Annotated in this window: 54 protein-coding genes, 1 riboswitch and 1 other annotated feature (1 of these 56 only partly in view); of the genes, 32 read left to right on the plus strand and 22 right to left on the minus strand. The window is 42.6% G+C overall.

Translation table 11 applies throughout. The annotated features are described in order from the left end of the window. Positions 1-31, minus strand: the 5' portion of a protein-coding gene (locus SB660_RS05545) for a hypothetical protein (RefSeq protein ID WP_012008772.1). 146 nt of this gene lie to the left of the window's left edge; the window shows 31 of its 177 coding nt (coding positions 1-31); the start codon lies at positions 29-31; its stop codon lies beyond the left edge, outside the window. Positions 32-174: 143 nt separating this feature from the next. Continuing rightward, complete coding sequence (gene proS / locus SB660_RS05550; protein WP_339164781.1) at positions 175-1,608, minus strand: proline--tRNA ligase; 1,434 nt, start codon at positions 1,606-1,608, stop codon at positions 175-177. A 43-nt stretch (positions 1,609-1,651) separates the two neighbouring features. Continuing rightward, positions 1,652-1,847: a binding site (T-box leader), on the minus strand. Between the two features lie 158 nt (positions 1,848-2,005). Continuing rightward, positions 2,006-2,105, plus strand: a riboswitch (purine riboswitch). A 77-nt stretch (positions 2,106-2,182) separates the two neighbouring features. Between proS and SB660_RS05555 the strand changes: the two genes are divergently transcribed. Beyond that, the gene (locus SB660_RS05555) at positions 2,183-3,355 is read left to right on the plus strand and encodes an MFS transporter (RefSeq protein ID WP_061406605.1); all 1,173 of its coding nucleotides are present in this window, start codon (positions 2,183-2,185) and stop codon (positions 3,353-3,355) included. 239 nt (positions 3,356-3,594) lie between these two features. Here the strand turns inward: SB660_RS05555 and SB660_RS05560 are convergent, their stop codons facing one another. After that, the gene (locus SB660_RS05560) at positions 3,595-4,362 is read right to left on the minus strand and encodes a GNAT family N-acetyltransferase (protein WP_410581704.1); all 768 of its coding nucleotides are present in this window, start codon (positions 4,360-4,362) and stop codon (positions 3,595-3,597) included. A gap of 220 nt (positions 4,363-4,582) precedes the next feature. Here SB660_RS05560 and SB660_RS05565 point away from each other — a divergent pair, with 220 nt between their 5' ends. From SB660_RS05565 to SB660_RS05585, 5 genes are all read left to right on the plus strand, one after another. Next, positions 4,583-5,041: a MarR family transcriptional regulator gene (locus SB660_RS05565; protein WP_003216997.1), complete on the plus strand. Its 459-nt coding sequence runs from the start codon at positions 4,583-4,585 to the stop codon at positions 5,039-5,041. 111 nt (positions 5,042-5,152) lie between these two features. Continuing rightward, positions 5,153-5,398 carry a hypothetical protein gene (locus SB660_RS05570; protein ID WP_339164783.1) on the plus strand — a complete coding sequence of 82 codons (246 nt, stop codon included), beginning with the start codon at positions 5,153-5,155 and terminating at the stop codon, positions 5,396-5,398. Then, positions 5,395-5,850, plus strand: coding sequence for a 2-thiouracil desulfurase family protein (locus SB660_RS05575; protein WP_410581707.1), 456 nt, complete (start codon positions 5,395-5,397; stop codon positions 5,848-5,850). Before SB660_RS05570 ends, SB660_RS05575 begins: the two co-directional genes overlap by 4 nt. Beyond that, positions 5,835-6,233: a DUF5301 domain-containing protein gene (locus SB660_RS05580; protein ID WP_339164786.1), complete on the plus strand. Its 399-nt coding sequence runs from the start codon at positions 5,835-5,837 to the stop codon at positions 6,231-6,233. Before SB660_RS05575 ends, SB660_RS05580 begins: the two co-directional genes overlap by 16 nt. An 81-nt stretch (positions 6,234-6,314) precedes the next feature. Then, complete coding sequence (locus tag SB660_RS05585) at positions 6,315-7,142, plus strand: aldo/keto reductase (protein ID WP_339164788.1); 828 nt, start codon at positions 6,315-6,317, stop codon at positions 7,140-7,142. Between the two features lie 40 nt (positions 7,143-7,182). Here SB660_RS05585 and SB660_RS05590 read toward each other — a convergent pair whose 3' ends face one another. Further along, positions 7,183-8,265 (minus strand): iron-containing alcohol dehydrogenase family protein, encoded by a 1,083-nt coding sequence (locus SB660_RS05590; RefSeq protein ID WP_410581939.1) that lies wholly within the window; start codon positions 8,263-8,265, stop codon positions 7,183-7,185. Between the two features lie 189 nt (positions 8,266-8,454). Here SB660_RS05590 and trhO point away from each other — a divergent pair, with 189 nt between their 5' ends. Together trhO and aimA are read left to right on the plus strand one after the other, a co-directional pair. After that, entirely contained in the window at positions 8,455-9,423 is a 969-nt protein-coding gene (trhO, locus tag SB660_RS05595; RefSeq protein WP_003217237.1) for an oxygen-dependent tRNA uridine(34) hydroxylase TrhO, read from the plus strand. Between the two features lie 327 nt (positions 9,424-9,750). Further along, positions 9,751-11,370, plus strand: a complete 1,620-nt coding sequence (gene aimA, locus SB660_RS05600) for a glutamate/serine transporter AimA (RefSeq protein WP_058015192.1) — start codon at positions 9,751-9,753, stop codon at positions 11,368-11,370. Positions 11,371-11,404: 34 nt separating this feature from the next. Here aimA and SB660_RS05605 read toward each other — a convergent pair whose 3' ends face one another. Then, on the minus strand, positions 11,405-11,605 hold the full coding sequence (locus SB660_RS05605; protein WP_061406614.1) for a hypothetical protein: 201 nt from the start codon (positions 11,603-11,605) through the stop codon (positions 11,405-11,407). A gap of 185 nt (positions 11,606-11,790) precedes the next feature. Between SB660_RS05605 and licT the strand changes: the two genes are divergently transcribed. From licT to SB660_RS05625, 4 genes are all read left to right on the plus strand, one after another. Beyond that, positions 11,791-12,627: a BglG family transcription antiterminator LicT gene (licT, locus tag SB660_RS05610; protein ID WP_058015194.1), complete on the plus strand. Its 837-nt coding sequence runs from the start codon at positions 11,791-11,793 to the stop codon at positions 12,625-12,627. Between the two features lie 235 nt (positions 12,628-12,862). After that, positions 12,863-14,722, plus strand: a complete 1,860-nt coding sequence (locus tag SB660_RS05615) for a beta-glucoside-specific PTS transporter subunit IIABC (RefSeq protein ID WP_410581710.1) — start codon at positions 12,863-12,865, stop codon at positions 14,720-14,722. Between the two features lie 19 nt (positions 14,723-14,741). Beyond that, positions 14,742-16,163, plus strand: a complete 1,422-nt coding sequence (locus SB660_RS05620; RefSeq protein WP_339164793.1) for a glycoside hydrolase family 1 protein — start codon at positions 14,742-14,744, stop codon at positions 16,161-16,163. Between the two features lie 236 nt (positions 16,164-16,399). Continuing rightward, positions 16,400-17,137, plus strand: a complete 738-nt coding sequence (locus SB660_RS05625; protein WP_339164794.1) for a hypothetical protein — start codon at positions 16,400-16,402, stop codon at positions 17,135-17,137. Between the two features lie 7 nt (positions 17,138-17,144). Here SB660_RS05625 and SB660_RS05630 read toward each other — a convergent pair whose 3' ends face one another. Next, positions 17,145-17,465 (minus strand): hypothetical protein, encoded by a 321-nt coding sequence (locus tag SB660_RS05630; RefSeq protein ID WP_410581713.1) that lies wholly within the window; start codon positions 17,463-17,465, stop codon positions 17,145-17,147. 430 nt (positions 17,466-17,895) lie between these two features. On the opposite strand from SB660_RS05630, the gene arr reads away from it, so the two are divergent. Further along, positions 17,896-18,312 (plus strand): NAD(+)--rifampin ADP-ribosyltransferase, encoded by a 417-nt coding sequence (arr, locus tag SB660_RS05635; RefSeq protein WP_058015199.1) that lies wholly within the window; start codon positions 17,896-17,898, stop codon positions 18,310-18,312. 57 nt (positions 18,313-18,369) lie between these two features. Here arr and SB660_RS05640 read toward each other — a convergent pair whose 3' ends face one another. The 6 genes from SB660_RS05640 to SB660_RS05665 are packed head-to-tail and all read right to left on the minus strand — an operon-like array spanning position 18,370 to position 25,922. After that, positions 18,370-20,289 (minus strand): BglG family transcription antiterminator, encoded by a 1,920-nt coding sequence (locus SB660_RS05640; protein ID WP_339164797.1) that lies wholly within the window; start codon positions 20,287-20,289, stop codon positions 18,370-18,372. Further along, a complete protein-coding gene (locus SB660_RS05645) occupies positions 20,286-21,170 on the minus strand; it encodes an ROK family protein (RefSeq protein WP_339164798.1) in 885 nt (294 codons plus the stop codon). The genes SB660_RS05640 and SB660_RS05645 overlap by 4 nt, the downstream gene beginning before the upstream one ends. A 57-nt stretch (positions 21,171-21,227) precedes the next feature. Next, positions 21,228-23,891: a mannosylglycerate hydrolase gene (gene mngB, locus SB660_RS05650; protein ID WP_410581715.1), complete on the minus strand. Its 2,664-nt coding sequence runs from the start codon at positions 23,889-23,891 to the stop codon at positions 21,228-21,230. 28 nt (positions 23,892-23,919) lie between these two features. Continuing rightward, on the minus strand, positions 23,920-25,038 hold the full coding sequence (locus SB660_RS05655) for a PTS fructose transporter subunit IIC (protein WP_034664325.1): 1,119 nt from the start codon (positions 25,036-25,038) through the stop codon (positions 23,920-23,922). A 36-nt stretch (positions 25,039-25,074) separates the two neighbouring features. Next, positions 25,075-25,404: a PTS fructose transporter subunit IIB gene (locus tag SB660_RS05660; RefSeq protein WP_007498438.1), complete on the minus strand. Its 330-nt coding sequence runs from the start codon at positions 25,402-25,404 to the stop codon at positions 25,075-25,077. After that, entirely contained in the window at positions 25,401-25,922 is a 522-nt protein-coding gene (locus tag SB660_RS05665; protein ID WP_339164802.1) for a PTS sugar transporter subunit IIA, read from the minus strand. Before SB660_RS05665 ends, SB660_RS05660 begins: the two co-directional genes overlap by 4 nt. Positions 25,923-26,100: 178 nt before the next feature. Here SB660_RS05665 and SB660_RS05670 point away from each other — a divergent pair, with 178 nt between their 5' ends. Together SB660_RS05670 and SB660_RS05675 are read left to right on the plus strand one after the other, a co-directional pair. After that, a complete protein-coding gene (locus SB660_RS05670) occupies positions 26,101-28,770 on the plus strand; it encodes a S8 family peptidase (protein ID WP_339164804.1) in 2,670 nt (889 codons plus the stop codon). A gap of 108 nt (positions 28,771-28,878) precedes the next feature. After that, the gene (locus SB660_RS05675) at positions 28,879-29,361 is read left to right on the plus strand and encodes an Ig-like domain-containing protein (protein ID WP_058015204.1); all 483 of its coding nucleotides are present in this window, start codon (positions 28,879-28,881) and stop codon (positions 29,359-29,361) included. A gap of 344 nt (positions 29,362-29,705) precedes the next feature. On the opposite strand, the gene SB660_RS05680 is transcribed toward SB660_RS05675, so the two are convergent. The 3 genes from SB660_RS05680 to mmuM all read right to left on the minus strand — a co-directional run bounded on the left by SB660_RS05680 (position 29,706) and on the right by mmuM (position 32,836). Beyond that, positions 29,706-30,326 carry a hypothetical protein gene (locus SB660_RS05680; protein WP_058015205.1) on the minus strand — a complete coding sequence of 207 codons (621 nt, stop codon included), beginning with the start codon at positions 30,324-30,326 and terminating at the stop codon, positions 29,706-29,708. A gap of 121 nt (positions 30,327-30,447) precedes the next feature. After that, positions 30,448-31,851 carry an S-methylmethionine permease gene (mmuP, locus tag SB660_RS05685; RefSeq protein ID WP_339164806.1) on the minus strand — a complete coding sequence of 468 codons (1,404 nt, stop codon included), beginning with the start codon at positions 31,849-31,851 and terminating at the stop codon, positions 30,448-30,450. Between the two features lie 46 nt (positions 31,852-31,897). After that, positions 31,898-32,836 carry a homocysteine S-methyltransferase gene (mmuM, locus tag SB660_RS05690; protein ID WP_339164807.1) on the minus strand — a complete coding sequence of 313 codons (939 nt, stop codon included), beginning with the start codon at positions 32,834-32,836 and terminating at the stop codon, positions 31,898-31,900. Positions 32,837-33,170: 334 nt separating this feature from the next. Between mmuM and SB660_RS05695 the strand changes: the two genes are divergently transcribed. The 4 genes from SB660_RS05695 to SB660_RS05710 all read left to right on the plus strand — a co-directional run bounded on the left by SB660_RS05695 (position 33,171) and on the right by SB660_RS05710 (position 35,168). Further along, positions 33,171-34,001: a YitT family protein gene (locus tag SB660_RS05695; protein WP_410581941.1), complete on the plus strand. Its 831-nt coding sequence runs from the start codon at positions 33,171-33,173 to the stop codon at positions 33,999-34,001. Positions 34,002-34,103: 102 nt separating this feature from the next. Next, the gene (locus tag SB660_RS05700) at positions 34,104-34,421 is read left to right on the plus strand and encodes a PadR family transcriptional regulator (protein WP_339164809.1); all 318 of its coding nucleotides are present in this window, start codon (positions 34,104-34,106) and stop codon (positions 34,419-34,421) included. After that, a complete protein-coding gene (locus tag SB660_RS05705; RefSeq protein WP_058015208.1) occupies positions 34,414-35,001 on the plus strand; it encodes a DUF1700 domain-containing protein in 588 nt (195 codons plus the stop codon). The genes SB660_RS05700 and SB660_RS05705 overlap by 8 nt, the downstream gene beginning before the upstream one ends. After that, on the plus strand, positions 34,998-35,168 hold the full coding sequence (locus SB660_RS05710) for a hypothetical protein (RefSeq protein WP_167550604.1): 171 nt from the start codon (positions 34,998-35,000) through the stop codon (positions 35,166-35,168). The genes SB660_RS05705 and SB660_RS05710 overlap by 4 nt, the downstream gene beginning before the upstream one ends. 208 nt (positions 35,169-35,376) lie before the next feature. Here the strand turns inward: SB660_RS05710 and SB660_RS05715 are convergent, their stop codons facing one another. Beyond that, entirely contained in the window at positions 35,377-36,594 is a 1,218-nt protein-coding gene (locus SB660_RS05715) for a multidrug effflux MFS transporter (RefSeq protein ID WP_058015209.1), read from the minus strand. A 213-nt stretch (positions 36,595-36,807) separates the two neighbouring features. On the opposite strand from SB660_RS05715, the gene SB660_RS05720 reads away from it, so the two are divergent. Next, a complete protein-coding gene (locus SB660_RS05720; protein ID WP_410581721.1) occupies positions 36,808-37,356 on the plus strand; it encodes a GNAT family N-acetyltransferase in 549 nt (182 codons plus the stop codon). 46 nt (positions 37,357-37,402) lie between these two features. Here the strand turns inward: SB660_RS05720 and SB660_RS05725 are convergent, their stop codons facing one another. Next, the gene (locus SB660_RS05725; RefSeq protein WP_169057462.1) at positions 37,403-37,606 is read right to left on the minus strand and encodes a hypothetical protein; all 204 of its coding nucleotides are present in this window, start codon (positions 37,604-37,606) and stop codon (positions 37,403-37,405) included. A gap of 114 nt (positions 37,607-37,720) precedes the next feature. Here SB660_RS05725 and SB660_RS05730 point away from each other — a divergent pair, with 114 nt between their 5' ends. After that, entirely contained in the window at positions 37,721-38,260 is a 540-nt protein-coding gene (locus SB660_RS05730) for a DUF402 domain-containing protein (RefSeq protein ID WP_339164812.1), read from the plus strand. A gap of 39 nt (positions 38,261-38,299) precedes the next feature. On the opposite strand, the gene SB660_RS05735 is transcribed toward SB660_RS05730, so the two are convergent. Then, positions 38,300-39,931: a S8 family peptidase gene (locus SB660_RS05735; protein ID WP_427366482.1), complete on the minus strand. Its 1,632-nt coding sequence runs from the start codon at positions 39,929-39,931 to the stop codon at positions 38,300-38,302. Positions 39,932-40,100: 169 nt separating this feature from the next. Here SB660_RS05735 and SB660_RS05740 point away from each other — a divergent pair, with 169 nt between their 5' ends. The 4 genes from SB660_RS05740 to SB660_RS05755 all read left to right on the plus strand — a co-directional run bounded on the left by SB660_RS05740 (position 40,101) and on the right by SB660_RS05755 (position 44,571). Next, positions 40,101-41,582 carry an amidase gene (locus SB660_RS05740; RefSeq protein ID WP_410581724.1) on the plus strand — a complete coding sequence of 494 codons (1,482 nt, stop codon included), beginning with the start codon at positions 40,101-40,103 and terminating at the stop codon, positions 41,580-41,582. Between the two features lie 37 nt (positions 41,583-41,619). Continuing rightward, on the plus strand, positions 41,620-42,183 hold the full coding sequence (locus SB660_RS05745; protein ID WP_058015214.1) for a TetR/AcrR family transcriptional regulator: 564 nt from the start codon (positions 41,620-41,622) through the stop codon (positions 42,181-42,183). A gap of 80 nt (positions 42,184-42,263) precedes the next feature. Continuing rightward, complete coding sequence (locus tag SB660_RS05750; protein ID WP_339164818.1) at positions 42,264-43,286, plus strand: quercetin 2,3-dioxygenase; 1,023 nt, start codon at positions 42,264-42,266, stop codon at positions 43,284-43,286. A gap of 151 nt (positions 43,287-43,437) precedes the next feature. Beyond that, entirely contained in the window at positions 43,438-44,571 is a 1,134-nt protein-coding gene (locus SB660_RS05755; protein WP_058015216.1) for a zinc-dependent alcohol dehydrogenase, read from the plus strand. A gap of 22 nt (positions 44,572-44,593) precedes the next feature. Here SB660_RS05755 and SB660_RS05760 read toward each other — a convergent pair whose 3' ends face one another. Further along, complete coding sequence (locus SB660_RS05760) at positions 44,594-45,031, minus strand: MarR family winged helix-turn-helix transcriptional regulator (RefSeq protein WP_012008812.1); 438 nt, start codon at positions 45,029-45,031, stop codon at positions 44,594-44,596. A 261-nt stretch (positions 45,032-45,292) separates the two neighbouring features. Between SB660_RS05760 and SB660_RS05765 the strand changes: the two genes are divergently transcribed. The 4 genes from SB660_RS05765 (at position 45,293) to SB660_RS05780 (ending at position 49,886) form a co-directional block, all read left to right on the plus strand. After that, positions 45,293-46,801 (plus strand): class I adenylate-forming enzyme family protein, encoded by a 1,509-nt coding sequence (locus SB660_RS05765; protein ID WP_410581728.1) that lies wholly within the window; start codon positions 45,293-45,295, stop codon positions 46,799-46,801. 66 nt (positions 46,802-46,867) lie between these two features. Next, entirely contained in the window at positions 46,868-48,250 is a 1,383-nt protein-coding gene (locus SB660_RS05770) for an amino acid permease (protein ID WP_410581729.1), read from the plus strand. Positions 48,251-48,350: 100 nt separating this feature from the next. Then, positions 48,351-48,716: a VOC family protein gene (locus tag SB660_RS05775; RefSeq protein ID WP_169057456.1), complete on the plus strand. Its 366-nt coding sequence runs from the start codon at positions 48,351-48,353 to the stop codon at positions 48,714-48,716. 309 nt (positions 48,717-49,025) lie between these two features. Continuing rightward, positions 49,026-49,886: an alpha/beta fold hydrolase gene (locus SB660_RS05780; protein ID WP_058015220.1), complete on the plus strand. Its 861-nt coding sequence runs from the start codon at positions 49,026-49,028 to the stop codon at positions 49,884-49,886. A gap of 39 nt (positions 49,887-49,925) precedes the next feature. Here the strand turns inward: SB660_RS05780 and SB660_RS05785 are convergent, their stop codons facing one another. Together SB660_RS05785 and SB660_RS05790 are read right to left on the minus strand one after the other, a co-directional pair. After that, positions 49,926-51,341 (minus strand): alanine/glycine:cation symporter family protein, encoded by a 1,416-nt coding sequence (locus SB660_RS05785; RefSeq protein WP_058015221.1) that lies wholly within the window; start codon positions 51,339-51,341, stop codon positions 49,926-49,928. Between the two features lie 31 nt (positions 51,342-51,372). After that, positions 51,373-52,353, minus strand: coding sequence for a glutaminase (locus SB660_RS05790; RefSeq protein ID WP_012008818.1), 981 nt, complete (start codon positions 52,351-52,353; stop codon positions 51,373-51,375). Positions 52,354-52,870: 517 nt separating this feature from the next. On the opposite strand from SB660_RS05790, the gene SB660_RS05795 reads away from it, so the two are divergent. The 3 genes from SB660_RS05795 to SB660_RS05805 all read left to right on the plus strand — a co-directional run bounded on the left by SB660_RS05795 (position 52,871) and on the right by SB660_RS05805 (position 56,380). Next, positions 52,871-54,157 carry an ATP-binding protein gene (locus SB660_RS05795; protein ID WP_410581732.1) on the plus strand — a complete coding sequence of 429 codons (1,287 nt, stop codon included), beginning with the start codon at positions 52,871-52,873 and terminating at the stop codon, positions 54,155-54,157. A 4-nt stretch (positions 54,158-54,161) separates the two neighbouring features. After that, positions 54,162-55,103, plus strand: coding sequence for a response regulator (locus SB660_RS05800; protein ID WP_058015223.1), 942 nt, complete (start codon positions 54,162-54,164; stop codon positions 55,101-55,103). Between the two features lie 191 nt (positions 55,104-55,294). Continuing rightward, positions 55,295-56,380: an SEC-C metal-binding domain-containing protein gene (locus SB660_RS05805; protein ID WP_058015224.1), complete on the plus strand. Its 1,086-nt coding sequence runs from the start codon at positions 55,295-55,297 to the stop codon at positions 56,378-56,380. 54 nt (positions 56,381-56,434) lie between these two features. Here SB660_RS05805 and SB660_RS05810 read toward each other — a convergent pair whose 3' ends face one another. Next, positions 56,435-57,475 (minus strand): DUF4352 domain-containing protein, encoded by a 1,041-nt coding sequence (locus tag SB660_RS05810; protein ID WP_058015225.1) that lies wholly within the window; start codon positions 57,473-57,475, stop codon positions 56,435-56,437. Positions 57,476-57,671 lie beyond the last annotated feature (196 nt).

Genomic DNA, 57,671 nt, shown 5'->3' on the forward strand with positions numbered 1-57,671 from the left:
GTTCGGCAAACAGTGAGGGCCAGCGCTTCATATATCACCACTCCATTTAAAGTCTTAAAAACCGATTATATTAATATGAATTATAGGGGATCGTGCTGACGAGGTCAATGGGTGTTTGGGTCTTTTTAACAAAAAAGAAGCATCGTAAAGGATGCTTCTCTTTCGTTTCGATTCTCAATAAGCTTTTGCCCAAAAGACCATATCAGATGCAGGCTTTCCGCAGCAGACACATGTGTCTGAAACAGATTCCTGTTCAAATGGGATACAGCGTGAGGTCGCCCCTGTTCTTTCTTTGATGTCGTTCTCACAGGCTTCGTCACCACACCACATGGCTTTAATCAATCGGTTTTCTTCTGAAAGAATGTGCTCAATGTCTTCGATGGTGTGAGCTTCTGATGTTTTTTCATGTAATCGTTCTTTCGCCTTTTCGTACATTGTCCGCTGGATGTCTTCAAGCGTGGATGTGATGGTTTGTTCAAGTGCATCTAATGCGACAGCTTGCTTTTCACCATTGTCTCGTCTTGCGAGCATCACCTGACCTTTTTCAATGTCCTTTGGTCCTACTTCGACACGTAAAGGGATGCCCTGCATTTCACATTCGTTGAACTTCCACCCTGGCTGTTTATCGCTCGCATCGATGTCAGCACGTGCGATGTGTGTGAGTCGATCTTTCAATTCGTAGGCATGATCGAGCACACCTTCCTTGTGAGAGGCGATTGGCACGATTCGCACTTGGGTTGGTGCAATGTTTGGCGGAAGGACGAGTCCTCTGTCATCACCATGCACCATGATCATGGCACCGATGATTCTTGTGGTAAATCCCCAAGAGGTTTGCTGGACATGCTCTAGCTTTCCTTCACGGTTTAAGAATTCGATGCCAAATGCCTTGGCAAATCCGTTCCCGAAGAAGTGAGAAGTGGCCGTTTGCAGTGCTTTTCCATCATGCATTAAGCTTTCAACCGTATAGGTAAAGCGGGCACCAGCGAATTTTTCCTTCTCTGTTTTTCTGCCTTTAATGACAGGAATGGCAAGGAGCTCTTCGCAAAGAGAAGCGTAGATGTGAAGCATTCTTTCTGTCTCCTCAATCGCTTCTTGCTCTGTCTCATGACATGTGTGTCCTTCCTGCCATAGGAATTCAAGCGTTCTAAGGAATGGACGTGTGGTCTTTTCCCAGCGGACGACATTCGCCCATTGATTATAAAGCTTCGGTAGATCACGGTAGGAATGAATGATGTTTTTGTAATGCTCAGCGAACAGTACTTCAGAGGTTGGTCTGACGCAGAGCCTTTCCTGTAATTTGGATTCACCGCCATGTGTGACCCACGCCACTTCAGGAGCGAAGCCTTCGATATGGTCTTTTTCCTGCTGCAGCAGGCTCTCTGGAATAAAGAGCGGCATATACACATTCTCATGACCTGTTTCTTTGATTTGGCGGTCAAGTTCGTCGCGAATATTCTCCCAAATTTTAAAGCCGTATGGCTGAATGATCATACTGCCTCTGACGCTTGAATAATCGACGAGGCGTGCCTTCGTGACAACATCTGTATACCACTGGGCAAAGTCGTCTTCCATGCTTGTGATTTTTTCAACAAATTGTTTCTTTGACATTGCATATTCCTCCTTTTAAAAAAACAAAAAAGCTGTGCTTTAAGTTAGGGACCATTCCTGGTGGTACCACCCTAATTTAAAGCACAGCTTTACACTCGATCATGATAACGGTATGAACCGCTGTATGAAACAGAACTAAATCGGCAGGTTCACTTGAAGATGTCAGTAGGAACTTCTCAGCACCGTTCCCTCTCTGTTAAAGGTCAATTCAAGCTACTATTCCAGATCTACGTTGATGAATGTTCGTTGATTTTTCATCAGTTTACCTGTAAATGCATGAGAAAGCAAGTTGTACTGGGGTTTCTTTTCATGCTGTTCTAAGTGCTTTGTGTGATCGTGAATTTGCAGTCATTTCCTATTTTTACAGCTTGCCAGTTATGTAAGCATATGCTACTATATTTGAAGAAAAAAATAGACTTGTATAACCTCAATAATATGGTTTGAGGGTTTCTACCAGGATCCGATAAATCCTGATTACAAAAGCGTGCTTTCCTTTTTTGTAATCAGGGTTTTTTTGTTTGTCTTCACCCTGTATCAAAAGTGAAAGCGATGATATAGAGAAGGGATGTTAGACATGAACTGGAGAGTATATTTATTAGCCGTTTCTACTTTTGCAGTAGGATTAGTTGAGCTTGTGGTCGGAGGCATTTTGCCAAGCCTTGCAGAGGATTTGAATGTATCGCTTGCGACAGCTGGGCAGCTTATCACCGTATTTGCCATTGTATATGCCATTTCAGCACCTGTGCTGCTGACTGCCACAGCTAAAATTGAACGAAAGCGTCTTTATTTAATCGCGTTATTGGTGTTTACGATAGGGAATGTCTTCACATATTTTAGTTCGACCTTTGCTCTTGTCATGATCTCTAGGGTATTGATCGCGATGAGCACAGCGCTAGTGGTGGTGTTGTCACTGACGATCACTGCTAAATTGGTGGAACCAGCGCATCGTGCGAAGGCATTAGGGCTGATTTTTATTGGGATTAGTTCTTCACTTGTTCTCGGTGTACCGATCGGTATTTTTATTACAGAGAGCTTTGGCTGGAGAGTGATGTTTTTAGGAATCAGTATTTTATCAGCCATATCGATGGTGCTGATCTATTTCCTATTGGAGAAAATGCCTGTTGAAAAAGTGACGCCTCTTAGAGAGCAAATACGTTCTTTAGGGCATCCGAAAATTTTTAGTGCACACTTGATTAGTTTGTTTATGCTTGCAGGTCATTATATGCTTTATTCTTATTTCACTCCGTTTTTAATGGAAGTACTGCATATGACCCCGTTCTGGATTAGTATTTGTTATTTGGTCTTCGGGCTTGCTTCTATTGGCGGGAATGGATTTGGCGGCTGGCTTAGTGACAAGCTGGGTTCAGGGAAAGCCATTTTGCTCGTGACAATCGCGTTTGCAGTTGTGATGTTTATCATTCCTTATACATCGGGCGTGTTTGTCCTCTTTATGATCATGGTTGTCCTTTGGGGAGCGCTTAGCTGGGCATTAACGCCTGCCTTGCAGAGTTATTTGATTCAAACAGATCCTGTGACGTCTGATATTCAGCAAAGCTTAAATACATCGGCGTTGCAAATTGGTATCTCAATTGGATCAGCAGTTGGCGGTGTCCTGTTTACGATGACTGGTTCATCTGTTGATCTGGCGAAATTCGGTGCAGTGTTTGTGCTGATTGCCTTTAGCTGTGCGGTGATTTCGTTGAAGAGACCACCACTTTATATGGATCGTCAGCATCGTGCTGAATAGCTGCCTAATGATAGGCAGCTTCAGCGTGTAGACAAACCCTCGCATTCGTTGTCAGTCCTGCGTGCTGGTGCTCACGAATGTCAAATTCGCTCCGCGCCATTACTCGTCCTTCCTAGACTTCAAAGGTTTTCTATCACGCTGAAAAGAAGACAAAGGGCTAAAATAAAAATCATTTTAGCCCTTTGTCAACAATCTGTAGCTGCCTCATGATAGGCAGCTTTTTTATGTTCTACTTTATTCTATTCAAAAACAACCATTTCGCCGATTGGTTGGAAGCCTGCACGTTGGTAAATATTTTTGCCGTCAGCTGATGCTTGTAACAGGACGCTCTTTTGTTTGTTGTCTGTCTGGGTCAGAAGATAATGAAACATGTCACTGCCAAGTCCCTTTCCGCGGTGCTCTGCCCTTGTGATGACATCATAAATTCCGTAGCTATCAGTTGCTTCGAGTAATAAGCCTGTTGTGACCGGTTTGTGGTCTGCATATCCGACGAACATGCGAACGCGTGATTGTATAGTATCAAGCGAAAAATGCTGGAAATAGTCCTCTAAGGCGATGGCCTCCGGTGACTCCTTGAATAGCTCGATAAAGATATTTTTGTAATCAAGCAGTGTCTGCTCATCAACTGCTTCTTTGATTGTAAGCGGTGAAGATGTAACTGGGTCAATGTCTTCTGTCTGCTCAAGCAACATGATCGTATTGCGTTCAACCTCTCTAAGCTGATATTCCTTTAGTAAATTGGCCCAATCAGGATGAAGCAAACGATGATCCACCCATGTACTGAATGATTGTTTCTGAGACTGCAAGTGTTCGATGGCCGTTTTCACTTTTTGCGGATCTTTGATGTGCGCTGATGTCGGTAATAGCAAATTGAATGTGTCTGTCGATATATGAGTATTGGATAGAACGAAGTCGTCCGTTGCGAGGAAGGTTCCGTTCACAGCTGAAGAAAACAGGTGTATCTTTTCTTCTAATTGTCGAATGGCGATTTGTTGTTCGATTTTCATTAATTAGCTCACCTTTTTCATCAAAAATTGGATGACATTCCCCATGAATTATAGCAAATAAAAGAAAGAGGAGCTGTGAAATCATATGTCATCTAGTAGAAAAGTATATACACCATTTTCAGGTCTGATGGCCTGTTCTTTTTATTACACTGACATTTCTTTTGACTCCTATCTTAATTATTAGTACCATTTTATTAACCAGTTAAGAGTGGAGGTTCAGATGGAGACAAAAGAGCAGATTGTTTTAAAAGCGATTCAAGATCTGATTATTCATAGGGAAAAGAGAAGGAATGACCCAACAGATCCACTGATTACCACGACTGATACACTCAAGCAAGATTGGACACTCACACAGCTGCATATTTTATCAATGATTCAAGCTAATCCAAACGAATCAAATAATACATTTCTTTCTCAACAACTGAAACTATCAAAGCCTGCTATTACAAAGGCTGTAAAAAAACTAATTGATAAAGGCATGGTGGACTATTGCCACCGGCAAGGGGATAAAAAATCTGTCTACTATTCATTGACAGAGAAAGGTACGCAATTGGCGGCGCTGCATGATGAACTGCATGAGAAAGCTGTCGCGTCCTACTTAGAATTTCTACAGCAGTTTCATGAAGATGAATTACAAGTCATTGAGCGCTTTTTGAAGGCATGGAAAGAAAAAATATAGATTTAAAAAACCGAAACCATCGTAGAAAAGGAGATGATTTCGGTTTTTTATATGGTAAAATTAACATATATTGACGCTATTCGTGATCATGTGGAAAGGGAGGGAGCTTCTTTGGGGAAAGAAATGATGGAAAATTTTAAGAAGTCAGCAACCATCATGCCGTTCGTTGGGTTGTTTGTCAGCTTGCTATTATTTGTTTACTTTTTTGGCATCACGGGAGTTGAAGAACCTGTTTGGGCGGCCGCTTTGTATTGTGCCCTGCCCTTTTTAGGGTACACGATCTTCTATCTGCCTGTATGTATTTATTTTAAAGTCAGTAAAAAAAGCTCAATCCATAAAAATGAGGAACAGGCGTGATTGTGGTCAGCGCTTGTCTTGCTGGGTTGAAGCTTCGGTATAATGGCAGCCATCGATTAGATCAGCGAATTGAAGAGCTTGTGCAGGAAGGAAAGGCTGTGACAGTTTGTCCTGAACTGCTTGGCGGCTTCTCTACGCCTAGACCTCCGGCAGAAATCATTGGCGGAGATGGATATGATGTTTTGCGGGGGCAGGCTGCTGTTGTCGATGTTCATGGAACTGACGTCACAGAGATGTATGTAAAAGGTGCAAAAGCCACGCTGGAGCAGATTCAGTCTCTGAAAGCAACAGCGGTTGTGCTAAAAGAGTACAGCCCTTCATGCGGGAGCCGGATGATTTACCAGGGAGAGTTTAATGGTAAGACAAAAGCGGGAGATGGTGTGACGTCCGCTTTGCTGAAACAGCACGGGATTCAAGTGTTCTCTGAGGAGGATGATTGGATTTCGTTGTAGTAGTTTTGATAGGAATTGGTATTTATTTTATGATCAATGCCAAAACGTACTCATTCGATGATGTGGTCTCGATTGATCAACATAAGGTGACTTCGATTCAAATTGAGCATGATCATAAACGTGTTGTTTTGGATAAAAAAGAGATTCAAAAGCTGTTGAAGGAACTTTCAGATATGACATTAAAGAAAGCCAATGAAGACACAAAAGCATCAAAAGAGTCTTATTGGATCAGGGTGTATGAGAATAAGAAGGAAACATGCGGTCTGACTTTCTATGATCAGGCATTTCTAACGACATATAATTTTTCTAAAAAGAAAGATCAAACAAACGAATACCAAATTGTTGACGCCAATCAAGTCGATATAGGACAATATATCAAATAACACCAGCGAACATTCATGCATGATCAATAGAAAATTCGGGTATAGTGCTTGGTAAGCAAAAATGAAGCGGAGGTTTGTTTGATGAGTGGATTAACAGATACAGTCACATTAGCAAACGGAGTAAAAATGCCGAAGCTAGGCTTCGGTGTATGGCAAGTAAAAGATGGGGATGAGGCTGTAAATGCAGTCACAGACGCTCTTGAAGCGGGCTACCGCAGCATTGATACAGCAGCAGCCTATCAAAATGAAGAAGGAGTAGGCAAAGCCATTCAGCAATCAGGTATCTCTCGCGATGATCTGTTTATTACGACAAAGGTGTGGAATCGTGATCAAGGCTATGAATCAACACTTGAAGCCTTTGAAACAAGTATGAACAAGCTTGGGCTAGATGTATTAGACCTTTATTTAATTCATTGGCCAGTTGAAGGCAAATATAAAGAAACTTGGAAAGCACTAGAGAAGCTGTATAAGGATGGACGCGTTCGAGCCATCGGTGCGTGTAACTTCCATCAGCACCATCTAGATGATCTATTAGAAGAAGCAGAAGTTGTGCCAATGGTCAATCAAATCGAGCTGCATCCAAAACTGACGCAGGAGCCTTTACGAGACTACTGCAAGGAGAAAGGGATTCATGTAGAAGCATGGTCACCATTAGGCAGCGGGAAGCTTCTGAACCATCCTGTTCTTCAGGATATTGCGAAAAAACATGACAAATCCGTGGCTCAAGTCATTCTTCGCTGGGACTTACAGCATGGCATTATCACCATTCCAAAATCTGTGACGAAGAGCCGAATCATCGAAAACACACAAGTCTTCGATTTCGAGCTGTCCGCACATGAGATGGGTGTCATTGATCAGCTTAATGAGGATGAGCGCACAGGTCCAGATCCAGATAATTTTGATTTTTAATCGAAAGAAAAGCACAGGTGGCATGCCTGTGCTTTTTTATTTAACGATTTTTTGCGGCTGATACGTTTTCAATGACTTGAATGGCGTCGACAATTTGCTCTATGGAATAGTCTCCAATCAAGCAAAAGGTTTCGTCTGAACGTGCAGCATGGCTTGCCACTGTTTTTGCGGCTTCTTCCAGCTGAGCTGTGATGCCAAGCTCACGCATATTTCTAGGTAATCCGAGTGTTTCATAAAGCTCAAGTAATTCTTCTACTTCGCTCATTCGATTTTCTGCGGCAAGCTGAACAAGAATGCCATAGGCCACTTTTTGACCATGTAACACGTGATGCGTTTCTTCAATAAATGTCAATCCGTTATGGATGGCGTGGGCTCCTGCCATTCTGCCGTAGCGTCCCCCGTACCCGCCGACCGTGCCGGCTAATGTAATAATGGTATCCGTTACATCTGCAAATGCTTGCGAAAGCTGACCCGTTTGCAAGCTGTGGACAGCTTCTTCACTATGGGAAACAAGAATATCTCTCAAATATACCGCCTGTTTCAGCGCTGCATGCACCATGAGCGGCAAGGAATTCTTTGCATTTCGAATAATGGCTTCCGCTTCATACCATTTGGCCAGCGTGTCTCCAATCCCACTTTGAAGGTAGGAAAGAGGAGAAGAAAGCAAAAATGTATGATCAATGAGGGTGAGGTAGCTGGACCGTTTATGGTAATCGACTGTCATGAAATTCCCTTTGTCATCATAAATGACGCTAAGCGGTGTAGATGCAGCACATGTCCCAGGGATGGTTGGAACCATGATCACTTCAATTTGAAGAGCCTCTGCTACTGACTTGGCGGTGTCTAAAATCGTGCCGCCTCCGATCCCAATGATCACATCTGCCCCTTGCAGTTCTTCTGCAATTCGAGTAATTGCATTGGGTGAACTGTATCCTTTGTGCTGGACAACAGGCCAATGAGACGGAAGCTTTGTGTACTGTGAAAAAGCATGAAATGAATCATATCCCGTCACGACAGCGGGCGACTGGAAGGATGGAGAAACAAGTGAATCGAGTTCATGATAAATGCCTTTTTGAGAAATAAATTGGTTTGGACCGCTTCTGACGATATCTTCTGGCTGGATCATGGCGTTCTACTCCTTTACAACATCATATTTCATAAATCATCTCATTTTACAGAAAGTTCTGTCAAATATGAGAAGAAAGACCCTTCCGTTTTATGGAATTGAGCCGCTGTCATTGCCTTTAGGTATGTATTTCCTGTATGATAAAGAACGGTATGTTTTGATTAAATTTAAGAGGTGTTTATATATATGGAAAAACAATATCGCGTTTTACTTTACTATCAATATGTCCCCATCGAGGACCCAGAAACGTTTACAGCAGAGCATCTAGCATTCTGTAAGGAGCTTGGTTTGTTAGGTCGTATCCTTATCTCAGCAGAAGGCATAAACGGAACGGTTTCTGGTACCATTGAGCAAACGGACAAGTACATGCAAGCATTAAAAGAAGATCCGCGCTTTGCGTCTATGCCGATCAAAATTGACGAAGCAGACGGTCATGCGTTTAAAAAAATGCACGTCCGCCATCGGAATGAACTAGTGAATCTGAGCCTTGAAGATGATGTGAACCCGTTAGAATTAACAGGTAAGCATCTTAGCCCGGTTGAATTTTACGAGCAAATGCAATCACCTGATACCGTTGTGATTGATGCACGTAATGATTACGAGTTTGATGTTGGCCACTTTAGAGGGGCAGTTCGTCCTGATATTGAGACATTCCGCGAATTACCGGAATGGATTCGTGACAATAAAGAGATTCTTGAAGGAAAAAAAATCCTGACGTATTGCACTGGCGGCGTACGCTGTGAGAAATTTTCAGGCTGGTTAAAGCGTGAAGGCTTTGAAGATGTCTCTCAGCTTGACGGCGGAATAGTCACGTACGGAAAAGATCCAGAAGTTCAAGGAAAGCTTTGGGATGGTCAATGCTACGTGTTTGATACTCGCTTAACAGTGCCTGTGAATCAAACAGAGCATGTGGTTGTCGGAAAAGATTTCTTCACTGGTGAGCCTTGCGAGCGTTATGTGAACTGTGCAAACCCTGCATGTAACCGCAAAATGATTGCAACAGAAGAAAGCGAGCATAAATATATGCGTAGCTGCAGCCATGAATGTCGTACGAGTGAACGTAACCTATATGTGAAACAGCACAACCTGTCTGAAGAAGAAGTGCAAGAAAGACTAGCTGTGATTGAACAAGAACAAGCAATCTCACAAGGATAGAGGACTCCTCTATCCTTTTTTCTATACAGAAGAAAGAGGGATTCATTTCCTCTTTCTTTTTTGTTTTGTTTTTTTCAAAATAAGGGTAAAGGTAGTTATTCGGTCTAATAGATTGAATCATCGAAAAAGCGCTTTCTTGAGAAATAAGCATGTTCGACTATTTCAGAAAATGGAGAATTGAGAGATAATAAAACAGGCGAAAAAATGAACAAGGGTAAAGATTTAGTTGAAGAAATATTTGTCAATTGAATGAAAAGTGAGCTGCAATGTAAGAAAGGTGCTTACTTGGGCACATGCTTTGTAATTTAATCGAAAGGTGTTATGAACATGAATCATTTGCATCGTAGAATGGGAACTTTCGCTTTAATGATGGTAGGTCTTGGCTCAATCATTGGTTCAGGATGGCTATTCGGTGCTTGGCGTGCTGCTCAAATTGCCGGACCTGCTGCTATTTTATCCTGGTTGATTGGGATGGTTGTGATTTTATTTATCGCTTTGTCTTATAGTGAACTCGGATCGATGTTTCCAGAGGCAGGCGGAATGGTGAAATATACGCAATATTCACATGGCTCCTTTATCGGGTTTATTGCCGCTTGGGCAAACTGGATCGCTATTGTCTCCGTCATTCCGGTTGAGGCGGTGGCTTCTGTCCAGTATATGAGTTCATGGCCTTGGGAATGGGCTAAGTGGACAAGCCATTTGGTCACAAAAGGGGTGTTGACAACAGAAGGGCTTATGGTCGCCAGTGTGCTTCTTGTGATTTACTTTCTGCTCAATTACTGGACAGTAGGGTTATTTTCAAAAGCCAATACATTCATTACCGTGTTTAAAATTGTCATTCCAGGATTAACAATTGGCGCGCTCTTATTCGTAGGTTTTCATAGTGAGAATTTTACGTCTGGAACAAGTATTGCTCCTAACGGCTGGGCGAGTGTGCTGACAGCTGTTGCGACATCAGGAATTGTGTTTGCCTTCAATGGCTTCCAAAGCCCGATTAATATGGCGGGGGAGGCGAAAAATCCAGGGCGATCAATTCCGATTGCGATTGTTGGATCCATTTTGATTGCGACTGTGATTTATGTGTTTTTACAAATCGCTTTTATCGGTGCTGTCGATCCGTCCATGATTGTGAATGGATGGGGTCATTTGAATTTTAACTCGCCATTTGCTGATCTTGCCATTGCACTTGGGATTAACTGGCTGGTTCTGATTTTATATGCAGATGCGTTTGTATCACCTTCTGGTACAGGAATTACGTATACGGCGACGACGTCTCGCATGATTTATGGAATGGAAAAAAACAAATACATGCCAAGTGTACTTGGTCGTCTGCACCCTATTTATGGCGTGCCTCGTCCAGCGATGTTTTTTAACTTAGCCGTCTCGTTTATCTTTCTGTTTTTATTTAGAGGCTGGGGTGTACTTGCGGAAATCATTTCTGTTGCGACACTTATTTCTTACCTGACAGGTCCAGTAACTGTCATGACACTGAGAAAGACAGGGACAGATTTATATCGTCCCCTTCGAATAAAAGGACTCAGCATCATTGCTCCTCTCGGTTTTGTCTTTGCGTCATTGACGCTGTATTGGGCGAGATGGCCGTTAACAGGTCAGGTGCTATTCATTATCCTCATTGGTCTTCCGATCTATTTTTACTATCAAGCAAAAGCGAAGTGGAAAGGCTTCGGCCGCAACTTCAAGGCGGGTGCTTGGATGGTCGTGTACTTACTTGTGATGATGACGATTTCCTGTCTTGGCAGTGACAAATTCGGCGGTTATAACGTCATTCATTATGGCTGGGATATGGCTCTTATTACAGTGGTTTCTTTGCTGTTTTATATGTGGGCACTCAAAAGTGGATTTGAAACAGAATTTCTAGAGGATGCGAAAAAAATCAATGATGAGCTGCGTACTTCTTCGCAAGAAGCCGCATCTTCTAAAGAATAAAGGAACGGCTGCCTGAATATGACGGGCAGCCGTTTTATTTTGATAAATGATGCATCACATGCTGCCTCAGCCAAGTGGTGACACCGCGTAAAACGGCTGCTGTGACAAATGAGATGAGTACATACTTCCCAAGCTGATTCATACCTTGTCCACTAAGCCAAAACACGATTCCTAGAAAAACGAGTGTGAATAGAAGCATGAAAAGAAATGATGCAGACCAAAAAAAAGCCTTCACTGAAGGTCACCTCCTCGGAGTATTGTATGCAGGCAATTGAAGGATCAGACCAGCTATGACGGGGTAGAATGATAGTGAAATCTATTGCAAAAGTCAGATAAAAACACCAAGTGATTTGACAGTTATGTTAAGATGAGAGCATATTTTGAGTGAAGATTGTGGTTTATAGACGGAGGTGTTTGGGGTTGCAGATACAAAAAGTTCTAAACAATAATGTCATTAGTGTGATAGATGAACAAGGAAAAGAAATTGTCGTCATGGGGAGAGGCATTGCATTCCAGCGGCGGCCCGGGGATCCGGTAGACGAATCGTTAATTGATAAAGTCTTCCGCCTGGAGGATCACTCCGTTCATGAGCGGATGAAAATGCTGCTTCTGGAGGTTCCGTATGATGTGGTCAAGGTGACCGAAGAAATGATTCAATATGCACATACAAAGCTGAACCGAAGATTAAACGAAAGTCTGCATGTATCACTCGCAGACCATATTCATTACGCCATCGAACGATTGAAGAAAAATCATCTCATTGAGAATTCGCTCATTTGGGAGATTAAACGATTATACAAAGATGAATTTCTTGTGGCAAAGGACTGCCTTGATATGATTGAAGAGCGTCTTCATATTGAATTGCCTGAGGATGAAGCAGGCTTTATTGCCATGCATATCATTAATGCAGAGCTCAATGAGGACATGAATACAACGGTCAATATCACAAAAGAAGTAAACGCCATTCTCACCATTGTGAAATATCATCTCAATATGGAATTTGATGAAGACTCACTCAACTTTTATCGTTTTCTCACGCATTTACGCTTTTTCGTCCAGCGTCTGATTAACGAAACAATGCTTGTCAGTGAAGATCAGGACTTGTATCAGCTGATCAAGGTAAAATATCCGAAGGCATACGAATGTGCAAAGAAAATTGCAGAATACGTCTATCAAACCTATCACCGAGATCTCACATCAGAGGAGATGCTGTACCTATCCATTCATTTGAATCGATTGATCAAACGAGAAAAATAAAGGTAGTTTTTAAAAGAAAGCGTTGACATAAGAAAAGCTGAGTGGTACTATTTGCTCATAAACATAAAAGAATACGGTTTCACAATGATCGTCTTAGAGGATTGTGACTGTTCGGCAGGCAAAACCTAAACGTTCACTGAAAAAGCGCAACAGCAAGTTGTGACTATTTTTGGTGCCCGTTTAGGTTTTTATTTTGCCCAAAAACGTATTTTTTTGAAAAAAAGGGGGTTTTTGTATGAGTTATCGTCAATTAGCAGAAGACATTATCAAACACATTGGCACAGAGAAAAACGTTCATTCACTGGTCCATTGCGCTACAAGACTTCGCTTCACATTAAATGACCGATCAAAAGCAGACAAAGCAGCCATTGAAAAATTAAATGGCGTTGTGACCGTTATGGAAAGCGGCGGTCAATTTCAAGTAGTCATTGGAAATACTGTACCAGAGGTTTATCGAGAGATTGGGGAGTTTACAAATCTATTAGAGGATTCCACTTCTTCATCTGCAAAATCAGGTGGGGAGAGCACGAGCCTTTTCGGAAAATTTGTCGACATTGTCTCTGGTATTTTTACACCACTTCTCGGTGTCATGGCAGGAGCTGGTATTTTAAAAGGTCTATTAGGTATCTGTATCAATGCAAAATGGTTATCACCTGAAGATACGTCGTATCAAATTTTATTTGCTGCGTCTGACAGCTTGTTCTACTTCCTACCATTACTGCTTGCATTCACTTCGGCGAGGAAGTTTAAAGCCAATCCATTTGTCGCTGTGACGATTGCTGGTGCACTCATTTACCCAACCATTCAAGAATTGTCAAAAGGCGGCGGAGATGTGACCTTCTTCGGTATTCCAGTCGTCTTAATGTCTTATACATCAACGGTTATTCCAATCATTTTGGCAGTGTTTGTCATGGGATATATCGAACGTTTCTTTAACAAAGTCATTCATGAAAGTGTCAAAAACTTTATTACTCCACTGATTTTACTTGTCACGGTTGTTCCGCTGACACTCATTGTATTCGGACCATTTGGTGTGTATGCAGGGGACGGCATTGCCGCTGTCTTGCTGAAAGTATTCTCCTTTAGTCCTACACTTGCAGGTGCTTTAATTGCGATGGCATGGCAGGTTCTTGTGATCTTCGGTATCCACTGGGGTCTAGTGCCAGTCATTTTAAATAATATTGCTGTCCATGGAAAAGATCATATCAAGCCGGCGACTGCGCCAGCTGTATTTTCACAAGCCGGTGCTTCCATCGGTGTTATGCTGAAAACAAAGAATAAAAAGCTGAAATCATTGGCTGGATCGACAGCGGTTTCTGCCGTGTTTGGGATCACAGAGCCAGCTGTATACGGGGTCACACTTCGTTTGAAAAAACCATTTATTGCAGCCGTTATCTCTGCCGGAGTCGGCGGTGCGATCATCGGTTATTCACAAAGTATTGCGATTGCGTCAGGACTTCCAAGTTTACTAACACTTCCGATTTTCTACGGACAAGGGTTTACAGGGTTCATCATCGGAATCTCGGTCTCGTTTGTTCTATCCATCGTCTTGACTTATTTGATTGGATTTAAGGATCCAGTAGATGAAGATGAAACGCCAGCACCGGCTTCCGCGCCAACAATGGAAAACGAACATGGGGTCAAAGCAGCTCATGTGAAAAGTCCTTTAAAGGGTGAGGTAATCAAGCTGGAGGAAGTACAGGATAAGGCATTCTCATCTGGTGCACTAGGAAAGGGCGCAGCCATCATTCCATCAGAAGGTAAGCTGTTTGCACCAGTATCAGGAGTCGTGACAACGGTGTTCCCAACAGGCCATGCGTACGGTCTTACTTCTGAAAGCGGAGCAGAAGTGCTCATTCACATTGGACTCGATACCGTACAATTAGGCGGTCAGCATTTTACCCCGAAGGTCGTACAGGGGCAAGCCATCACTGAGGGCGAATTGCTTGCGGAGTTTGATATTGAAGCCATCCAAGCTTCCGGCCTGTCCGTCACAACACCAGTGATTATTACCAATTCAGGTGAGTTTAGCGATATCATAGAAACAGAAGAAAAACAAACCACACCAGGACAATCATTTTTACATCTCGTTTAATGAAGAGGAGGAAGAAATTATGAGATATTCAACACTAGCACCATTTCCAAAGGACTTTTTCTGGGGCGGATCTACTTCCGCCTATCAAGTAGAAGGTGCGTGGAACGAGGATGGCAAAGGACCATCTGTCATTGATATGAGAGCAAGTTACCCTGAAGGGACAACAGATTTTAAAGTGGCAAGCGATCACTATCACCGCTATAAAGAGGATGTGAAGATGTTTGCAGAAATGGGTTTGAAGGCTTATCGTTTCTCTATTGCATGGACACGGATCATTCCAAATGGAGATGGGGAGATCAATCAAAAGGGAATTGAATTCTATCATTCTCTCATCGATGAATTGCGCCGCTATGATATTGAACCAATCGTGACGATGTATCATTTTGATCTGCCTCATGCACTTCAAGTAAAAGGCGGTTGGTCAAATCGTGCGACAGTAGATGCGTTTGAACGATATGCAGAGGTTCTATTTCAGGAGTATGGCGAGAAGGTGAAATATTGGCTGACCATTAATGAACAAAACATGATGATCTTACATGGATCAGCGCTCGGCACACTTGATCCAAATTTAGAAAATCCGAAAAAAGAATTGTATCAGCAGAACCATCATATGCTCGTCGCTCAGGCAAAAGCTATGACGCTTTGTCATCAAATGCTGCCTGAAGCGAAAATTGGACCAGCGCCAAACATTGCGCTCATTTATCCGGCTTCTCCAAAGCCTGAGGATGTGCTTGCTGCGGCGAATTACAATGCGATCCGCAACTGGCTGTATCTTGATATGGCTGTCTACGGCCGTTATAACAACCTTGCTTGGGCGTACATGAAAGAAAAAGACATTCTTCCTGTCATCGAAGAGGGAGATATGGATATTTTGAAAAGTGCGAAGCCAGACTTCATTGCCTTTAACTACTACACATCTCAAACGGTTGAAGCGAGTAAAGGAGATGGCAACGATGAATTTGCACGCGGTGGAGATCAGCATTTGAAATCTGGTGAAGATGGCGTATATAAAGGCGGCAATAACCCGTTCTTAAGTAAAAATGCGTTTGGCTGGGAGATTGACCCTGTCGGCTTCCGATCAACGATGCGTGAGATTTATGACCGTTATCAGCTGCCCCTTATTATCACGGAAAACGGATTGGGTGCTTTCGACAAATTAGAAGAAGATGGATCGATTCAAGATGATTATCGAATTGACTATTTAGAAAAGCATATCGAACAAATCAAATGGGCAATCACTGACGGTGTTGAGGTATTCGGGTACTGCCCGTGGTCAGCCATCGACTTAATCAGTACACATCAAGGCTGCTCAAAACGTTACGGTTTTATCTACGTCAACCGTGATGAATTTGACCTGAAAGACCTGAAGAGAATTCGGAAAAAGAGCTCTTATTGGTATGAAACATTAATCGAGCAAAATGGGGAGAACATCGGGAAGTAACAGGAAAAAGCCAGTCACCTTATTAGCGGGTGGCTGGCTTTTTTGTTCGTTCACTTTATCGGCTTGTGTCATTTGTCTACCACAGAAATTTTCAGCAAAATGAAGTTCTAAAAAATAAAAAAATGATTGCGGACACCGCAGCCAAAAAAGAAATTATCTTAAATCCATTGATACACTCATTTTGATTTGATAACCTTTATTTTGGAATTTAATACAAAAGGAGGAATATAAACAATATGTTCAAAAAAACACTTTTAACCCTAATTACCCTAGCTCTTGTCATATCAATATGGACTCCATTTTCATCAGAAGCATCAGCAGAAACACACTCTATCAATTCACAAGAATTAGAAGCGTTAGTAACACCAACAGTTCTACAAAATGAACAAGCTACCAAAGAATTAGATGAACTTGAAATGAAAATGGAGGAATACATAGAAAATCTTCCATTTACAGAAAAAGAATTCGAAAGCATGTCAGAGTCAGAACAAAATAAAGTGATCGATCAATATTTCAACAATGAAGAATTTTTAGCTTTAGAAAACCGAATGAAACAACTTGACTCCAAAAGTAGTCAGAGTGAAATCACAACACAAGCACTACCAGTATTCTTCATACCTATCGCAATGACCGTAGGAAGAGTTGCTTTAATTGCTATCAGATCAAAAGGCGCAAGAACTGCACTTAAATATCTAAAAAATCGGATAAAAGGATTTGGTAAAAATTACAAAATTAAATGGGATGTAAGAAATGATAAAGGACAACTTAGAAGTTTAGTTGTCGTCCTACACAAAGGAAAGAAAAGAACAACAAGAGTATTTGCTGTAGACAATGGAAAAATCCCTTTAATACCAAAAACCTCAACTTGGTATTGGCATTTCCATGTAGCTCCAAAAGATAAAATACACCATGCTCTCAGAGCATCAGTACCAAAGAAATACAAAGCAAGTCCAGGAGAAACAATATTACACTAAAAAACCCCTAATTTTTAGGGGTTTTTTTCTCTTCATGACTTGTAACTATATCAACAGGATGTATCAAGTTTTCATCATCATTATCCTCATCAATGTAAGGCATAATAAGTGAATCCAACTCTTCTTTATCATCAACTAAAGCAACGTAAGTTGTATAATCCTCTAAATCTGATGGAAACAATTCAGCTTGACCAATATTACTTTTCAATGCTTGGTCAATAGCACTCTTTAATTCTATTAAACCCTCACGATTACCAATAATATAAGAATCCATGTGCCAACTTTTTTGAGCATATATATGACAAATCTTATCTCTATCTTTCATCATCTCATTACACCCTTCCTGAAAAATTTAATTGATTATGTGCCAACACGCAACCAGCTATAACATCAAACGTCTCATTGGCTACTTTATCCTCATTTTCTTCAATCCTGATAAGATATCCTTCCTAGCATCAATAAACTATTTCCAAAACTGTCACCAACATTTTTTTGCCCTTTTTTCCTTCTGCTCCGTTGTCGCAATTAATTTTTTAGTTTCTTGTTTCTCTTATGGCTTCTAATAGCTTTTTATCTCTTTTAATAAGACTGCTTTGTATGTATTCTTGCTGTTTTTTAACTTTCTGGAGGTTACAAATCCCATCTTACTCTCTACTATCATTATACCCCGAATTCAATCTCATTTATAGACTGTTTTCCGCCCAGATCAGGCCGTATACTGTTATACGCAAGTCAAAAACGATAAGGGGTGTGGCTGTATGAACGAGAAGCAACAAGTTTTAGATCTTGGCCCATTTTTTCATGGGACGAAAGCAGAATTGAAGATTGGAGATCTGCTTGAACCGCAGTACTTATCGAATTATCAGGATCAAAAATCAAACCATATCTATTTCACCGGAACATTAAACGCAGCCAAATGGGGTGCTGAATTAGCAAGGTCTGATGCGAAAGAGAGAATTTATCTTGTAGAACCGTTAGGCGAGTTTGAACATGATCCGAATTTGACTGACAAAAAATTTCCGGGTAACCCAACACGTTCTTATCGGTCGAAATCCCCTTTGAAAATCGTCGCAGAATTAGGTTCATGGGAAAGACATTCCGATGAAGAAATCGATCATATGCTGAGCTCTTTAAAGAAATTAAGTGAAGAAGGAAAAAATGTCATATACGATTGATGATTCTCAATCAACAAAGGCCGCCTCATCAACAGCTGGGCGGCCTTTTGTTTGATCTTATTGAAACAACGCATCCATCAGCTCATCAAATGATTTTGATTGATTCAGGGAGTGAATGCGGTTTGGATTGTCCAGTAAATCGACGGCCTGTTCAAAGAATTGATTCATGCAGGCTGCGTCGTCTTTATGAATGGCTAATAAAAAGACAAGTGATACTTGGTTTCCCTGCCAGTCAATTGGCTGTTTTAATTGTGCGATGGCTACGCAGGATGTGCCTTCATTTGTGATGAGCGGGTGCGGCATGGCAATTCCTTTTCCAAGATAGGTAGACGACATTTGCTCCCGCTCAAGCACCGAGGACCGAAAAGATGACGATATTAGCTGATACGTTTCTAAACGGCTGCATAGGGTGTCTAATACCTCGTCCTTACTGGATAAATCAGCATTCATTAAGGTCAATCGTTCTTGAAAAAACGCCATCAGTTCTTTGGGCGGAGTCCTGTGTCCATTTAATAAATGAATAACCTCATTCACCCGCTGTACATCATGATGTTCAAAAAAGGCGCTGACCTGTATGACTGGTTTTCCCTTTGAAGCGAGCGGGACGGTTGTAATGATGACATCACAGGGCAGGGTGGTGCTCATGAGATAATCTTGGTAGGAATACAGCTCGACGATGTCCAGTTCGTGCTGAAAGGATGCCTTCAATTTAATTTCAAGCAGTCTTGCCGTCCCTAATCCAGACCCGCACACGATAATGGCTTTCTTTTTTTGCGAGGTATTAAGCTGACTTCTTTCAAATGAAGCAGCGATATGCAGGGCAACATATGCCGCCTCATCTTCATTTGGCGTTCGCACCAGCTGTAAGGCATTCAGCCCGCTGACAGCCAAATCAAACGGGTATGGATAGGACGCTTTGATTTCATGCAGCAGCGGATTTTGTAAGGATACGCCATATTGGATTCGATTTAATAATGGCTTCATATGAAGCATCAGGTCTTGCTGCAGGATGTTGTCATCTGCAAATCGATGTCCGCTCATTTTCTCAATGTGCTGTAGAAAGACGGTAACCGCCTGCTGAACTTCTACTGTCGTCTGATGCTGGGCGGTTTCTTTCCACGTTTGATTTGCCAATAGATGCATGACTAAGTAATCTGTTTCATCCTCTGATAAGGTGACGTAAAAGGTGTCACTCACCTGCTGTATAATTTTTTTGGCAATTCGCATTAAGTCGGGTGATCGTTGTGTACGAGTGGTATTCGCCGATATTCGCTGGTTTTTTCGTGTCTGTTGAATCGCAATCGCTAAGTGAATGACTAAGTTTTTTAAGGCAATGTCTTTAATGAGCAATGACTCTTGATGCAGATTCGTCAGGACAATCGATCGAATGGTTTCAAGAGAAATATCGGGAAAATGGAGCTGCTCCCGCTCGGTGATATGAGAAAGTGCAGGCTCTTCTTCAAGGAGTAAGTCTGCATAGCATGTTCTTTTTTGCAACTCGTCTCCTTCAATTTTTAAGCCAAACCCAGGCTTTGACACAAGGGTCATACCGTAACGGGCTAACAGCTCTCGCCCTTTTTTTAAATCACTGCTGACCGTCATGCGGCTGATAAACAGTTCTTCAGCCAGCTGGTCAATTTTTAAGTAATCCGCTTGAAGCAATAGCTTCCTCATGATAAATCGTACACGCTCTTCTGGCATGACGGGGACGAGAGAGTGGGCAGGAAGTTTCTGCTGATGAAGCCAGAGCAGGAAGGCATCTTGGTCACTCGTTAATAGGGTGTATCCCTTTCCGCGGATCGTTTTAATCTTGGCTCCAGCTTCCTTTAATTGCTCATTTGCTTCTTTGATTAAATGACGGATGGAGCGGTCTGATAAGTGAAAAGAGGCAGTGAGCTCCTCCAGCTTCACGAACCCCTTCGTTTCAAATAGCCGCTGAATCAGCTGATAGGTTCGAGGATCTGCCGTCATCATCATTGCGCAGCTCCTTGCGCCTGTAAGGCATCAGTACCAAGAGCGATGGCGCCCATTAAACCTGATAATCCATCAAAGGATGGCTTGGTGATAATTTCATGTAAAGGCTTTGGCAGCTGTAAATACCCATGAAGCCGCTTTTCTGTTTCCTCAAGAATGAGGGGCAGCATAGCGGGCTGTTTCATAACACCTCCACCGAGAATGATGCGTTCTGGCGAAAGGGTGAGTAATAAATTGGCGGTCATCTGCCCGAGATAGTAGGCATGAAGTGACCAGGCAGGATGATCCTCTGGCAGCATGGGTGCCAGTGTATGATAGCGCCCTTCTATGGCAGGTCCGGATGCCAGTCCCTCTAAACAATCATGATGTATAGGGCAGCATCCACCGTAGGAATCATGGGGGTGCCGCTGCACTGTGATATGACCCATTTCTGGATGCAGCAACCCGTGAATGAGGTGGTGTTCAATATAGGCACCGCCGCCTATCCCAGTTCCAACAGTGATATAGACCAAAGAAGCAGGTTTTTCTGCTTCAACCGAAAAGCGGGCTTCCCCGAGTGCTGCACAGTTCACATCGGTATCAAGCTTCATCGGGAGCCCAAGGGCTTGTTTTAAGGTAGAGAGGAAAGGGAATTGGCGCCAAGCTGTTTTGGGTGTCTCTAAAATCGTCCCATAACTTGGGCTGTGCTCTTTTACATCGACAGGCCCGAATGCCCCAATGCCAATGGCATCGACAGGATGCTTTGTAAAGTAATCGATCACTTGCCGGCATGTTTCAATTGGGTTTCCTGTTGCAAAGGAAGTCATGTGTTCAATCGTTCCGTCTGTTGTTCCGTAGCCGCAGACAAATTTTGTTCCGCCTGCTTCAATGCCTCCAATTCGCATGATCAATGCCCTCCGTTAAAGAGGGGCGGAATCCAAATGGACCCCGCCCCTACATGTTCATTTTTTCTTTACAATGTAGGTTTGTACCTGACAAGGTGTGAGCGGTTCAATGTGTAATGATCCATGTTGTGCTTTGAGTACATGTCCTTCAGGTGTTTCGCCTAAATTCGCTGTTTCTCCGTGTTGTAGAGATGAACTATTGATTGAAGCGGCTGTTTGACGCGTTAAATATGGATTGAAGAGACGGATGACAATGCCAGTCCCATGCTCTTCTTTTTTCAGAGCGCTTAGAATGGCTCCGTCTGTCTCAATGTCAAGCAGGCTATAAGTAGATTGTAAGTCTTCTTTTTCATCTCGGAAAGAGAAAATTAAACGACCGTTTAAAAAGTCTGCCCGTTCGTAGCATTGAACTGGGGTGGTATACCGCTTGGCAAGCTGCGCTAAGTGCCCCTCGCTGACAGCATCCTTGCTATAGTGCATGCCAAATGAAAACGACAGTGCCCCTTGCAGCTGAGCGTCAGGTGTCTCAACAATTTTTTCGCCAGATGCGCGTCCTGGACGGTAAAGAAGATTTTCTTTCCCCATTTTTCCGAAACAGCGGAAGAGCGTATACGCGATTGTTGTGTAGTCTTCTCCTGTGATCTGGTATTCTCTCACGCAGTCCGTCAACAGCGCGACACCGTATGCTTCATCACGAAGTGCAGTAAAGGATTGCATCGGTTCAATGGTGATCGGTTTTTCTTCCCAATGTTCATTGCTCCACCATTCAAGCTCTTGCGTGAGCTCAGTTGGGCGTTCGATGGTTCCAAACTGCTGATCGCTCAATGATACTTTTGATGCGATACCTGTATCAAAGAGGACACGCAGACGATGGTCTAACGCATGATTGTCGACATCGACATGAAAACGGATGACAGGCTCATCTTTGTTTAATGCCACCTTCGCTGTAATCGGGAGTGAAGTCGTGACTGCTTGCTGAGAGCGCTCTTCTAAGTCATATGGAACCGTGAGAGTAAGCTGGATGGTGAGCTCTTCTTGCAAGCCGCTTTTAGACACTGTGATGTCTGCTGAAGAAAGATCCTTGGATGACACATACAGATCCTCGCGCGGCGGGGAATAGTTGTAGGAATCCCCATCGTCTCCATTGTCTTCAAAGATCATTTGCTCAGAGAATGTCTGGCCAGTTTGTTTATCTGTGATGTCCAGCGATCCATTGTTGTTTGCCGTAATGCGGTAATACGTATTTTCAACCGCATGTCCTTCGGTTTGTTCCCATGCGGATTCGCTCGATTCACCGAAAACCATGCTGACTTGTGTATAACCAACGGATGGTAAGCTGGCGGCTTCGATCAGTAAAACGGCTTTCCATACCTGCTTTGGCATGTACACTTCTTTACTTGGGTTAAGAGAAATTTGCTGTGCCAGCACATAATCTGTGACAGCGGTTTTGCTTTTCACTGTGTACTGAAGTGTTCTCCCATGTGCATCCTTTAGTGTAAATGGACGTTCGGTGATAAAGGTTTCGACTTCAATGACTTCAGAACGTTTTGAAGGCAATGTATTAAATAACGTGAGTGTGATGTCTTGCTCCGTTTGCAGTCGAATCGCAATGAGACGCATGTGCAGGTCCACAAGGTTCTCGGCGATTTCCTTTGCCTGCTTGTAGCGGAAGAAGACGTCTTGATTCGTCGTATCACTATTACATCCGCCGATGCTGTCATGCGCTGCATTTTCAAACATGAGATACCAAATATCACGAACCGTGTCATGCGGATAGTCGTGCCCGAGTGAATAGCTGATCGTGAGGATAGGCTCCATTACATTGACGAGATAGTTTTCAATTTGATTGTTTAAGATTTTTAAATCAGCCCGTGTTGAAAAAATAGATTTGTGAATCCGCATATGCTTTGCATGGATGAGCTCACCTTCTAATGTTTCAAAAGATGTCCGTTCTTTTTTCACAGCTGCGATGTAATCTTCTAAACTGCTGATTTGATAGTGGTGCTCGTCAAGATCATTGGCTTTTTCTAATAAGTCAGGCAGGTTTTTGCGGATTGGTGCCTGGTCAAAGCCATTTGGGAAATAGACATTCTTTGTGGTGGCCTTTGCTTGCAGCGCACCGATTTTTTCAGATAAAAAGGCTTGTAAGTCCTCATCCTTTTCAGGAATATTTCCACCGTAGTAGTAGCCAAATGGCAGGTTCACCGCAAAGACTTCACTGCCGTCAGCACCTTGCCAATTGAATTCGGTGTGATTCGTCATATGATCTGAAACGCCGCGCCAAAAAGCCGTATCGACAATGCCAAATCCGCGGTAAATTTGAGGCATTTGCGCGGATTGACCGAAGGAATCAGGAACATAGCCGACTTTCATCACATGACCGAACTGCTGACAGCGTTCAATTCCATATTGCAGGTTCCGTACAATGGATTCACCTGAAATGACGAGCTGATCGGTTTGGGTATACCATGGACCGATGATGAGACGTTTGGCTGTGACGAGCTTTTTGATTCGATTCTCATCCTCAGGGCGCCATTTCAAGTAATCATCCAATAAGGATGCTTGGGCATCGAGCATGAAATAATGGAACCTTTCATCTGTTTCAAGGGTGTCTAAAATGTCCATTACGCTTTTCATTAAGTAGATACGGGAGCGGGAGGTGGTGAAATACCATTCCCGGTCCCAGTGAGTATGTGGAATCACATGTACATTGACAGTCATTGATCAACGACACCTTTCTATGTGCAAATTATCCTTCTAGTACAAGGTCAAAATCGTCTTCTTCTTTCTGCTTCTGATCATGCTCCGGCGTTTTTGGTTCTTTTTTCTCAGAGAAATTGACAAGCAGGTTGGCACCAATACCGATGACGAGTGCGCCAGTGAGGGCTCCGATTAAATAGGCCCACCAGTTTCCGACTGAGAAGAAGCCGTATAGCCCGCCAATTGGCGGCATGATGTCATGAACACCTAATAATGCAGCAACCCCGCTTCCAGCAGCACATGCGACAACATTGAGCGGAATCAATTTTAATGGATTGACAAGGGTAAAAGGAATCGCCCCTTCTGTAATACCGATAATGCCCATGACAAGACCGCCACGTCCAGCTTCTCTAAAGGTTGGAGAGAAGTTGCGTTTTCGAATCAGTGTCGCAAGCCCGTATCCAAGCGGCGGAATGACAATCGCAATATTGACGAGAATGGCAGGAAGGTAGACGCCTGATAGGAAGAGCGCGTTACCGGCCATCCAAGCAGATTTATTCACTGGTCCTCCAAGGTCAAAGCCAATCATCGCACCTAAAATCAGAGCGAGTGCGAGTGTGCTTGTCCCGTCAGCGACCATACCTTTGATCCATTCAATTAAAGCCGTGTTCAAAGCGCCTAATGGCCCGCCCAGCAGAACGGACATGAGAAGTCCAGTTAAGCCAACGGTAATAAGCGGTAAGATGAGCAGAGGAACAAGTCCGGCTGCGGAGCCTTGAATTTGAATTTTTCGTTTTACAAAAAGAGCGACATATCCTGCGAAGAAGCCTGCAATAACGGCACCGATAAATCCAGCATTCGTTGAGCTGGCAAGGGCACCGCCGATGAAGCCGGCTGCAAGCCCTGATTTATCCGCAATCGAATAGGCGATAAATCCAGCGAGCAGAACGTTCATTAAGCCAATCCCTGTCCAGCCAACCTGCTCCATTAAATAGGCGCCGTGCAGTATGCCGCCAGCATCTTTATAGGCGTTTAAATCTGAAACACCAAACCCTAATCCGACTAGTTTTGCTAAACCAACGATAAGGGAGGCGCCGATGATGACAGGAAGAATATAAGAAATACCGGTCATGAGATGGCCTTCAATGACTTTTAATTTTGCTTTCATTTTGCTTTGCTCCTTTCTTTATGGCATTGCTCACGTTTATTGAGATTCAGATTTTTTCTTTTCAACAAGTGCTACAGCTTTTGTGATGATTTGCTCGGCATTTTTTAAGGCGCGTCCAATCTCGACACGTACTGTGGGAATGCCTGAGAAACGTTCCGCATCGTTGATATGCTGATTGGAGGCAATGATGCAGAGGTCTGCCTGCTTTGCTTCCTCTGCTGTAATGCCATTTACCTGTCCCATAATCCCTTGCTGCTCGATTTTAATCTCGTGACCGAGCTGTTTACCCGCATTCTCAAGCGCCTTTGCTGCCATTGGTGTATGAGCTAACCCTGCTGGACATGAAGTGACACCGACAATTTTCATTGTGTAATCCCCTCTTTCAATTGTTGTTCAATGACTTCGTAATAATAGTCAGCGGCTTGACCTGGTTGTATCTTTTCGATGAAAGCCGGTTCCATGAGGCTTGTCGCAATCCCTGACAGTAATTTCAGGTGTGTGACATTTGCTTCTTCTAATGGAACGAGCAGTGTAAATAAATAGCTTGTGGGCAAATCGTCAAAGCTGCCCCATTCAATCGGTTGTGCTAGCTCTAAAAAAAGAAGTGAAGCCGATTGTACAGTGGAGCTTTTTGTATGAGGAATAGCGAAGCCTTGCTGAAGTCCTGTTGAGACTTCGTCTTCGCGAGTCAACAAATCTGATAATAACCCCGCCTGATCGTTTGTAATCTGAAGGTCTTCAGCTTTCTCGGCAATGTATTGTAAAATCTCATTCTTTGATCGTCCGTTTACTTGTGTGAAAACATGATCTTTTTGGAACAAGCTGATCCCTTCTCTCTTGTTTGTTAAGCGCTTACAAGTTGATTGTAATGTACTTTTCGGCATGGTTAAATAGCATCATTTTCCGTTTGAAATGGCAAAAAGTTTATGAAGCTATTCGTCTTGCAGTCTGTTATCTCAAATCCTAGCTTAAAACGAGTTTAATTATGTAATAAACAGATTCTATTAAATTCATTTCTGTGATATTCTTCCAAGGTGTTACAAAAGATAAGGGGGTCTTTTCATGTTCAAAAAGCAGGTCAAATCCTGTGTAATCGTACTCATGGCCATCATTCTCTGTATGGCGGCATTACCTGGATACGAGGCAGCAGCTGCCAGTAAAGGAACAAATGTCAATGAAGCCATTGGGTTAAAAAATGGTGAAGTCATCTCAGGGACATTACAGAATGAAATGGAAGAGTCATGGTACCAAATCACGCCATCTGCACAAGAGGTGGCAAAAGATACACATATGAAAGTTTCTGTCAAAAGTAAACAAGTGTTATCTGTATCGGTCTATCCAAGTAAAGACAGAGCGATGAAGGATGACACTTATTCGAGATATCGTGTGGACACTGCAAGTGGAGAGACAGAGATCGACTTCCCGCATGCATGGGCAGGTCCTTATTATGTTAAAGTGCTCTACTTAGGGTCGGAGGAAGACAGCCGTGATGAGGAAGAGGATGCAGCATATACAATCGGGTATAAAGGAGCTAACCTACCGCCTTCTGAACCCGTTTTCCCTGAAGACGATGAGCCTGACATCATTATTATAGAGAAAAAGTACGGGCGCGAAATTCTTCAGTCGATTCGTACAATTGAAGATAAACGTTTTAATGAAACACCAAATGGTCAGAAGCTGAGCCGTGTGCTCCAAAAAACAAAGCCATTTCTCAAATCAAAGCTCATCAAACAAAAAAATGAGCAGCAAAAGGTATACAATCATTTGCTGACATTAAAGTCACTGCTAAATGACGTAGAGAAAAATGGTGCATATAGCGGTCATATTGTGACAGAGAAAGAACAACAGGCGATCCGTTCCCTTTTTGATATGCTCAAAGGAGCAAGTCCTGCCTATTTAAAAAAGGAATTAGAAGCAGTGAGTCAACAGATTGGCATCGATCAGCTTGAAGGAAAGTCGATCGGTTATGTATTAGAAAAGCAAAAGCTTGTAAAAGAAGAGAAAGTGAAGACGAATAAAATCATTTTTAAACTAAAGGATGGGCAAACGCTTCAATCTGCGAAAAAGAAGATGAAAAGCTATGGAATCCAAGGAAACCGTGTGACATCGCAGTCAGTAAGTCCTTTGTTTAAAGGAATGTATGTCTATGATGTGCCAGCAGGGCAAGAATCAGCTGGAAAGACTTTAAAAGCAGGCAAAGCTGTGATTAAAAGCACTGCGAGAAAGCTGTCCAGCATGCCGAATGTTGAATTCGCAGAGCCTGTTCAAACGTATCGTGCACTGAGCAATGATGTGCAATATGGATACCAGTGGCCCCTGAAAAACAGTGCGCAAAACAGCGGGAAAAAAGGCGCTGATGTGAAGTTTGAACAAATGAACACACTGATTGGCACAAGCAAAATGAAGCAAACATTGATTGCTGTTGTGGATACAGGTGTAGACAGTCGTTTAACGGATCTGAGCGGGACTGTTCGTACGGACTTAGGTGCGAATCTCATTGGACGAAACAAAGATGCCATTGATGACAATGGACACGGTACGCATGTGGCGGGCATCATTGCTGCAAAGGCCGATAATCATTACTCGATGGCAGGTCTCAACCAACATACGGGCATCATTCCGGTGAAGGTGCTGGATGCCTATGGTTTTGGAGATACAGAGCATATTGCACTTGGAATCAAGCATGCAGTGGATAAAGGTGCAAAGGTCATCAACATGAGCCTTGGCGGCTACTACAGCCGCGTGATTGAATATGCAATGAACTACGCAGCTCAAAGAAATGTACTAGTGGTCGTGGCGAGTGGAAATGATGGCGTTCCAGAAATGGGCTATCCTGCGACATCAAAGTACGCAATGGCTATTGGTGCAAGCAACCGTATGGATATTGCCGCTGAATTCTCAAGCTATGGTAAAGGACTGAGCATGTCTGCACCAGGATCTGATATTCCAAGCTTAATGCCAGATGGGAATGTCTCATATCTGAGCGGGACATCAATGGCGACACCATATGTGGCAGCAGCAGCAGGATTACTGCTTTCTAAAAATCCAACCTTGAAGCCGAATCAAGTAAGGAATATCTTGCAAAGCACAGCCGATAATATCTCTTTTACATCTGTTGATGGAACAGATGACGTTTTCTATGATGAAAATGAAGAGCCTATTGTCGATCCAAAAATTCCAGGGATCGATTGGATGACAGGACATGGTAGACTGAATGCATTTGCTGCTTTAAGTGCTGTCGAACTAAATGCATCTGTCAGCAAAGTGGAGGATCAGCATCAAAAGGTGACAGGTAAGGCAAAGGCTGGCGCTGCTATTTCTGTGTATAGAGGCAAAACTCTGATTGGAAAAGGCACAGCGGGCAAAAATGGAACCTTTAGCGTGAAGATCAAGCATCAGAACAAAAACAAAGTCCTCCACATTAAGATTTCAAAGGGAAAGGCCGCAACGACGCTCAAAACAGTCGTCAAAAAAGGCAAAGCACCAGCTAAGCCGAAAGTGGGCAAAGTAACGGTCAAAAGTAAAACGATCAAAGGGACTGCGGGCGCAGGATTGACCATTAAAGTAAAAAACAAATCAAAAAAAGTCATCAAAACGGTAAAAACAAATAACAAGGGCGCATTTACTGCCCAAATAAAACCGCAAAAAGCCAAAACAGTCTTGTATGTGACCGCTTCAGATGTGAGAAAAAGAGAAAGCAAAGCGGTGAAGGTTGTTGTTGTGAAAAAGTAAGAGGAGAGCTTCCCTTTCTAAAAAAAGGGAAGTTTTTTTGTTTGTTACTGGAAAAATACCAATTAATGTCGATAGTAATATAGTAGGAAAAAAAAGGAGGATTTATCGATGAAAAAAATCATGTTTGCTTTCTTTCTATCATTGCTTCTCGTATTCCCAACATTTGCACATGCTGAGGAAACAGGAGCAGTACCAGCATCCGTACAAGTAACAAGTGTTACAGCAGCCGATAGTGGATTAGTGAATTACGGCTATGGCAGTAAATATCGCGTGGGTTCTTATTATCCAGCTACGTTTAAAGGAACACTAAAAGATACAAGTGGAAATCTTATGCCTAATCAGCCGATCCAGCTTTATTTTGAAGCAGCAATTAAATCATATGCTCAAACAGCGACAGGCACAACAGACGAGAATGGACAATTTTCACTGACGTTTCAAGTTCCTGCAGGTGCAGGCTACCAAACATACAATAATGCAGGCTGGTCTACACATTACTACGATATCGTTCCAGTGACGTTCACTTCAAAAGACATCAAGCTATCTTCAAATGTCACAAGTGTGTACCATTTGGCATATACAGTACGTAACTAATCTGCTGGGGGAGACGACCTGGCTGAAGCCTTGTCGTTTTTTTCATAGAAAAAAGGATGTCATCATGTGACATCCTTTTCTTTTTGTTAGCAAACCTGCTGGGCGGCAACCGAAAGAGTCGATAAACAAACACTCATGAGCCGTGACTCCCAGATTCGATCGAGCGTTTAACTTTTAATTCTGAGCTTTGATGGATAAGAACTTTCACACTTGAACGTTGATCCTTGAACCTTCAGCTTTGAGCTTTTATCAAGGATCATCCAGAGATGATCAGATGAGGAGGGAATGACCTTTCCCTCGGAGGTGTTTAGTTCTATCGATTTTCGGCTCACTAACAAAATTGATTAATCGATCTGTATTTTCGTTAGTGTATTGCTCTCTGACAAGGAAAAATCAACTTCCATTTGAAAATCCTCAATGTCGGTCGAAAGCTTTTCAATCTTCACTCGAAGATGAAGCGGATCGATGATTGTCGCCTCATTTTCAGCGAGGAACGACTTGACGATCTCTTGGTTGGCAGCCGCTTGTGTTTTTCCGTCTTTCCCAAACAAGGTTTCTAAATGCTGGTCGAGCCTCTTCTTTACCTCTTCATTGGTCTGTTCTGCTTTGTCTACTAGCTCTGTGTATACCTTTTTCAATTTCCGTAAATAACGAATATCATATTCTATCGATGTCTTCCGTTCAATCGCTTCTGCCACTGTCATGCTGACACCCGCTACATCAATCGTTGTCGTCGCATTCGACACAACGATGGCTGATTTAATAGCATTCCGGCGTTTGATTAATGCTTGAATCGATTGGTCATCAGCCTTCGCCTTCTTTTCGATTTCTTCTTGATGTTGAAACCCGTGCTGTATATGTTTCCCGATCATCAATCCACCAAGTACGGCTTCATCAACGGTTCGGTTGATTCTCTTATCTAACATTTTCAGTTCACTTAATGCTCTTGTAATGGTCATTTCCATATTAGTGACAACTCCCTTGGTTCATCCTGAAAATCATAGATTCCTATCATATACCAAAGTGTGCTTCTTTTACTAGTGATATCCTTTTTTGTAAGACTATTATCATAGAAAAAACCTGGCGTTATACACCAGGTTCTTCACGTTTTTTCTGTATCCAAGCTGTCACATAATAGGCAGCATAGCAGAGCGCGATGAAGGGAATGCCGCAGATAAGGGCAATCCGCTGATTTGGATCAAAGGCAATGCCGATCACAGAGGCAAGACACAGGAAGAAGGCAGCAATCGGAACCACTGGGTAGAAAGGGGTTCGAAAGGTAAGATCATGGAGCTGTCCGCCTTCCTGTAAAAAACGTTTCCGAAACATAAATTGTGAGGCAGCAATCCCCATCCACACGATCACAACGGCCAGTCCTGAGATCGAAACAAGGACAAGGTAAACCGTTTCTGGTGCGATGACACTTGATAACAAAGAAAGAATCCCGCCGATCATACTTAAAATCAGTGCATTCAAAGGGATTCCTTTTGATGTCAGCTTCGCCAGTTTCTTAGGCAGTGTCCGTTCCTCAGAAAGTGACCAGAGCATACGGGATGATGCGTATAGTCCAGAGTTTGCGGCAGATAAGATCGCTGTCAAAATGACAAAATTCATGAAATCTGCGGCATATGGAATCCCGATGCGATCAAACACCACAACAAATGGACTTTTGATCACCCCGGCTTCTTCCACTGGGATCAAGCCGGCTAAGACCACGATCGTTCCAACGAAAAACAAGACAAGCCGCAGTACGGTAGTGCGAATCGCTCTTGGAATGGTTTCGTCAGGATTGACACTTTCACCCGCAGCTATCCCAATTAACTCCGTACCTGAAAAAGCGAAATTGACGGCCAGCATCGTCATTAAAATCGGTAAAAAGCCGTTTGGGAAAAGACCGCCTTCCCCGGTGAAGTTAGAAAGGAACGGAGCGGCCTCACCGCCCTTTAATGGAATCAAGCCAAACATCGCAGCTCCGCCAAGGATAATAAAGAGAATAATAGCCATTACTTTAATGCTGGAAAACCAAAACTCTGATTCTGCAAAAAACTTAACTGTAAAAGCATTGAGTAAAAAGATGAGAAGAGCAAAGACGCCGCTCCACATCCAAACTGATGTGTCTGGGAACCAGCGCTGCATTAAAAGCCCTGCCGCTGTAAATTCCGATCCGAGTGCCACTGTCCATGTCAGCCAGTACAGCCAAGCAACTGTGTAGCCTGTGCCAGGTCCAATGTATTTTGTTGCATACGTATGAAAGGCCCCTGTAACCGGCATTGCGACAGACAGCTCGCCTAAACAGAGCATCACGAGGTACACAATTAATGCCCCGACAAGATAGGCAAGGATCGTTCCCGCGGGTCCTGCTTGATTGATGGTATACCCAGAGCTTAAAAAGAGCCCTGTTCCAATGACCCCGCCTAGAGAAAGCATGAACAGGTGGCGGCTCGTCATTTTTCGTTGATATTGTTGTGATTGATCTTTTGCTTGTTCCATGTCTTCCCGCCCTTTTGCTTAGAAGTATGTGTGATGATTCATGCTGCTATGATGTGGTAAGTCTTAAGATGTCCGTGATATCTTCTGGGGTCGTCCGGCAGCAGCCGCCGATGATATGCGCGCCGTCTTGATACCATTGATGCGCACATTCACCAAATGTATGCTGAGGCGTATCTCCGCTCCATACCTTTTCTTCGGGATCATATAACTCCCCTGAGTTTGGATACACGACAATCGGCTTGCTTGTCCCCTTTTTCATCTCTTGAATGAGAGAAGAGATAAATTGCGGCGGCGTACAGTTTACACCAACAGCAGCGATCTGTTCATAAGGTTCCAGTGCTTGTACACATTCTCTGAGCAAATCACCTTCACTAATATGAAGGTCGTCCCTCGCACTGAATGTAATCCAAGCAGATACATCACTGAATTCATCTTTCAGCAGCTTTGCAATGGCCGTTGCTTCAATGAGACAAGGGATCGTTTCACATGCAAGAATATCTGCACCAGCTTCTACTAATGCCTGAATCCTTGGTCTATGAAAATCAATGAGTGCCTGCTCTGTGAGTCCGTAATTTCCTTTATATTCTGAACCATCAGATAAATAAGCGCCGAATGGCCCCACAGATCCTGCAACAAATGGTTTTGTCCGTCCTTTACGACTGGCTTCATCCTGCCAAAAAAGGTCCCGTGCCTCTTTTGCTAAAGTGACAGATCGTTTCATTAGGTCAATGGCTTCTTCTTTTGAATAGCCTTTTTCAGCGAAGCCATCAATCGTCGTTTGGTAGCTCGCTGTTGTGGCACAGTCAGCTCCGGCTTGGAAGTAATCCAAATGTACTTGCTGAATCAATTCTGGCTGTTCAATTAGTATTTTGGCGGACCATAAACTGTCGTTTAAATTACAGCCCTTTCGTTCAAGCTCTGTTGCAAGTGCACCGTCTAAAATTAAAGGTGCGTGAGCCTGTAAGCGGCTTTGAATAGGATTCATCGAATGGAACACCCTCCTTTTTAGTCGGAAATGATGGATATGATATGAGGCAGTAGTTTAAATGACTAAAGTGTTTTTGTCAAGGAGAGGGAAAAGCATGTGATGGCTGAAAAACCCTGAAAACATGCGGGTTTCCATGCATAAACATGCAGTCAAAATAATAGAAAACCAAGTCATTGACAGCCTCTAAAAAGAGATATATATTATGAAAAGGTTCATATCAGAAAGCTTCATCAAAAGGCGCTGTCTTTTGATTTTTATTTTGTTCAACGACTGTCTTCTTTCGTGCAGAAAGAGGGTTTTTTATATGCTTAAAAAAGGAGGAAAGAAGAAATTGAAAAAATGTGTAAAAGATATCGCAATGATTCTAATTGGTTCGTTTTTATTTGCCGCCGCAGTGAACATGTTTGTCATTCCGCTTGAATTTGGTGAAGGCGGTGTAACGGGGCTGTCCATTATTTTCTATTATTTGTATGAAATTGCACCATGGCTGACGAACCTAGTGTTTAATGCCATCCTGCTGCTTGTGGGGTATAAATATTTAGACAAGAAGACGACGATTTATACTGTGGTTGCCGTCGCAAGTAACTCCCTATTCTTACACCTGACCACAACATGGGTCGTGAATGTTCACGAATTGATCATTGGCGCCATTTTCGCAGGAATCATTATCGGGATTGGGATTGGTCTTGTGCTAAGAGCAGGCGGTACTACGGCGGGTTCTGCCATACTCGGAAGAATTGCCAACAAGTATTTAGACTGGAACGTGAGCTACGCCATCTTGTTCTTTGATCTGATCGTCGTATTTGCTTCCTACTTTATTATTGGTGCGGAAAAATTAATGTTCACGATTGTGATGCTGTACGTGGCAACAAAGGTGATGGACTTCGTGATAGAAGGACTTAACACGAAAAAGGCAGTGACGATCATTTCTTCATGCAAAGATGATATTGCCGAAGAAATCAATCACACCTTGGATCGAGGCGTGACGATTTTAAACGGCCGCGGTCATTATTCAAAGGAATCAAAGGAAATTCTTTATGCAGTCATTCAAAAACAGGAGCTTATGCGTCTAAAGAAAATCATTAAGAAAATTGACCGAGACGCATTCGTTGTTGTCCATGACGTGCGTGATGTGTTCGGAGAAGGATTTGTGAATATATAAAAACGGAAAGACCCCAAAAGGGTCTTTTTTTATTTTATGCTTTATACCTCTTGTCACATGATACTATGTAATGTATAGTATAAATGGTTAGGAGTTGTAATTATGAATGCACAATTAAAAAAGGGTTTACTTGAATTCTGTGTACTGGCGGTATTAAAGAAAGGCGATTCCTATGGTTATCAAATGATTAAAGATATGTCCCATTGTATTGAGATTTCAGAATCGACATTATATCCGATATTAAAGCGGTTAGAGCAAAACAATTATGTGGAGACCTATTCCCAGGAACATAATAGTCGATTAAGAAAATACTACCGGATGACACAAAGCGGCCGTGAGCATATGGGGCAGTTTTTAGCGGAATGGGATCAAGTGATGGCGATTTACGACTTTATTTCTGGAGGACAGGGCAATGAATAAAAAAGAATTTTTAGCTAGCCTAGAGAAGCACCTGCATCGTCTAGGCGAAAAAGAAAGTGATCGGTTCATCGAGTATTACGATGAAATGATCGAGGATTATCAGGAAGATGGCTACAGTGAACAGGAAGCGGTCGATCAAGTCGGGCAGCCTGCCATCATCGCTGAAGGAATTTTGAAGGAACAAGGAATTAAAACCGTTCAGGTGCCGACGTTTGGAGAAAAAGCTACAAGGCTTTCCATCCTCATTTTAGGTTTTCCATTATGGGGTAGTATTCTAGCCACAGTTTTCCTGCTAATTCTTTCTATGTATATGGTAATTTGGTGCATTCCACTCGTGACAGGTACAATGACGCTAGTTGGTCTGCTCGGCGGTTTTTGGAGCATCATTGGTTCTCCGTTTATCTTTCAGGACGGTTTGCATGTGGTGGTGACGCAGATTGGCGTTGGTATTTTTCTATTAGGTGTCGGATTATTATGCGGCATGGCTACGGTGTATTTGACAAAGCTATTTGTTCAAATGACTTTTCAAACCACTAAGGCATTCATGGGAATGTTTAAAAAGAAGGTTGTGAGAGTATGAACGTGAATGATTTAAAAAAACAATGCATCAAATGGGGGATCATCTTCACCGTTGCCGGAGGAATTGTCATGGCAATTGGTTTAGGACTATCAGGCTTTGACCTAGATGCATATGACAACAATGACCAGAACAATGTGTTCCGCACCATCAATTGGAGCAAGCCATAAATGAAAGACCCGCTTATGCGGGTCTTAGCGTGTAGACAAACCCTCGCATTCGGTGTCAGTCCTGCGCGTCGGTACTCACGAATGTCAAATTCGCTCCGTTCCGGTGCTCGTCCTTCCTAGACTGCAAAGGTTTTCTATCACGCTGAAAAGAAGACAAAGGGCTAAAATAAACATCATTTTAGCCCTTTGTCAACAATCTGAGACCCGCTTATGCGGGTCTTTTTTTCGCTCGAACCACAAAGAAGAAATAACAGCAAAGTGCACCTAGTTCACAAAGCATAATGATCAGGCCCATTGGAAAGGCTGTTTGGCTTCCGGCTAGTCCGACAAGAGGCGTCATGCAGGCGCCTAGCAGCATTTGTGCCACACCGATGAGTGCGGCTGCACTTCCTGCATGTGCGCCGTGATGCTGCATCGCAAGAGACGGGGCAGAGGTGCCGACAATTCCAACGCTTGATACCACAAAAAAGAGCGGAATGAGAATACCATACAATCCTGCATCAATGGAGATCATCAAAAATAAGGTGACGCCGCCTAAGGCAGCTGTCAGCAATCCAATGCGAAGAACCTTCTCTTCGCCGATTCTCGCAGCGACACGGGCAAATACTTGTCCAGCTGTGATGATCCCAAGACTATTCACCGCAAAGGCAGCACTGAATCCTTGTGGAGAAAGGTGAAAAAGCTCCTGAAGCACAAACGGTGAGCCAGAAATATAAGCAAACATCGCTGCGAATACAAGACCTTGCGAGAGGGCATATCCTACAAAGAGACGATCACTCGCTAAAATTTTCATGGCGCCAACAATCTGTTGAAAGCCTCCTGTTTGTCTGCGCTCCGCAGGTAAACTTTCCTGAAGTGAAAAAATAGATCTCAGCAGCATCAAAGCCCCGAGAATTCCTAATAGAACAAATACACCCTGCCATGTGGTAAAGCGTAACATCTGTCCGCCCACAATAGGTGCCGCTGCCGGAGCAACCCCGTTGACCAACATGAGCAGTGCAAAGAATTTCGTCATTTCTGAGCCTTCATAATGATCTCGCACAATGGCTCGTGCAATGACAATGCCTGCTGAACCAGCGAGTCCTTGAATCAATCTTAAGAGGATGAACATCCAAATCGACGAGACCACCGTGCATAAAAGAGAGGCGGCGATAAAAATGATTAAGCCGATCATCAGCGGTTTTCTTCTACCGATCGTATCACTAATAGGCCCTGCAATCAGTTGTCCAAGTGCCAGTCCAATAAGACAAGCCATCAGACTTAATTGGGACAAAGCAGTGCTTGCTTCAAAATCTCGCGCAATATGAGGCAATGCAGGTAAATACATATCCATTGCAAGCGGTGCAAGGGCGGTTAAAGAACCAAGCAATGCGGCAAGGAGAAATCGGTTTTTTTTCGATTCTTGGGGATAAGATAAAGAACTCATATGATCATTACACTCCTCGTATACTTCCTCAAAACAGCATAATGAATCAAGCGTTCTTTTTCAATGGAAATTTTCAAAGAGGATTGCGTGCAAAATGATTGATCTTTCGAATGAGACTCTTTACATTGAATGAGTAGAGAAAAGGACAAGGTCAACGACATGCAGTATTTGCAAGATACGTATATCTAGCATTAAACAACAGGAGGTGCTGACATGGAGCAGCAAGAGCTGATCATTCGTCAAGCATTCAAAGAAGATCATGAAGCGATCAGACATGTACTAATCAAATCCTATTCACAGTATGAGCCTCAATTTACGGAGGAAGGCTGGCAAAATTATTCTGCTGCGCTTGCAGCAGCTGTAGATAATCCAAACATGGAGCTGATGCTTGTGGCGGAGCTTGAAGGCAAGGTCGTGGGGACGCTTCAAATGTTTCGGTCATCAGAGCAAGCGTATGACAAACCCGAAATGGGCATTACATCAGCCATCGTCCGGTTTTTAGGAGTAGATCCCGATGTCAGGGGAAAAGGAATTGCAGAGTCATTGTTACGTAAAAGTATTGAACTCACGCAATCATGGGGTGAAAATGTTCTGTACCTTCATACATCTGATAAAATGCAGGCTGCCATTCGTCTTTATGAAAGAATGGGCTTTGAGCGTGCACTAGATAAAGAATTTGTGAATCAAAATGGGACGCATGTCAAGAGCTATCAATATGTCATCCAGAAAGAACAGCCGGCAGGTTCATCACATCACGCGTAATAAAAGGAAGAGCACGTCCTCTATGGATAGCTCTTCCTTTTTCAATTTACGCCCACAGTATAAGCGCCCAATAGGATACTCCCCACGAGATTAAACCGAACATAACAAAGAATTTTAACATGCGCTCATAAGGAGAAAGCTTTCGTTCTCTCTTCGTTTTCACCAGCCGCCAATAAAGGGCATAGCCGCAAAAAATGAGGATGATTTGTCCAAGCTGTGTAAGGTTTTCAAGAATCGTGATTCCGTTCATTTATTTCACCTCATCATAGGTCTTCCATATGTGAATGCAGCAACCCTTTATTTTTTCATAAAAAAACGGTGTATACTGGAAAGAGAGAAACTAGATGCAAGAGGGAGTTGTGACATGTTGTTTTCGCTACATGCGGATCGGTGGGATGAAGTAATCGAGAGAAAAATCAAATACGATCAGAAGGTTGTGGAACATACGTGTCAACTGTTAGATGCACAGGGACAGAAAATGGTGCTTTTTCACAAGATTGAAGAGACGTTTTCGATGAGTGCAGGCGATGATACGCTGACGATTCCAAAAGGGAGCTATACGACCGCCTACTATTGGAAGGATCGTCCTTACAATATGTATTTCTGGAGAGATGATCAAGGGAAGGAACTAGGTTCTTATTTTAATATTGTGGGGAATACATGGTTCAACGGTCAGCTGGTCATGTTTGAAGACCTCATTGTTGATCTTCTCGTTCTACCGAATGGTGATTTTTTTGTATTGGATGAAGATGAGTTGCCAGAGAGTTTAGCGGATTTTGAACAAGGTTCAGTGCGCCGTGCATTAGAGGGTGTGATGGCTTCGTTAGAAAGCATACTTGATCAAGTGAGGGCAGATACTGAAGGAAAATATCATCATAGCTTATTTTCGCCGCTGTTAAAATAGAAAAAAACGATTCCTTTCAGCGAGGAATCGTTTTTTCTGTTAAACCTTGATACGGTTTAATCGTTTTTGTAAGCTGGTTTTCGTTTTAGAAGCTTTTAGCTGTTTGACAGCGGTTTGCGCTGCTGCTTTTGTTTTCTTCGTGCGTTTGGATTCAGCTTTTTTCACCTTTTGTTTGGCGTCTGTCACTTTCTTTTGATAGGCAACCTGTTTTTTGACTTTGTCGAGCCGGTTTTGCAGGCTTGTTTTTTCTTTGCCTTTGTTTAGCTTTTTGATGGCCGTTTGAGCGCTTTTAATGGCGCCTTGTGTTTTGCTTTTTTCGGCTGTTTGAACCTTAGCACGTGCCAATCGGATATCAATGGTTCCTTGTACCTTTTTCACCCGTTCAGTGAGTGCTGTTTTTTGTTTACTTGCAGTGAGTCGGCCAATTCTTGTTTTGGCTTGATTGACATCTGCCTGCTTTTTAGAAGTTTCGGCTGTTTTAACAGCGCTGGTCGCAGCTTTTACAAAGGTGGACTGCGGTATATATTGCACGCGGCCATACCCGAATTGTGGATCTTTTCCTTTTGTGCCAAGATCCACTGTATAGCTGCGCAATAAGGTGCGAAGCTGTACATTTGTTTTCTTCGGATGAAGCTGTTTCAACAGTGCCAGCATGCCTGTGACATGCGGCGTGGCTTGTGATGTACCTGTTGCATACCAATATTCGTTTTTTAAATAAGTGCTGATGACGTTCTGGCCAGGGGCAGAAAATTCAATGCCTTTCCCTGTATTTGAGATAGACGCAAGTTTGTCTTTGTCCGTCGTTGCAGAAACGGCAATGACACTATCGTAAGCGGCAGGGTAGCTAATATTATTCTTCTTCCCATCATTCCCGCTTGCAGCGACCACAAGCAGACCTTTTTTATATGCTTCATCCACTGCTGAGCGCAAAATAGGGATATTGTCTTCAAAACCTAAACTTAAATTCATAATATCCATCTTGTTGCTAATGGCCCAATCGATTCCTCGAAGCAGGCTGTACAAGTCGCCTTCTCCCTTTTTATCTAACACTTTCACTGCATACAGCTTCGCGCCAGAAGCGACGCCGACTGTGCCGTAATCGTTATTGAGAGCACCAATCGTTCCTGCGACATGTGTGCCGTGTCCTTCATCATCTTTATAGGAGGAAGTGTAGTTCACGAATGATTTACCGCCGGATATCTTTAAATCCTCATGTGGAGAAATACCAGTATCTAAAATGGCGACTTTCACATTTTTCCCCGTGACGCCTTCTTTTATCGCTTGCTTTACATTCAGCTTTTGCAGGTTGTAAGATTTTTGAACCAATGCATCCTGATTCGTAGAGGCAGCGGTTTTTTTCATCGTAGAAGAAGCGAGTTTGACCTTTATGTTTTTTGAAACATACGCGATGTTGGGGTCTTTTTTGAGTGACGTGACCGCTTGTTCATCTGCTGTCACAGCGACAGCGGGAAGATGTATGTACTGTTCGTTCACTTTTTCACTTTCTTCAATCGCTGTTTGCTTTCCTTTTTGGTTTTTATAGACGATGATGACATCTGTTTCTTTTGGCGGTGCAGCTGCCTGCGAATGGTAAGGCAAGGCAGTTGACAGCGCGAGAAGAAACGCGATGACTACGACGATTTTCTTTTTCAAGGCGATAGCCCCTTGCATACGATGACCTCCGTCTTTTTTTTCTCTATTATATCGGAGAAATGAGAGGGATGGTTAGAAGAATCATATTGTTTGTCAGAAAGTTTTTTTACAAGTAACCTGAAATTGAAATTCATACAAATCTAGTAGACAATAGAGAGATCATAATAAGAGAAAGTAGGATATGCTGATGAACGTAAAAGAGTATATGACGTATGATGCGACAGGCTTGGCAGCACTTGTACAGAATAAGCAGGTAACGCCAGACGAGCTTGTACAGGCTGCATTTGCTAGATTGAATGAGGTCAATCCTGAACTAAATGCGTTGATTCAGACAAGACAAGATCAAGTATTAAAAGAAATCAAGACATTACAGACGAATCAGCCGTTTGCAGGCGTTCCATTTGTACTGAAAAATATATCGCAAGGGCTGGAAAATGAACCGCTGACAGCAGGTGCTGCATTGTTAAAGGATGTAAAGGCAAAAACGGACTCCCACTTTGTCCAGCGATTGAAGCAGGCTGGATTTCTCATGATAGGTCATACAAACACACCAGAATTCGGATTAAGAAATGTAACAGAACCTGCTTTACATGGTCCAACGAGGAACCCTTGGCATCCTGATTATTCCCCTGGCGGTTCAAGCGGCGGGACGGCAGCAGCTGTTGCAAGCGGCATCGTGCCTGCTGGTGGAGCAAGTGATGGTGGAGGGTCGATTCGGATTCCAGCATCCTTTACAGGTTTGTTTGGTCTCAAGCCAACAAGAGGAAGAACGCCGGTAGGACCAGGCGCAGGAAGGCAGTGGCAAGGGGCATCCATTGACTTTACACTCACAAAAACAGTGAGGGACAGTGCAGCCCTTCTTGATCTGCTTCAAGTCATTCAGCCTGAAGCGGCTTTCCAAACGCCATTATACGACGGCAGCTATCAAGAAGATCTAGTGAAACGTACATCTTCTATGCGAATTGCTTACAGTGTACAATCTCCAGTTGGTACGAAGGTCAGTGAGGAAGCGAAGCAGGCAGTGCAGCAAACAGTGAAATGGCTAAGTGATCAAGGGCACCAAGTAGAAGAAGCAGGGCCGGCAATCGATGGGGTTCATCTGATGCAGCAATACTACGTCATGAACAGCGGAGAAATGTCTGCATTATTCACGTCCTTGGCTCGTTCATTAGGACGTCCAGTCAATCCGGAGGAAACAGACATCGTGGCATGGGTGTTGGCGGAGGCTGGCAAGAACGTAACCGCTGCTGCTTACACAGAAAGTCTTGATGCATGGGATATGGCGGCTGCACAAATGGCGTCATTTCATCAAACTTATGATCTCTTTGTGACACCAGCGACAGCCTATTCAGCTCCTAAGGTTGGTGAGTTGATGCATTCGAAGGAAGAAATCACTGAACTTTTACGTGTGTCATCTCTCTCAATGCAAGCGCAGCAGGATCTCATTTATGACATGTTCTTAAAAAGTCTGACCTACACACCATTTACACAGCTTGCCAACTTAACGGGTCAGCCTTCTATGAGCGTTCCTGTTCATCTCACTGAGGGGGGCATGCCTTTAGGTGTCCAGGTTACAGCACCTAAGGGGAAAGAGGATTGGCTGCTTCGGCTTGCAGTAGAAATAGAGTCATCCTCGATTTGGAGAGGAACAAATCAACTCATACGTTGAAACGACATTTGTCTATGGAGGGAAAGGAGTGTCACACGTGAGTACGAAGGATAGAATTATTCAAACGGCCGCACTTCTTTTACGCAAACAGGGGTATCATGCGACAGGATTGAATCAAATCATTAGAGAGAGCGGCACGCCTAAAGGATCTCTTTATTATTATTTTCCAAACGGAAAAGAAGAGCTAGCCATAGCAGCCGTTGAATATATTAGTCAAAAGGTCATCAATCAAATTGAAGAAAGCTTTGCCTATTCGGACGATCCTTATATCGCCATCGACCGTTTTATGACAAACATCATCCGGGGATTTACGGAGCAGGAAAATGAAAGAGGGATTCCGATTGTCTTGCTGGCGGCAGAATCCAAGCCAGAACATACGCAGCTTCATACTGCATGTAAACAAGAAATGATCCGCTGGCAAAAGCTTGTGAAAGAAAAGCTCATGAACAGTGGTTATGAAGAAAACAAAGCGGATGAGCTGGCTTCCCTCCTTCATTCAATGGTGATTGGGGGTCTATCGATGACCACAGCACTCAAACAAACGACCCCGTTAGAACATGTGAAATGTTACCTTAGACACTTATTTATGCGAGAAGAGTAAAATCTCTCGCATATTGTCTATCTATTATATCAATTGGTCTATATAATAAAGATAGTCAATTCGTCATGAGGAGTGATGGGATGTCGGAGCAACCGCAATCGATCAAGCAATCCGAAGGTACCTCTTTTTATACCTTGTCTGGTTCAGGGAAGCTGTATGGGCTGGAAAATCAGCTTGTTCATGTGCTGGCAGAAGCAACTCGAACGAATCAGCTGTTTGAGCTTGTCTTAATCACAGGTGGGAAAGGAGCTTATTTTCCACTTCACTGTCATGAGCACTTATTTGAAACCATTTTTGTGCTGGAAGGAAAGCTTGAAGTGATTTTGGATGGTAAAAAATATATGGTCACAGCCTTCGATTATATTCATATTCCGCCCAAAACGATCCATGGCTACAGAATGCATAGTCACAAAACAAGATTTATTTCATATACGTTGGGCGGACAAATGACAGATGTCTATCAGCAAATCGGGAAAAAGCTTCAGCTGAACGAATGGCCGATGACTGATCATGCTTTCGATGCAGCCAGCTTTGAACAAGCTGAAAAAGAAAGCGATCTCATTTTGATGCATGGTATCCGGCAGCTGTCAAATACAACAAAGCCCTCCGTTTTATTTCATAGTCAGCTTCCTCAGGCGGTGCAGCCCTATGTATTAGAGGCTGGTGAAGGGAAGCAATATATTGTGGATGGTCAGCTCCATGAGCTGATCGCAACAACAGAAACAACTGGAGGCGGGTTCAGTCATTTTGTGATTGAAGGCACGAAGGGAAAGTATTTTCCTCCGCATTATCATCAAGTACATACAGAAGCACTCTATTGTGTTGAGGGAAAAATGAATCTTCAATTGAACGGTGAGGATATATGCCTGATGCCGGGTGACTTTGCCTATATACCGCCGGATACAATTCACTCTTATGAATTCGTGTCTCATTCTAATAAATTTTTGCTATTGCTGCTCCCTGGAAAGATTGAGCAGTTGTATGAGCAGTTTGAAGAATCACAAAGTCCGAGTATATGTCCTTATTTTATTCAAGAAGGGAACTTGATGATCGATCGAGAGACTTCCTCTCAATATGATTTGGTCTTTATCGATAAAGGATAAATATGTAACGCGTTACACACATGATTGAATAAGCGCCTGTCGAACCGTTCGACAGGCTTTTTTGTTTTTTCATATTCATGATTTGATGCATGAACCATCCTCTCAAGGTGAAGCTATGTACAGATGATTTTCGCTAAAGGAGGAAATGCATGTGAGAGCTGTTACTTACCAAGGGAAAAATAGCATCGCAGTGAAGAAAGTAGATGCACCATCAATTCAAGATCGGGAAGATGTGATCATTCGAATTACATCAACAGCAATTTGTGGATCTGATTTACATTTGTATCAGGGGAATTTCCCGCTTCCAATCGGTTATGTGATTGGGCATGAGCCAATGGGGATTGTGGAGGAAGTTGGCCCAGATGTCACGGCAGTAAAAAAGGGAGATCGTGTCGTTATTCCATTTACCGTTGCATGTGGTCAATGCCAATATTGCCATCACCACTTAGAAAGCCAATGCGACAACTCAAACCCGCACTACGATTCGGGTGGACTTTTTGGATATAGTGAGAAATATGGGAACTACCCAGGAGGACAGGCAGAGTATTTACGCGTGCCTTTTGGCAATTACACCCCGTTTAAGATCCCTGATGATTGTGAGCTGGAGGATGAACAATTGCTGTTCTTATCTGATGTTCTCCCAACTGCTTATTGGAGTGTGGAGCACGCCGGTGTGAAAAAAGGTGATACGGTCATTGTGTTAGGCTGTGGACCTGTTGGGCTAATGGCGCAGCAATTTGCATGGCAAAAAGGAGCAGAACGTGTGATTGCGGTCGATTACATTGATTACCGTCTGCGACATGCAAAACGGATGAGCGGTGTAGAAGTATTTGATTTTACAGAAGATCCCGACATGGGAGAAACGTTAAAGGAGCTGACCAAGGGTGGTGCCGATGTTGTGATCGATTGTGTGGGGATGGACGGGAAGAAGTCGCCGCTTGAAAAAATTGAGCAGAAACTCAAGCTGCAAGGTGGAACGATCGGACCGATTCAAATTGCCACAAAAGCCGTCCGTAAATGTGGAACGGTGCAGATGACGGGTGTGTACGGCGGTCTATACAATATGTTCCCGTTAGGTGCCTTTTTCGCAAGAAACGTCACCCTTAAAATGGGTCAGGCTCCGGCTAGAGGCTACATGTCAAAGCTCTATCAAAAAGTGACAACTGGTGAAATTGATCCTAGGGCGATCATCACACATCAATTGCCGTTAGATGATGCCGCTCATGCGTATCACATATTCAATGATAAGAAGGATGATTGTATAAAGGTCATCTTAAAGCCGTAAAGAAGAAGGCTTAGGAATGTTCCTAAGCCTTTAATGTGTGCTCGTCCATCATTTTCTCAATTAATTCAAAAAATGTTTTTTTATCTTCTTCTGAAAGATGGTTGAACAGTTGATTAACAAGCAATTGGCGGTTGTCGATCATTTGTTTTGCAATTTGTTCACCAGATTCAGAGAGTTCAATCCATACAGTACGGCGGTCATTATTATTTCGAGAGCGGATAATCAGCCCTTCATCTTCTAAGTGATTGAGAGCGGTTGTTGTTGCAGAGGGAGATAATGAAACTTCCTGCAGAATATTTTTCACAGTACATGATTGATGACGATAAATGATGCGTAAAATAAACCCTTTCACATTCGTGACGTTTTTCGGGATGTTCTCTTCATCTATTTGTTTCGTCGCCTTTAAATACTTTGTCAGCGCATGGTCTAATAAACTTGCCTCTAGCTCGAAATGTTGCATTCTCCATACCTCTTTTCCTATTGCATTCGCATTTTCCGATCAATTACTAGGTCTATCTTATCATAATAGTTATCATCATTTAAACCAAAATGGAAGACGGATATAAAATTACCAATATTATCAATTAATATAAAGAACAATTCCAAATTGAAATGATTTTACTTTCAGCTGGTTTTATTTTAGAATGTGAATGAGATAAAATCTGCCAACCCATTCATTGGAAATTGGCTATTGTAAATCAAACGTTTGGAGATGAAGATATTGAATACACTACAGGCATTACTTAACGACAGAATGGAACGCTCATCACAAATTGAAGCGGTAACTGGCGGGGGTGTGTCTTATACATTTGAAGAATATGCAAAGCGCATTGACCAGCTCGCTCATTACTTACACCAAAAGGGGATTCGAAAAGGGGACCGTGTTTGCTTTATTAGTCAAAACCATCATCACTTCCCTACGATTATGCTGGCAGTCATCAAAGCAGGTGCAGTCGCAGTTCCGCTTAGCTGGCAGCTTACTTCCTTTGAGCTAGAAGGTATTTTGAAAAAAGCAGAGCCAAAGGCTTTATTTTTTGATCGTGAATTCCGTGACATCATTGCGGCAGTGAATGTGTCTTTAGAAGATTGCCTGATGGTGGAATCAGGTGTCAATGCGAAAACAACACAGCTGTTTGAAGACATTTTGGCTTCAAATGATGGAAGTAACCTTGCTGAAGAGGTATCAGAAGAGGATCTAGCGATGATTTTATTCACCTCTGGGACAACGGGCAATCCAAAAGGATGTATGGTCGGACACGGACGAATCTATCAATTTTTAAAAAGACGTGGGAATCGAGGATTTGATTTAAGAGGAAAACGGTATTTAGCGAGTCACCCTTTATATCATATGAGTTCGATTAACCATCTCATTGCAGCGGCGATTGAAGGGTATACGCTTGTCTTCTTACATGATGCAACACCGAAGCGCATTTTAGAAACGATTGAGAAAGAAAGAATTACGTTCATGATGGCTTTTCCATCAGCTTACACGTACATGCTAGAAGAAATGAAACGCGGTTCGTATGATCTTTCATCTTTTGAAATTGCGATTTCTGGCGGTACGAAGGTGCCCGTGCGCTTAATTAAAGATTACAAAGAAGTAGGCATTCAGATGATGCATGGCTACGGTAGTACGGAAGCATGGGTTGTGAGTGCGTGGCATCCAGCGATGGGCGAGGATAAAATGGGCTCTGCGGGTAAAGTGGACCCGGATGTAGAAGTGAAAATCGTGCATCCTGAGACAGACGAGACATTGCCAGCTGGAGAAATTGGCGAAGTCGTCATGAGAAGCCCATTTTATTTCTTAGGCTACTATCATCAGCCTGACGCTACAGAGAAGGTACTCAAAGATGGCTGGTTCCATATGGGAGATGCAGGCTATTTAGATGAAGACGGTTTTCTTTTCATCACAGGCAGATACAAAGATGTGATTCTGTACGGCGGGGATAATATCTATCCTGACCAAGTAGAAGAAGTCATTGATCAAATTCCAGGTGTGATTGAATCAGCTGTCATTGGGGTACCGGACGAATTATATGGTGAAGTGCCAAGTGCGTATATCGTAAAAGACGATTCCGTCGATTTTTGTGAAGAAGATGTGGTGAACTATTGCCAGGAACGTTTGGCAGATTACAAAGTACCCTCCATTCATTTCACACAGGAGCTGCCAAAAAATAAGCTTGGTAAAATCATGAAGAAGGATTTACGTGAATTGGTTGTGAATGCGTAGTACCTATTCTGCTATAATGAAATTTGAATGATTTTTTGTTTTTCTAACGTTTTGGAGGGAAAGGGTTTGCGACATATTCTTCGTAAGAAACACATTCACGATTTGTTAGAGCAGAGCAGGCAGCAAAAGGTACAGAAAACGCTGGGCGGGCTCGATCTCACGCTCCTTGGTATTGGGGCAGTGATCGGCACGGGGGTCATGGTGTTAACCGGAATTACAGCGGCTAAGGATGCAGGGCCGGCTGTCATTTTTTCCTTTGCCATTGCAGCGATTGTGTGCAGTTTGGCAGCACTTTGCTATGCAGAAATGGCTTCAGCGCTGCCTGTTTTCGGCAGTGCGTACATTTATTCATATACAACGATGGGTGAGCTTGTCGGTCATCTAATGGGATGGACGTTATTGTCCGTGTATATGCTGACTGCTTCAGCTGTCGCCAGTGGCTGGTCGAGCTATTTCAACAGCTTGCTTGAGGGGTTTGGAATTTCGATTCCCCATCAATTCTTAGTGGGGCCGGAACAAGGCGGATATATGAATCTGCCAGCCATTATCATTGCCTTACTAATTGCGTGGATCTTATCTAGAGGAACGAAGGAAAGTAAAAAATTCAATAATATCATGGTGTTTGTGAAGCTCGGTATTATTGTTCTTTTCATTGTAGTAGGCGGATTTTATGTACAGCCAGCCAATTGGCAGCCATTCATGCCGTTTGGTGCAGAAGGTGTCATTGCCGGTGCTGCTGCTGTGTTTTTTGCCTTCTTAGGATTTGATGCGATTTCTGCTTCTGCGGAAGAGGTGAAAAATCCGCAGCGGAACCTGCCAATTGGCATTATTGGCTCATTACTCATTTGCACGATCATTTACATTGTCGTTTGTTTGATTATGACAGGTATGGTGCACTATACAAAACTGAATGTCACAGAGGCTATGTCCTATGTGCTGCAAAGTGTACATCAAAATAGCGTGGCCGGTATTATTTCTGTCGGTGCGGTCATTGGATTGATGGCTGTGATTTTCGCCAATAATTATGCAGCAACTCGAATTGCCTATGCGATGGGACGAGACGGTCTTTTGCCTAAAATGTTTTCGAAAACAAACAAAAGCGATACGCCTGTTGCAAGCATATGGATGATTGGCGGCATGACAGCTGTTATTTCAGGGTTTATTGATTTAAAGGACTTGTCCAATTTAGCGAATATCGGTGCTTTATTGACGTTTGCGATGGTGAGTTTATCTGTGCTTATTTTGAGAAAGACACATCAGCAGCTTGAGAGGGGATTCCGGGTTCCATTTGTGCCGGTATTACCGATTATCTCAATGGGCTGCTGCTTGTTCCTTATGCTCAACTTACCAGGCCGGACGTGGCTTTACTTTGGTGTCTGGCTGTTAATCGGTGTCGTCATGTACGCAGCGTATTCAAACAAACATAGTGAATTAGCGAAATCCTCATGAGAAAAAGGTGCAAATCCGTTGACGATTTGTGCCTTTTTTCATACGATTTGGGATAAGCTATAAAAGAGAAGATGGACGGAACAAGAGGAGGATGAGGGGTATGATTAGTGTTAGTCCTTATATTGTGGTAGACGATGTGAAGGAATCTCTTCAATATTATCAAGGGATTTTTGGCGGGGATATTCATATTTTAAATGAACATCAAGACCGTGTGCTGCATGCAGAACTGCACCTTGGAGAATCACTGCTTCACTTTTCAGATACGTTTGGCCGCACACCAAAGCCTGAACATCTCAGATTGATTATGCAGTTTGACAATGAAGAAGAACTAAAGGCTGTATATGAAGCGCTGGAAGCTGATGGAGATGTAATGGTCGAATTACAGGATACGTTCTTTGGCGCACTTCACGGACAAGTACAGGACCGCAAAAATGGGTTGATCTGGGTGCTGAATTATATGAAATAAACCAAGACCTTCACCTTCGTGAAGGTTCAGCGTGTAGACAAACCCTCGCATTCGGTGTCAGTCCTGCGTGCTGGTGCTCACGAATGACAAATTCGCTCCGCGCCAGTACTCATCCTTTCTAGACTGCAAAGGTTTTCTATCACGCTGAAAAGAAGACAAAAGGCTAAAATCAAGATCATTTTAGCCTTTTGTCAACAATCTGGACTTTCACCTTCGTGAAGGTTTTTTTGGGAGTGCTTTTATTTTCTGAAAAATGGAAAATATGCTATGTTGGAAGAATAAAAGAACAAGGAGGAAGGTGGCAAAGCGATGGAGCGAATTGAATTTCAATCAATCCAAACAAATGGTGTAACACTTCACACAGCAATGGCTGGACCTGAGGATGGCCCGCTGCTTATACTGCTGCATGGATTTCCTGAGTTCTGGTACGGCTGGAAGAACCAAATTATGCCCCTAGCCGAGGCAGGATATCGTGTCGTCGTTCCTGATCAAAGAGGCTACCATCTAAGTGATAAGCCAGAAGGAATCGAATCCTATGTATTAGATCAACTGAGAGATGATATCGTAGGGCTGATTAAGACCCTTAGTCCGAATCAAAAGGCGATTGTGGGGGGGCATGATTGGGGCGGGGCAGTTGCTTGGCATTTGGCATCCACACGTTCTCAATATGTAGAGAAACTAATCATTGTCAACATGCCGCATCCGCGGGTGATGATGAAGGTTCTTCCGTTTTATCCGCCACAGTGGAAGAAAAGCTCCTATATCGCTTTCTTTCAGCTTCCGAATGTGCCAGAGGCAGCACTCCAAGAAAATCACTTTCAAAAGCTGGATGAAGCCATAGGACTGACTGCAAGACCACATTTGTTCTCGAAAGAAGATGTATTAAGCTATAAGCTGGCTTGGACGCAGCCAGGTGCCATGACCTCGATGCTTAATTGGTATCGCGCGATCAAAAAGGGAGGCTTTGAAAAGCCGATATCTAAACGTATTTTAGTGCCTGTTCGCATGATCTGGGGGATGGAGGACAAATTTTTAAGCAGAAAGCTGGCGAAGGAAACGATGAAGATTTGCCCTAATGGTCAACTGATTTTTGTCGATGATGCTTCTCATTGGATCAATCATGAAAAACCAGAAGTAGTGAACAAACTCATACTCGAATTTTTGAACTAAAGAAAAAAGCTCTGGTCAGGGGACCAGAGCTTTTGTGATTTACCCAATATGATTCTTTTTCAACGAAGCAGGTTCATCGTCCCAGCATTCAATGTTCTCATTGTTTGGAACGGCATTTTTATAAAAGACTGGATCTTTCCCCTCTTTTTTCTGCCGTGAATAATCCTTTAATGCTGCAAAGGCGACTTTGGACAGCATGGTAATGGCAATGAGGTTGACGATGACCATTAAGCCCATAAACAGATCGGCAAGATTCCAAACAAAAGGAACACTTGCTACAGCACCGAATAAAACCATAGCAATGACCGCAATACGGTATCCAATCAACCAGGCTTTGCTTGATTTAAGGAACTCAATGTTCGTTTCACCATAGTAATAATTCCCGATCAGCGTACTAAACGCAAATAAGAAAACCATAATGGCAAGAACTCCAGAAGCCCAAGGACCGATGTGTTCACTCAAAGATGCTTGAGTAAGCTCAATACCTGTTAATTTTGTCGTTTTATATGCACTTGAGAAAAGAACGATAAAGGCAGTACTTGTACAAATAATCAGTGTATCAATTAAGACACCAAATGCCTGGATCAATCCTTGCTTTACAGGGTGGCTCGTCACGGCAGCTGCAGCAGCGTTTGGTGCGCTACCCATCCCAGCTTCGTTTGAGAATAGACCCCGTTTGATCCCTTCCATAATGACGGCACCCATGGTACCACCTGCAAACTGTTCAATACCGAATGCATGTGAAATAATCGTCTGGATCACACCAGGCAGTTCAGTAATGTTTGTAATCATGACAAAAAGAGCAATACCAATATAAGCGACAGCTAAGAAGACCACAATGTATTCAGCCATCTTGGCAATCGTCTTGACCCCGCCGAAAATGATGATACTAAATCCAATAGCCATAATAACGCCTACGATCAAACGATTTGTGCCAAATGAATTTTCAAAAGCAATGGTAATGGTGTTCGACTGTACAGCGTTAAAGACAATACCGAAAGAAATGGTGATTAATACAGCAAATAAAATCCCCATCCAGCGTTTCTTTAAGCCTTTTTCAATATAGTAGGCGGGACCACCGCGAAAGCCTGATGGATCTTTTACTTTATACACTTGGGCAAGCGTACTTTCAACAAAGCTTGACGCAGAACCAATAATGGCTAGAATCCACATCCAAAAAATAGCGCCAGGACCACCCATGGCAATTGCGATCGCAATCCCAGTAATGTTCCCAGTTCCAACCCGAGCCGCCATACTAATAGCAAAGGCCTGGAATGGTGATACGCCAGATTTTTGTTTATTTGTTCCTTCTTTCAGAACGATCACCATTTCCTTCAGCATACGCACTTGAAGGAAACGAGACCTGAATGTGAAATAAAGGCCGACAATAATTAATAGTGCAACAATAATATATGACCATAGAAAACCATTTGTTGTTGTTAATAAACCATTCATAACATCACCTCTTCTAATTCATCCTATTTCTTTAAAAAATACTGAGATCCCACTCTTTGGCGAGCTTTTTCAGCATCATGACACCGGTAATGCTATTACCACAATCATCAATGGCGGGACCATAAATACCGATTCCACAGCCTGTCTGAAACGGGAATTCTCTTCTTGCGCTTGGCGGAACGCAAGCCATAATTCCTCCAGACACACCACTTTTGGCTGGTACGCCTACGAAAGCAGCAAAATTACCAGATGCATTATACATGCCGCATGTCAGCATCAATGCCTTTGTTAGTCTTGCGATATCTTTTGGGATGACTTGGACTTGTTTAAAGGGATGGTAGCCATCACTTGAAATAATGAGTCCAATCAAGGCGATGTCCTCAGTTGTGACCTCGATGGAACATTGCTTTAGGTACACTTCTAATGTCTCTTCGACATCTGATTCTAAATAATTGGTTTCTTTTAAGTAATAAGCAAGAGCACGGTTACGGTGCGCAGTTGCCCATTCTGATTGATAAACCTCTTCATTAACAGATGGACGCTTTCCTATTAAGTTTTCGATTAAATCGAAAATATATGCTAGCTTTTCTGTAGAAGTCTTTCCGGGAAGGATGGAGGATACGGTAATAGCTCCAGCATTAATCATTGGATTAAAGGGCTTCCCTGGTTTATGCATCTCAAGACGGTAGATGGAATTAAATGCATCACCAGTTGGCTCTACATCTACCCGGTCCAAGACGTAAGGAACGCCTCTTCCTAAACAGGCAGCTATAAAGCTGATGACTTTTGAGATACTTTGCAGGGTAAAGGGAACGTCCCAATCACCATATCGTACAGATGATCCATCTGGGCCTATCACGCTGATACCAAGTTGAGAGGAATTCACTTTTCCGAGTGCTGGAATGTAGCCAGCGTTTTGTCCATTTTTGTAATACGGACGAATTTCTTCTGCCCATTGATCAACAGAAGACTGGCATGCGTGTTGTGTATTATTAGAAATTGCTGTTTTCATACGATTCCTCCAATCAAAAATCAAAAAGTACCCTATTGAATTGGCGGATGACAAAAAATGCGATCAAATAGGCACGAAAACATGTTACACATCTTCAAAGAACTTGTCATGCGCTGCTTGTACCACTCCTTTACACCTAAATATATGTTCAAATGAAGGCTTTGGCGGCGAAAAAACAAAAAGGGTTTTTAGTGAAAATTCAGAAAACGCTTACATATAGTTTCACTAAAATTGTTCATTCAATTTATCTTGGAAACTACACAATCTGACGAAAATCTACAGAAAAACTTACAAATAAAAATCAGTTTGTCGATCATTGTCTAAACAATTCCCATTATTGTAGACAATCACCAAAATGCTGAATAGCTGAAAGGTCACCATGCCATCTCGGTGAATAGTCATAAAAAAGGATTTTGGGGAAATAAGGAGCTGTGAAAATTATTTTTTTGTACATTGTGAAGAAAAGAGTCTCCTTGTATACTGTGGCTATGCAAAAAGGGGAAGGGATGTTAGTCATTTGAGTTTAAACCAGCTTGTTAAAAAAGACGCATTCATATTAATTTTTATGGTGGTAATTGTGCCGCTTGCAGGAGAACTGAAGTTTTATCCTGTGAATGAGACGTTCCGGATCAGCTTTGGCGCACCTGCGTTTTTCTTTTGTTTATTACTCTTAAGGAAATCTAGACCGTTCTTGCCCGGGTTTTTAACAGGCGCAGCCATTGTGCTTTTTCGAGTAGGCTTAGATCTAATTCAGCATCATGCTGGTTTCGCCGCATCATTTTATCAGCAATTTCCAAGTTTCTTTTTCTATTTTACATATGCATTCCTGTTCTTTGCCGTCCGTACGGGACGTTTTAAACAGCGCTCTATTTTTATTGGGATCATTGGTCTGATGATTGAATTAGTGGCTGATTTTGTTGAGTTGTTTGTGCAATATTTAGTATTTGATACGACGATGACGCTATCAAAGCTGAGTGATATGTTTCTCATTGCGTTTGCTCACAGTTTTGTGGTGATCAGCTTTTTTAATATGATGAAGCTGTATGAGGCACAATCTAGAGAGAAGCAGATCATGAAACAAAATGAACATATGATGCTGGTCATTTCTAATTTATATGAAGAAACGGTTCATTTAAAGAAAACGTTAAAACATACAGAGCATATTACGCAAGAATCATACAGGCTTTATCGTCTAATGCATGAACATGAAGCAGGCAAGGAAGTGAGTCAGGAACTGTTGAAGCTCGCAGGAGAAATCCATGAAGTGAAAAAGGACAATCAGCGTATTTATGCTGGGCTTTCGAAGCTGATTTCTAAGGAAAATATGCAAGACTATATGAATGCGGAAGAGCTCGTTCAAATTGTCCTCCGCATTCAAGAAAAGTATGCGCTCTCTCTAGGGAAAAACATCTCCTTTACATCTGATATAAAAGGCATTCATTTGCATGATTACCATGTGTTCATTTTCTTATCGCTCATTAATAATTTAATGGCAAATGCGGTTGAAGCCATAAAGGATGACGGAATGATCTCACTCGTATTGAAAGGAAGACATGATAAAATAGAGATTCGGATTGAAGATGATGGCCCGGGAATTCCAGAAAAAATGAGAGACATCGTATTTGATCCAGGCTATACTTCCAAATTTGATGCATATGGAACACCATCAACTGGGATTGGCTTATCCTATGTGAAAGAGCTGGTTAAAGAGCTTGGCGGTACAATTAAAATCGAACAAAGAGAAACAAAGGGAACAGCTTTTCAGCTAATCCTTCCTATACAAAATTTAATACAGAGAGGGTGAGTGTATGCGGTTTTTCATTGCAGATGATGATCGTGCAATACGCTCGATTTTAGGACAAATCATTGAGGATGAAGATTTGGGAGAGGTCGTGGATGAAGCCGATGATGGAGTTGGATTAGAAGCCCATTCATTGAACCTAAAAAAAATAGACATCCTTCTGATTGACCTTTTAATGCCTGTTAGAGATGGCATTCAAACCATACGTCATATTCACCCTGAATTCAAAGGCAAAATCATGATGATTTCTCAAGTAGAGGCGAAAGAAATGATGGCAGAGGCCTATGAATTAGGGATCGAATATTATATTCATAAACCTGTCAATCGAATTGAAATTGTCAGTGTGATTCGAAAAGTCATGGAGCGGATTAAGCTTGAGAAATCGATTTACGATATTCAAGCTTCCCTTCGCCATGTGCTGCCGTTAGAGCCAGTGATTTCTCATAATACGACGGGTGCTGGGTTGAAGAAAAGGACGATGAAAGAGGCGGGGGAATTTCTCTTATCCGAACTAGGAATTGTTGGAGAGAGCGGATCTAAGGATTTACTAGAGATCCTGATCTATTTACATGAAACACAGTCAGCCAATTCTCATGAGGTCAATTTCCCGCCGCTAAAACAGCTCTTTATCAAAACTGCGGAGAGGAAGCTGGATCATGGGGCAACCGATGTAGAAGTGATGAGGGAAGTGAAAGCGGCAGAGCAGCGGATTAGACGCGCTATTCATCATTCCTTGAATCATTTTGCTTCACTAGGATTAACAGATTTCTCGAATCCTAAGTTTGAGCACTATGCGTCGAAGTTTTTTGACTTTACCGATGTCAGCCAAAGAATGAAAGAAATGCAGAAAACCTCTTCATCCGCAGGATCAACTGGCAGAGTCAATACGAAGAAGTTTGTTCAAATCTTTTATTTTGAAGCAAAGCAGTTATTTGAGGGAATGAGCTGAAGAAAATCTATTGGAATGATTGGAGAAAATAAACAGAAAAAGACTGCTATTCCTATGATCTATCGAGATCTTCAAGTATCTTTATTATTTAACTGATCATTCTGATTTTTCTTTTTTCTTGAAAATAAAACTCTCCTGTGCAATCGTTTGTTAAAATAGTGAGGTTAGACTAGAATGTCGGAGGTTTTATTTTGGGAAAAATTAAACGAAATGCGCTCTGCCCTTGCGGAAGCGGAAAAAAATATAAACATTGCTGTGGTCAAAAGTCAGGCGGAGAACAAACGTCTGAGCTTGTGTTTAAGGAAGCTGTACAAGTTCAAAAGGATTTAATGAATTACGCATTCTCTAAACATCAGAGAGCCATCAATCAATTCATTAATGAGTTTTCTTTTCTTGCAGATATGGATAAAGAAACGCAACAAATCTCAGTCTTTCATTTGAGTGTATGGGGCATCTTTTTCCGTCCATTAACCGATCAGAAAGAAACCATCTTCCAAGAATTCCTGACAAAGAAAGCGGAAGATATTACCCGTCCGAAAACAAAACAAGTGGTTCAATCATGGACAGGTATGGAGCCATCTTTGCTTTTATTAAATGAAAAAACGGACGAGTCTCTTTACTTTGAGAATATGGTGACAGCCGAAAAGGTTGAAGTAGATGTAAAACCGGATCAAACAGTGCTGCCTGAAAAGGGAAGTCTCGTACTTGGATTCCCTGTTCAATTTGAAGAAAAAGCAGAGTTTTTCATTCAATATACGATGTTTGCGAAAGAGTTTACAGATACGCTTCTTCTTCAAGTTCGTCAGCTTGTTGAAGCATATGAGGCAAATGGAGGAACGCGCAGCACATTTATGAGAGAATCATTCCCTGATGTGTTGAAGTGTTTGTTTGCGAAGCAAGAAGTAGAAGAATTAGAAACATCTGCTCAAACAGAAGGCGATACAGGTCTAACAGCAGATCGCATGGACTGGGCAAGTGACGTTCAACTGGAAACAGCTAAGCTGATTGAAGACGGAATGAAGGAACACGGGGACCAAAGCCTGACAGATGGCGCTTTAACCGTGTGGAAGGCCTATTGTGATCAGAAATCACCTGTGATCCGTAAAGCAGCATCATTTGCTGCGGGAATCGAATATTACATTCATTCACTTGCAAGTGATGCCCCGCTTTCTCAAGCGCAAATAGCGAAAAAGTATGGCATTAGTGCGTCTACTGTATCGAGCCGTTTTAAAGATATTGAAAAAGCGGTGAAAGAAGAGCAAGAGGCGACGGTATAGCATAAGAAAAGACGCGGCACCTTCATTGTGCCAGCGTCTTTTTTTAGTTCAAGATTATCTTGTTTTAATAAAACCGCTCATGTACTGTGATGTATTATAATCGTTAAGGTCAATTTTCCACTGACCATCCCCATTACGTTTCATTTTCACTTCGTATTCAGCCGGGCTGGAGACTGGGGGAAGCTTCTCGAATTCAGATGCGTACAAGTTTAAGCTTTTCTTATACAATTCTTCTTTAGAGCGGATCTTGCCGTTGTAAAACTCATCTCTTTGCTTGTCTAGCTTGTCTTTTAAGTTAGAGGCATCAATACCTGTTACTTGAGCGACAACCTTCGCCTCGTCATTAGAGATGGTTTTTACACTTGTTTCTACTTTGGTTTTATCCTTCATGGTGTCTTGAATCCGTTTGTACATTGACAGAATATCACGGTCACTTACTTCATTGCCGTACATGCCGGCGGTTCTTTTGAAGTCTTTTACGAACATGTCGTGGTATTTATTCACGACATCGGATTGGTTGTCACCTGTTAAATCTGCAAATTGATCGTTCTTTTTGTCAAATACAATGATATCCGTATAAGCGGATAGCGCTTTTGCAGGGTTATCCAGCTTTTTCGCTGTATCTAATATTTTGTTTCCATCTAGGTTGATTTCAATCGAATCACTGTTTTTCTTGATGCTGTCTTGGTACACGAACTGATATTTTTTCCCTTTGTCTACTAGGAAATAAAGAGCACCTGTTTGAGATTTTCCTTTGTTCAATGAACCGAGGTCAAGACGGTCTTTACTGCCGTAAAATTTTAAATCAGATACTTTGGCATCGTCCTGATAAAGGGAGAAGTCAGAGCTATATAATGATAGAGCTTTGTCACCTTTGTTTGTAATCGTCAGGTTGACTTTTAGCACCAATTCATTGTCTCTTAGTGTAGTTGTTGAGTCTTCTGGTAACGTATATTCGTAGCTATCGACTTTTACCTCTGCTGTTTTTGTTGATTTTTGATCAGCGTTACTTGATTTTGCTGAGCTCTGGCAAGCTGCAGAGATGATCATCACGAACGAAATCATGAGGAGTGCACTTATTTTTTTAAGATTCACAGTTGATGCTCCTTTGCTTTTCTTTCGTCATTTCATTCCCGCTATCTGACTATGAAAAAAGAAACAGATAGGATGGTATATTCGGGTGTTACAGGGGAAAATCTCCTTATGACGATTTGCACTTTTCATTCTATCGAAATTCAATCATGATGAGGAATAGGTTTTAGTCCCTATCTTTGAAAGAAATTTACACAAA

This window comes from Bacillus sp. SIMBA_005 (assembly GCF_046535585.1).
In the GTDB taxonomy this organism is placed as follows: domain Bacteria; phylum Bacillota; class Bacilli; order Bacillales; family Bacillaceae; genus Bacillus; species Bacillus pumilus.

Bases quoted from the DNA above. Each gene is read 5' to 3' on its own strand.
- SB660_RS05680 (WP_058015205.1), bottom strand. From the start codon at position 30,326: ATGGAAATGACCATTACAAGAGCATTAAGTGAACTGAAAATGTTAGAT.
- SB660_RS05775 (WP_169057456.1), top strand. From the start codon at position 48,351: ATGATTAGTGTTAGTCCTTATATTGTGGTAGACGATGTGAAGGAATCT.
- SB660_RS05735 (WP_427366482.1), bottom strand. From the start codon at position 39,931: ATGCAAGGGGCTATCGCCTTGAAAAAGAAAATCGTCGTAGTCATCGCG.
- SB660_RS05625 (WP_339164794.1), top strand. From the start codon at position 16,400: ATGTTCAAAAAAACACTTTTAACCCTAATTACCCTAGCTCTTGTCATA.
- SB660_RS05660 (WP_007498438.1), bottom strand. From the start codon at position 25,404: ATGAAAATTGTCGGTGTCACTTCATGTCCAGCAGGGTTAGCTCATACA.
- mmuP (WP_339164806.1), bottom strand. From the start codon at position 31,851: ATGGAACAAGCAAAAGATCAATCACAACAATATCAACGAAAAATGACG.
- SB660_RS05780 (WP_058015220.1), top strand. From the start codon at position 49,026: ATGGAGCGAATTGAATTTCAATCAATCCAAACAAATGGTGTAACACTT.
- SB660_RS05675 (WP_058015204.1), top strand. From the start codon at position 28,879: ATGAAAAAAATCATGTTTGCTTTCTTTCTATCATTGCTTCTCGTATTC.
- SB660_RS05665 (WP_339164802.1), bottom strand. From the start codon at position 25,922: ATGCCGAAAAGTACATTACAATCAACTTGTAAGCGCTTAACAAACAAG.
- SB660_RS05700 (WP_339164809.1), top strand. From the start codon at position 34,104: ATGAATGCACAATTAAAAAAGGGTTTACTTGAATTCTGTGTACTGGCG.
- SB660_RS05640 (WP_339164797.1), bottom strand. From the start codon at position 20,289: ATGATGATGACGGCAGATCCTCGAACCTATCAGCTGATTCAGCGGCTA.
- SB660_RS05620 (WP_339164793.1), top strand. From the start codon at position 14,742: ATGAGATATTCAACACTAGCACCATTTCCAAAGGACTTTTTCTGGGGC.
- SB660_RS05725 (WP_169057462.1), bottom strand. From the start codon at position 37,606: ATGAACGGAATCACGATTCTTGAAAACCTTACACAGCTTGGACAAATC.
- proS (WP_339164781.1), bottom strand. From the start codon at position 1,608: ATGTCAAAGAAACAATTTGTTGAAAAAATCACAAGCATGGAAGACGAC.
- SB660_RS05655 (WP_034664325.1), bottom strand. From the start codon at position 25,038: ATGAAAGCAAAATTAAAAGTCATTGAAGGCCATCTCATGACCGGTATT.
- mmuM (WP_339164807.1), bottom strand. From the start codon at position 32,836: ATGAATCCTATTCAAAGCCGCTTACAGGCTCACGCACCTTTAATTTTA.
- SB660_RS05800 (WP_058015223.1), top strand. From the start codon at position 54,162: ATGCGGTTTTTCATTGCAGATGATGATCGTGCAATACGCTCGATTTTA.
- SB660_RS05785 (WP_058015221.1), bottom strand. From the start codon at position 51,341: ATGAATGGTTTATTAACAACAACAAATGGTTTTCTATGGTCATATATT.
- SB660_RS05630 (WP_410581713.1), bottom strand. From the start codon at position 17,465: ATGATGAAAGATAGAGATAAGATTTGTCATATATATGCTCAAAAAAGT.
- SB660_RS05565 (WP_003216997.1), top strand. From the start codon at position 4,583: ATGGAGACAAAAGAGCAGATTGTTTTAAAAGCGATTCAAGATCTGATT.
- SB660_RS05555 (WP_061406605.1), top strand. From the start codon at position 2,183: ATGAACTGGAGAGTATATTTATTAGCCGTTTCTACTTTTGCAGTAGGA.
- SB660_RS05715 (WP_058015209.1), bottom strand. From the start codon at position 36,594: ATGAGTTCTTTATCTTATCCCCAAGAATCGAAAAAAAACCGATTTCTC.
- SB660_RS05710 (WP_167550604.1), top strand. From the start codon at position 34,998: ATGAACGTGAATGATTTAAAAAAACAATGCATCAAATGGGGGATCATC.
- SB660_RS05750 (WP_339164818.1), top strand. From the start codon at position 42,264: ATGTCGGAGCAACCGCAATCGATCAAGCAATCCGAAGGTACCTCTTTT.
- SB660_RS05790 (WP_012008818.1), bottom strand. From the start codon at position 52,353: ATGAAAACAGCAATTTCTAATAATACACAACACGCATGCCAGTCTTCT.
- SB660_RS05720 (WP_410581721.1), top strand. From the start codon at position 36,808: ATGGAGCAGCAAGAGCTGATCATTCGTCAAGCATTCAAAGAAGATCAT.
- arr (WP_058015199.1), top strand. From the start codon at position 17,896: ATGAACGAGAAGCAACAAGTTTTAGATCTTGGCCCATTTTTTCATGGG.
- trhO (WP_003217237.1), top strand. From the start codon at position 8,455: ATGGAAAAACAATATCGCGTTTTACTTTACTATCAATATGTCCCCATC.
- SB660_RS05645 (WP_339164798.1), bottom strand. From the start codon at position 21,170: ATGCGAATTGGAGGCATTGAAGCAGGCGGAACAAAATTTGTCTGCGGC.
- SB660_RS05730 (WP_339164812.1), top strand. From the start codon at position 37,721: ATGTTGTTTTCGCTACATGCGGATCGGTGGGATGAAGTAATCGAGAGA.
- SB660_RS05760 (WP_012008812.1), bottom strand. From the start codon at position 45,031: ATGCAACATTTCGAGCTAGAGGCAAGTTTATTAGACCATGCGCTGACA.
- SB660_RS05560 (WP_410581704.1), bottom strand. From the start codon at position 4,362: ATGAAAATCGAACAACAAATCGCCATTCGACAATTAGAAGAAAAGATA.
- SB660_RS05740 (WP_410581724.1), top strand. From the start codon at position 40,101: ATGAACGTAAAAGAGTATATGACGTATGATGCGACAGGCTTGGCAGCA.
- mngB (WP_410581715.1), bottom strand. From the start codon at position 23,891: ATGACTGTCAATGTACATGTGATTCCACATACTCACTGGGACCGGGAA.
- SB660_RS05585 (WP_339164788.1), top strand. From the start codon at position 6,315: ATGAGTGGATTAACAGATACAGTCACATTAGCAAACGGAGTAAAAATG.
- SB660_RS05670 (WP_339164804.1), top strand. From the start codon at position 26,101: ATGTTCAAAAAGCAGGTCAAATCCTGTGTAATCGTACTCATGGCCATC.
- SB660_RS05615 (WP_410581710.1), top strand. From the start codon at position 12,863: ATGAGTTATCGTCAATTAGCAGAAGACATTATCAAACACATTGGCACA.
- SB660_RS05705 (WP_058015208.1), top strand. From the start codon at position 34,414: ATGAATAAAAAAGAATTTTTAGCTAGCCTAGAGAAGCACCTGCATCGT.
- aimA (WP_058015192.1), top strand. From the start codon at position 9,751: ATGAATCATTTGCATCGTAGAATGGGAACTTTCGCTTTAATGATGGTA.